48 protein-coding genes and 1 pseudogene (1 of these 49 running past the window's edge) are annotated in these 57671 nt (G+C 58.8%); 29 read left to right on the top strand and 20 right to left on the bottom strand.

Annotated elements, in window-relative coordinates:
• The 3 genes from JMY28_RS13370 to JMY28_RS13360 all read right to left on the bottom strand — a co-directional run.
• A protein-coding gene (locus tag JMY28_RS13370; RefSeq protein ID WP_201696417.1) for a YadA-like family protein crosses the window boundary here: on the bottom strand, positions 1–2316 show its 5' portion. It extends 501 nt beyond the left edge of the window; only the first 2316 of its 2817 coding nucleotides appear in the window; the start codon lies at positions 2314–2316; its stop codon lies beyond the left edge, outside the window.
• Between the two features lie 438 nt (positions 2317–2754).
• Positions 2755–4494: a LuxR C-terminal-related transcriptional regulator gene (locus tag JMY28_RS13365; RefSeq protein ID WP_201696416.1), complete on the bottom strand. Its 1740-nt coding sequence runs from the start codon at positions 4492–4494 to the stop codon at positions 2755–2757.
• A gap of 159 nt (positions 4495–4653) precedes the next feature.
• Positions 4654–5184, bottom strand: coding sequence for an autotransporter outer membrane beta-barrel domain-containing protein (locus tag JMY28_RS13360; protein WP_407945505.1), 531 nt, complete (start codon positions 5182–5184; stop codon positions 4654–4656).
• 409 nt (positions 5185–5593) lie between these two features.
• Here JMY28_RS13360 and JMY28_RS13355 point away from each other — a divergent pair, with 409 nt between their 5' ends.
• From JMY28_RS13355 to JMY28_RS13310, 10 genes are all read left to right on the top strand, one after another.
• Positions 5594–6451: a PA4780 family RIO1-like protein kinase gene (locus JMY28_RS13355; RefSeq protein ID WP_201696663.1), complete on the top strand. Its 858-nt coding sequence runs from the start codon at positions 5594–5596 to the stop codon at positions 6449–6451.
• Positions 6452–6966: 515 nt separating this feature from the next.
• Positions 6967–7737, top strand: a complete 771-nt coding sequence (locus JMY28_RS13350) for an ABC transporter ATP-binding protein (protein ID WP_201696415.1) — start codon at positions 6967–6969, stop codon at positions 7735–7737.
• A complete protein-coding gene (locus tag JMY28_RS13345; RefSeq protein WP_201696414.1) occupies positions 7734–8531 on the top strand; it encodes an ABC transporter permease in 798 nt (265 codons plus the stop codon). The genes JMY28_RS13350 and JMY28_RS13345 overlap by 4 nt, the downstream gene beginning before the upstream one ends.
• Positions 8528–9592, top strand: a complete 1065-nt coding sequence (locus JMY28_RS13340; RefSeq protein ID WP_201696413.1) for an ABC transporter substrate-binding protein — start codon at positions 8528–8530, stop codon at positions 9590–9592. Before JMY28_RS13345 ends, JMY28_RS13340 begins: the two co-directional genes overlap by 4 nt.
• A 515-nt stretch (positions 9593–10107) precedes the next feature.
• Complete coding sequence (locus JMY28_RS13335) at positions 10108–11724, top strand: peptide ABC transporter substrate-binding protein (protein ID WP_201696412.1); 1617 nt, start codon at positions 10108–10110, stop codon at positions 11722–11724.
• Between the two features lie 16 nt (positions 11725–11740).
• Positions 11741–12679: an ABC transporter permease subunit gene (locus JMY28_RS13330; protein WP_201696411.1), complete on the top strand. Its 939-nt coding sequence runs from the start codon at positions 11741–11743 to the stop codon at positions 12677–12679.
• Positions 12680–12695: 16 nt separating this feature from the next.
• Positions 12696–13580 (top strand): ABC transporter permease, encoded by an 885-nt coding sequence (locus JMY28_RS13325; protein ID WP_236596844.1) that lies wholly within the window; start codon positions 12696–12698, stop codon positions 13578–13580.
• A gap of 1 nt (position 13581) precedes the next feature.
• Positions 13582–14583 (top strand): ABC transporter ATP-binding protein, encoded by a 1002-nt coding sequence (locus JMY28_RS13320; RefSeq protein WP_201696409.1) that lies wholly within the window; start codon positions 13582–13584, stop codon positions 14581–14583.
• 47 nt (positions 14584–14630) lie between these two features.
• On the top strand, positions 14631–15632 hold the full coding sequence (locus JMY28_RS13315) for an ABC transporter ATP-binding protein (RefSeq protein ID WP_201696662.1): 1002 nt from the start codon (positions 14631–14633) through the stop codon (positions 15630–15632).
• A gap of 92 nt (positions 15633–15724) precedes the next feature.
• Positions 15725–17365, top strand: a complete 1641-nt coding sequence (locus JMY28_RS13310; protein ID WP_236596843.1) for an OprD family outer membrane porin — start codon at positions 15725–15727, stop codon at positions 17363–17365.
• Positions 17366–17419: 54 nt separating this feature from the next.
• On the opposite strand, the gene JMY28_RS13305 is transcribed toward JMY28_RS13310, so the two are convergent.
• Together JMY28_RS13305 and JMY28_RS13300 are read right to left on the bottom strand one after the other, a co-directional pair.
• Positions 17420–17815 carry a carboxymuconolactone decarboxylase family protein gene (locus JMY28_RS13305; RefSeq protein ID WP_201696408.1) on the bottom strand — a complete coding sequence of 132 codons (396 nt, stop codon included), beginning with the start codon at positions 17813–17815 and terminating at the stop codon, positions 17420–17422.
• Positions 17745–18188: a MerR family transcriptional regulator gene (locus JMY28_RS13300; protein WP_201696407.1), complete on the bottom strand. Its 444-nt coding sequence runs from the start codon at positions 18186–18188 to the stop codon at positions 17745–17747. Before JMY28_RS13300 ends, JMY28_RS13305 begins: the two co-directional genes overlap by 71 nt.
• A 1592-nt stretch (positions 18189–19780) precedes the next feature.
• On the opposite strand from JMY28_RS13300, the gene JMY28_RS13295 reads away from it, so the two are divergent.
• The 5 genes from JMY28_RS13295 (at position 19781) to JMY28_RS13275 (ending at position 26099) form a co-directional block, all read left to right on the top strand.
• Positions 19781–21415 (top strand): esterase/lipase family protein, encoded by a 1635-nt coding sequence (locus JMY28_RS13295; protein ID WP_201696406.1) that lies wholly within the window; start codon positions 19781–19783, stop codon positions 21413–21415.
• 1293 nt (positions 21416–22708) lie between these two features.
• Entirely contained in the window at positions 22709–23062 is a 354-nt protein-coding gene (locus JMY28_RS13290; RefSeq protein WP_201696405.1) for a hypothetical protein, read from the top strand.
• A 532-nt stretch (positions 23063–23594) separates the two neighbouring features.
• On the top strand, positions 23595–24209 hold the full coding sequence (locus JMY28_RS13285; RefSeq protein WP_201696404.1) for a tyrosine-type recombinase/integrase: 615 nt from the start codon (positions 23595–23597) through the stop codon (positions 24207–24209).
• 559 nt (positions 24210–24768) lie between these two features.
• Complete coding sequence (locus tag JMY28_RS13280; RefSeq protein WP_201696403.1) at positions 24769–25434, top strand: helix-turn-helix domain-containing protein; 666 nt, start codon at positions 24769–24771, stop codon at positions 25432–25434.
• The gene (locus JMY28_RS13275; protein WP_201696402.1) at positions 25431–26099 is read left to right on the top strand and encodes a DsbA family oxidoreductase; all 669 of its coding nucleotides are present in this window, start codon (positions 25431–25433) and stop codon (positions 26097–26099) included. Before JMY28_RS13280 ends, JMY28_RS13275 begins: the two co-directional genes overlap by 4 nt.
• A 48-nt stretch (positions 26100–26147) precedes the next feature.
• Here JMY28_RS13275 and JMY28_RS13270 read toward each other — a convergent pair whose 3' ends face one another.
• Together JMY28_RS13270 and JMY28_RS13265 are read right to left on the bottom strand one after the other, a co-directional pair.
• Positions 26148–26942: an SDR family NAD(P)-dependent oxidoreductase gene (locus JMY28_RS13270; RefSeq protein ID WP_201696401.1), complete on the bottom strand. Its 795-nt coding sequence runs from the start codon at positions 26940–26942 to the stop codon at positions 26148–26150.
• Positions 26943–27094: 152 nt separating this feature from the next.
• Positions 27095–28039 (bottom strand): metal-dependent hydrolase, encoded by a 945-nt coding sequence (locus JMY28_RS13265; RefSeq protein ID WP_201696400.1) that lies wholly within the window; start codon positions 28037–28039, stop codon positions 27095–27097.
• A 287-nt stretch (positions 28040–28326) separates the two neighbouring features.
• Here JMY28_RS13265 and JMY28_RS13260 point away from each other — a divergent pair, with 287 nt between their 5' ends.
• The 4 genes from JMY28_RS13260 (at position 28327) to JMY28_RS13245 (ending at position 31638) form a co-directional block, all read left to right on the top strand.
• Positions 28327–29061: a response regulator transcription factor gene (locus tag JMY28_RS13260; RefSeq protein WP_201696399.1), complete on the top strand. Its 735-nt coding sequence runs from the start codon at positions 28327–28329 to the stop codon at positions 29059–29061.
• 12 nt (positions 29062–29073) lie between these two features.
• Positions 29074–30096 (top strand): LysR family transcriptional regulator, encoded by a 1023-nt coding sequence (locus JMY28_RS13255; RefSeq protein WP_201696398.1) that lies wholly within the window; start codon positions 29074–29076, stop codon positions 30094–30096.
• Between the two features lie 223 nt (positions 30097–30319).
• A complete protein-coding gene (locus JMY28_RS13250) occupies positions 30320–30727 on the top strand; it encodes a nuclear transport factor 2 family protein (protein ID WP_201696397.1) in 408 nt (135 codons plus the stop codon).
• Positions 30728–30750: 23 nt separating this feature from the next.
• A complete protein-coding gene (locus tag JMY28_RS13245; protein ID WP_201696396.1) occupies positions 30751–31638 on the top strand; it encodes an EthD domain-containing protein in 888 nt (295 codons plus the stop codon).
• Between the two features lie 22 nt (positions 31639–31660).
• On the opposite strand, the gene JMY28_RS13240 is transcribed toward JMY28_RS13245, so the two are convergent.
• From JMY28_RS13240 to JMY28_RS13225, 4 genes are all read right to left on the bottom strand, one after another.
• Complete coding sequence (locus JMY28_RS13240; protein ID WP_201696395.1) at positions 31661–32911, bottom strand: MFS transporter; 1251 nt, start codon at positions 32909–32911, stop codon at positions 31661–31663.
• Between the two features lie 110 nt (positions 32912–33021).
• Positions 33022–34134, bottom strand: coding sequence for an alkene reductase (locus JMY28_RS13235; protein ID WP_201696394.1), 1113 nt, complete (start codon positions 34132–34134; stop codon positions 33022–33024).
• 270 nt (positions 34135–34404) lie between these two features.
• Positions 34405–35394 (bottom strand): zinc-dependent alcohol dehydrogenase family protein, encoded by a 990-nt coding sequence (locus tag JMY28_RS13230; protein WP_201696393.1) that lies wholly within the window; start codon positions 35392–35394, stop codon positions 34405–34407.
• A 34-nt stretch (positions 35395–35428) separates the two neighbouring features.
• Entirely contained in the window at positions 35429–35818 is a 390-nt protein-coding gene (locus JMY28_RS13225) for a tautomerase family protein (RefSeq protein ID WP_201696392.1), read from the bottom strand.
• A gap of 334 nt (positions 35819–36152) precedes the next feature.
• Here JMY28_RS13225 and JMY28_RS13220 point away from each other — a divergent pair, with 334 nt between their 5' ends.
• The 6 genes from JMY28_RS13220 (at position 36153) to JMY28_RS13195 (ending at position 43124) form a co-directional block, all read left to right on the top strand.
• Positions 36153–37031: an NmrA family NAD(P)-binding protein gene (locus JMY28_RS13220; RefSeq protein WP_201696391.1), complete on the top strand. Its 879-nt coding sequence runs from the start codon at positions 36153–36155 to the stop codon at positions 37029–37031.
• 95 nt (positions 37032–37126) lie between these two features.
• Positions 37127–37759 (top strand): flavin reductase family protein, encoded by a 633-nt coding sequence (locus JMY28_RS13215; protein ID WP_201696390.1) that lies wholly within the window; start codon positions 37127–37129, stop codon positions 37757–37759.
• A gap of 176 nt (positions 37760–37935) precedes the next feature.
• The gene (locus JMY28_RS13210; RefSeq protein ID WP_201696389.1) at positions 37936–38391 is read left to right on the top strand and encodes a (2Fe-2S)-binding protein; all 456 of its coding nucleotides are present in this window, start codon (positions 37936–37938) and stop codon (positions 38389–38391) included.
• 11 nt (positions 38392–38402) lie between these two features.
• On the top strand, positions 38403–40607 hold the full coding sequence (locus tag JMY28_RS13205; RefSeq protein WP_201696388.1) for a xanthine dehydrogenase family protein molybdopterin-binding subunit: 2205 nt from the start codon (positions 38403–38405) through the stop codon (positions 40605–40607).
• 50 nt (positions 40608–40657) lie between these two features.
• On the top strand, positions 40658–41974 hold the full coding sequence (locus tag JMY28_RS13200; RefSeq protein WP_201696387.1) for a cytochrome c: 1317 nt from the start codon (positions 40658–40660) through the stop codon (positions 41972–41974).
• 46 nt (positions 41975–42020) lie between these two features.
• Positions 42021–43124, top strand: a complete 1104-nt coding sequence (locus JMY28_RS13195) for a Gfo/Idh/MocA family protein (protein ID WP_236596842.1) — start codon at positions 42021–42023, stop codon at positions 43122–43124.
• A 50-nt stretch (positions 43125–43174) separates the two neighbouring features.
• Here the strand turns inward: JMY28_RS13195 and JMY28_RS13190 are convergent, their stop codons facing one another.
• From JMY28_RS13190 to JMY28_RS13160, 7 genes are all read right to left on the bottom strand, one after another.
• On the bottom strand, positions 43175–44176 hold the full coding sequence (locus JMY28_RS13190; protein WP_201696385.1) for an XdhC family protein: 1002 nt from the start codon (positions 44174–44176) through the stop codon (positions 43175–43177).
• Between the two features lie 30 nt (positions 44177–44206).
• Positions 44207–45082, bottom strand: a complete 876-nt coding sequence (locus tag JMY28_RS13185) for an alpha/beta hydrolase (RefSeq protein WP_201696384.1) — start codon at positions 45080–45082, stop codon at positions 44207–44209.
• Between the two features lie 143 nt (positions 45083–45225).
• Positions 45226–46230 carry a LysR family transcriptional regulator gene (locus JMY28_RS13180; RefSeq protein WP_201696383.1) on the bottom strand — a complete coding sequence of 335 codons (1005 nt, stop codon included), beginning with the start codon at positions 46228–46230 and terminating at the stop codon, positions 45226–45228.
• Positions 46231–46330: 100 nt separating this feature from the next.
• Entirely contained in the window at positions 46331–47443 is a 1113-nt protein-coding gene (locus tag JMY28_RS13175) for an NADH:flavin oxidoreductase/NADH oxidase (RefSeq protein WP_201696660.1), read from the bottom strand.
• A gap of 285 nt (positions 47444–47728) precedes the next feature.
• Positions 47729–49066, bottom strand: a complete 1338-nt coding sequence (locus tag JMY28_RS13170; protein WP_201696382.1) for a flavin-containing monooxygenase — start codon at positions 49064–49066, stop codon at positions 47729–47731.
• A gap of 92 nt (positions 49067–49158) precedes the next feature.
• Entirely contained in the window at positions 49159–50139 is a 981-nt protein-coding gene (locus JMY28_RS13165) for an NAD-dependent epimerase/dehydratase family protein (RefSeq protein ID WP_201696381.1), read from the bottom strand.
• Positions 50140–50494: 355 nt separating this feature from the next.
• Positions 50495–51124: a TetR/AcrR family transcriptional regulator gene (locus tag JMY28_RS13160; RefSeq protein ID WP_268960637.1), complete on the bottom strand. Its 630-nt coding sequence runs from the start codon at positions 51122–51124 to the stop codon at positions 50495–50497.
• A gap of 429 nt (positions 51125–51553) precedes the next feature.
• Here JMY28_RS13160 and JMY28_RS39530 point away from each other — a divergent pair, with 429 nt between their 5' ends.
• The gene (locus JMY28_RS39530; protein WP_407945504.1) at positions 51554–51943 is read left to right on the top strand and encodes a DUF3331 domain-containing protein; all 390 of its coding nucleotides are present in this window, start codon (positions 51554–51556) and stop codon (positions 51941–51943) included.
• Positions 51944–52007: 64 nt separating this feature from the next.
• A complete protein-coding gene (locus JMY28_RS13150) occupies positions 52008–52874 on the top strand; it encodes an aldo/keto reductase (protein WP_201696378.1) in 867 nt (288 codons plus the stop codon).
• A 419-nt stretch (positions 52875–53293) separates the two neighbouring features.
• Here JMY28_RS13150 and JMY28_RS13145 read toward each other — a convergent pair whose 3' ends face one another.
• A complete protein-coding gene (locus JMY28_RS13145) occupies positions 53294–53638 on the bottom strand; it encodes an EthD domain-containing protein (protein ID WP_201696377.1) in 345 nt (114 codons plus the stop codon).
• A gap of 1040 nt (positions 53639–54678) precedes the next feature.
• Between JMY28_RS13145 and JMY28_RS13140 the strand changes: the two genes are divergently transcribed.
• Positions 54679–55293 (top strand): tyrosine-type recombinase/integrase, encoded by a 615-nt coding sequence (locus JMY28_RS13140; protein WP_201696376.1) that lies wholly within the window; start codon positions 54679–54681, stop codon positions 55291–55293.
• A 392-nt stretch (positions 55294–55685) separates the two neighbouring features.
• On the opposite strand, the gene JMY28_RS13135 is transcribed toward JMY28_RS13140, so the two are convergent.
• Positions 55686–56783: a hypothetical protein gene (locus JMY28_RS13135; RefSeq protein ID WP_201696375.1), complete on the bottom strand. Its 1098-nt coding sequence runs from the start codon at positions 56781–56783 to the stop codon at positions 55686–55688.
• Between the two features lie 524 nt (positions 56784–57307).
• Here JMY28_RS13135 and JMY28_RS13130 point away from each other — a divergent pair.
• Positions 57308–57671: pseudogene (locus JMY28_RS13130) on the top strand (hypothetical protein); the annotation flags it as partial.

The following is a 57671-nucleotide window of genomic DNA, read 5'->3' as shown; positions in this document are numbered from 1 at the left end:
CGCCGCCTCGGTTTGCGGGTTGCCGTCCGCGGTGAACATCGGATTCGATGCGCTCACCATCGAATTGTTGATCACGCTGAGCGCGCTGTTGAGCTGGTCCACGTTCACGGCATCCGTGCCCTCGCTGCCTGCCGTCACGTTGTGAATTCGCGTGCCGCCCGAACCGCCGTTGAGCGTGACAGTGCTGTAGTCGGTCGAGCCATCGGGATTTGTGCCGTAAGTGACTGCGGTGTTGGTGGTCCCGTCGCCGTTCACGAGGCCGGCATTCTTCAGTTGCGAGACGTTGACGGCATCGGTGTCCGCCGTACCCGCGGCGACGTTGGTGATCTGCCGTTCGCTTCCAGCCGCGCCAACCGAAACCGTGTTGTCGCGATTCGCCGTTGACCCGGCGCCCAGCGCGACGGCATTATCCGCACTCGCCGTTGCGTTCGCGCCGAGCGCCATCGAGCCCGCGCCGCTCGCGTTCGCCGCGCCACCCACAGCAACCGAATTCGCGCCGATCGCCTGCGAGTCCGGCAGCGCGGAGTTGGCATGGAAGTACTTGATGCCGCTGCCCGTGTTGATGTTGTTGATCGTGCTGTTGATTGCGTACAGCTGTGAGCCGTTCACGGCGTCCTTGCTGTTTTCGCTCACATCGCCGTCGGCTACGTTCGTCATCTTCCGGCCGGCGGCGTCGATACCGCCGGTCGTCATGCTTGGACCACCATTGATGGCGACGCCGTCGTTGTTGACGACCGTGTTGCCTGTCGTTACGGAGTTGAACGCCGGATCGGAGGAAACGTCGATCTTCAGGCTCTTCGTCTGCGGATCGTAGCTCGCGGTCGTGTTGCTGCCATCAACCACGTTAAGCGTGTCGCCAGGAGCGATGTTGTCTGATGAGCCCTGATTGGCGCGGATGTTCCAGCCCGCGTTCGCCACGGTATTCACCGCGTCCAGTTGCGACTTGTTTACCGCGTCGCTACCGTCGGTCCCGTCGGCGACGCCAGTGATCTTGCCGGTGCCGCCTTCGTTGATTGTGACCGTCCCGAACTTCGGCGAATCCGCCATCCGCAGTTGCATATCGCCATTGGCGTCGACCACGGTATTGAGGTTGCCGCCCGAGTATGTGCCAGCGGTCGATGCCGCGCCGGTGATGTTCATGGTTTCGCCGAGCTTGCGCGGCGCCGAACCGGTATTGCCCGCGAACGTGATCGGCTGGGAGGTCGCTGCGTTCAATTGCTCGACGTTGACCGCGTCGCTCGGGTCGCTGCCATCGGCGACGTTGGTGATCTTGTTGCTGCCCGTCGTGCCATGGCGCGCGCTATAAGCACCGGCGCCATTGTTCGCGGCAGGGTCCCACATCAATGCATCGCTGGCGACATGCTTGATCGACCCGTCGAGCAGTTCGAGCGCCTGGTTGGTTGCATAGAGTTGCGAGCCGTTCACGGCATCGGTGCTCGTCTGGCTCAATCGTCCGGCGGCCACGTTCGTGACGGTGCGCTCACTGCCGGCAGCACCCACGCTGACCGTGCTACCGGGGTTGGCACCCGCAAAACTATAGGCATTGCCCGCGATGGTCGCGCCCGGGGTCTTCACGGCTTCGCCCGTGACCGAGCCCGCGCCGAGCGCGACACTCTGCGCCTGGCTCGCGCTCGCGCCGGCGCCGATCGCGACAGCCGATGCGGCGCTCGCGGTCCCGCCGGTTCCTACCGCGATCGAATCGGTGCCCGACGCCACCGTTGGCGCACTTCCACCGCCGATCGCCAGCGAGCTCACACCCGAAATGCCATTCAACGTCGCAGTACTACCGATGCGCATGCTGTTGGCCATCGCACCCGTCTGACCGCCACCCACACCGAGATTGCCGCCATTGACGTAGAGCTCGCCACCGAGCGTCAGCGAAGTGCTTGCCGCCGTGGCGCCGGGGTTGGCGTCGCTGTAGAACAGTGCGCGATTGGTTTGCGATGCCTTGTCTCCCGAAAGGCAAAGCGCATTCGATGCGATGTTGCGAAGCTTGCTATTCGTGCCGAACGACGTCGTCGTGCCGTTTGCCGTGGTTCCAGTCGGCAGGTTGTATTGTTCATCCGTGATGAGCGTGCAGCCGTTATCGTTGCCGTCGTTGATGAAGATCCCCGCACCGGCGAATGCGTTCTGCGCGAGAAATGGTGAAGCTGCCAACACGAGCGAGGCGACCACGCCGCCGAACGACGCAAATCGAAGGACGCCCGCCTTGCTGCCGCGTTCGCCGCCCCCCTTTCCGTTTGCCTTCGACGATTCGCTCGCTGCTACGAAATTGTTGAGTTTTCTGCTCCACACCAATCGATAGATCTTGTTCACGACGCTTGCTCCGATGAGATATTTAGCGGCATGAACATCGATCTTCTCCGTCCCATGCCTTGCGACGACGGATAACGATTTAATATGGATACCTAACCATATAGCATGGGTCCCGAAATCGAGGACCACACAACTCGCACTTCCGTCACTGCGACCGAACGCCACACTTGCGCAGTGCAAATCGTTCGTTCGATCCTTGAGTTAGAGGATCTCACCGCAGACGCTTAACTGAAATTGGGCGAAGGCTGCGATGGGCCGCAGCAAATGCTTAAGCGCGCGGACAAGCCGCGCGTAGCGATGCCGTAGTGATGAATTGAGAGATGACCCGCTTGTCCCTCGCGGGCGAGCGCATCGGCGCGAGGGTTGGATCAGGCGACCGAGCGGCAGCGGGCCGTCAGAAAGGGGCGTCCGACGGCCCCCGTGGTTTGCGCTACGGTCTCACGCCGCGGATACGAGTAGGCTCATCGTAACGCGCGTACCACCATGTTTCGAATCGTCCATCGTCAGCGAGCCGCGCATGAACTCGACATATCTGCGGCAAAGCAGCCAGGCAAGCTGGGCGCCCGCCTCGTGAATTGCCTCCAGGCGAACCGGCGAACCTTCGGTGTGCGCTTGCCTGATTTCGAGCGTCAGGCGGCGTGAACCCGGCGTCGAGTCACGCACGTCAACCGCAACGTCAATTTTGCCGCCCGAACAAGGGACCAGCTGACGCACGATCAGTAGATACAAGGCTTTAGAAAATCGCTCCATATCGAGTTGCACCGGCGCGTCGGCATCCACCGACGAACTCAAAGTCAGGGCACAGTGGCGCGCCAGCGCAGCAGGCTGCACGGCATCGAGAACATCGCGCACGACGGCACTCGGCGAGACCTTTGCGTAAATGAGCACGAGTGAGCCATCCTGTAACGCGCGCAAGTCGTGGACGGCGTGGGCGATCCGTTCCGCTCGCTCGACAGCAAACTCGGTCTGTTTGTCGAGCCCGTCGTTGTCCGCGCCGAGCTTGATACGAAACTCGCGGTTCAGCGTTCTCAAATGTGCACTGATCGTCGTCAGCTCGTCACTAAGCGCCTCGAGCAGATGTCCAATGCTGCTCGCCAACGCCTCAGCGCTGTCGCGTTGCAGCGAAAGCAGACTGCTCAGTTCCTCCCGGCCGGTCAGGTCGATCGTGCCACACACCATCCCGAGCAATTCGCCCCGCTCGTTCCGGTAGGGCGTCAGCCAGAAGTGCGTCGATATCTCCTTTCCGTTTCGCGTCCACCGCCGATCCGCGGTCACGGGCCTGCCCGCGGCAACATAGCCGCTATAGCGTTCTTCGAGTTCGCGCGCGGTCGCGGCGTCAATGGTTGTGAGATCGTGAAGGCGCGTTCCGATCGCGGCCTCTAGCGTTATGTGATGCAGATCGAGAAAGGCCTGGTTGCACGACATGAGCCGTCCCTCTGTGTCGCGCAAATGTAGCGGTATCGGCGTCCCATCCAGCAGATTGCGCAGCAACCTCGATTCGCGCTCGGAAAGATTGGCAGGGTGCACTGTGTCGCTACCTGATCCTTCACGTACATCGATGAGCCCGTAGCGTCTGGCCAGTTCTGCGAGATCAATAATTGAACCCACATCGAGCTTTTTCATTAACCGGCTGCGATGTGCGCTCACGGTCTTATGGCTCAGCGCGAGTTCTTCTGCGATTTTGTTATTGCCCATGCCGCGCGCGAGATAAGCCATGACAGTCATCTCCCGCTCAGTCAACACGGCAAGCGGGCTTGAGACGTTTTCCGGCTTTCGCCTCATGGGTTCCGGATTTTCCCGGTGCGGGAAATAGCGATGGCCGGTAAGGATAGCGGTCACTGCTCTCCGAAGATTCTCAACACTCTCTTGCCGGCCAACGAAGCCGTCCATTCCGGTGTCGAAACCTCCTTGCACAAGCAGACTCGCGCCCGCGTCGCCGTAAAGCAGGGTTCGCACTTTTGGCGTGAGCGCGCCGATCCGCCTCATGAAGTCGGGTGCGTTGAACATGGGCAAATCGGTCGAAATGATGACAAGTTCGGGCTTCAAATCGCGAATGAAGAGAAGCGCCTTGCGCCCCGTATCCGCCTCACCCACCACTTCGTGCCCCGTCGCGCGAACCATATCGGCTAACGCATTGAGTTCAAGAGGACGACCACTTGCGACAATGATCCTTGCCATCTTCCCTCCTCCGTAGCCGGTACCCGATGCCGAGGATCTCCCTGAGACTTGAAGTGCCTGACGAATGACAGCTTCGTGGAAGGATAGTAGCGGAATAAAGCGGCGGCGGTCTTTCGCACGGCCTGCGACCAGGCCGTGAACCGCTTCGGTTCTGTTGGCTCAGATTCTCGGCGGTGATTCATCGGGCTCTGCCTGCCCCCCAAGCATGAAGCACACACCTACGGTGGCCAAATCCGCCAAGGGATAGTACTGGAAGGTCGCCGCCGAACCCGAGAGATTCACGTACCACGGGCTGCCCGTGAAGCTCGCATAACCAATCAGGCCGTAGCCGTTCACGCCCGTGCTGTCACCCGAGGTGTTGTCGCTGTTGTTGATCGCCGTGTGCGCGTACTGGAAAACGCCGCCGACGCGCCACCTGTCGTCGAGCGCCTTGTCGGCGCCGATCAGCAGACCGCCGTAGTTCGCGCTGTAGCCATCGACGTTGTCGCGTGCATCCTGGCTCGCGTGGCCGCCGAACGCCTGGCCCCAGACATTGACCTGTGAGTAGCTGTCGCCGGTCGCTAGATCCGTCGCGCAGTCGGCCTGCGCGAGACGCAGCGTGTTGGCGTGCGCGTTGACGATGCTCAGGGCATCGAAGGTCGGCGCCGTGGCCGCGCGCGCTCTGGAGCGGCGTGATTGTTCGTCCCCGATATGCTCGTGAATGGCGCAACGCGACTGCTACCGCCTCACGCAAGACCGCTCTATCCGTAACGGATATCGGTAGCCGTCGTCGCTACTTGAGGAGAGAGGTTGATGCCGCGGAGGCCCGCAAGACCGCTCAAGGCTGGTTCCGGGAATGGGAGCCGACTCAGCGACACGCGATCGGTGGCGAGCGCCGACTGAGACCATATGGGATCGGCCAGGAAGAGCCATTCAATCGATTCACACCTCGCTCACCCTTATAATCCGGTATGACTCCATCCATCTCCCACGCAGCAAGCCTGCGGCCGCCAGCACCGGCTGCCCGATTCATCGCTTTGCTGGTCGCGCACACCTCAGCGGGCCATTCATCATCCACGTGCGTGGAATGCACGTTCCACGCGCTGCGGCCGACGATCGTATGAAAATACCCAAACGACTAGCACCGCTTCTCGAAGAAGGACTTATCGACGAAGTCATTGGCCAGTTGATGAGCGGCAAGGAGGCAACCGTCTACGTCGTGCGCAGCGGCGAATCGACGCGTTGCGCCAAGGTCTACAAGGACGCGAAGCAGCGCAGTTTTCGCCAAGCCGCGTCGTATCGTGACGGTCGCAAGGTCAAGAACAGCCGGCAGGCGCGGGCGATGGAAAAGGGTACGCGCTACGGCCGTCAGATGCAGGAAGCGTCATGGCAGAACGCTGAAGTGGATGCGCTGTTCCGGCTCGCCAACGCAGGTGTGCGTGTGCCGCAACCCTTTATGTGTACCGACGGCGTGTTGCTGATGGAGTTGGTGATCGACGAGGCGGGTGACGTCGCACCACGCCTCAACGACGTCGATCTGACTGAAGCCCGCGCCCTCGAACTGCACGCGCTGCTGCTGAACCAAGTTGTCCGCATGCTCTGCGCGGGCGTAATTCACGGCGACCTATCGGAATACAACATCCTGCTGGCAGCGGATGGGCCGGTGATCATTGATCTGCCACAGGCCGTCGACGCAGCCGGCAACAACGACGCTGCCTCGATGCTCAAGCGAGACGTCGACAACCTGGCCGCGTACTTCGGACGGTTTGCACCGCAAATACTCACCACGAGTTATGGCACGGAGATCTGGGCGCTCTTCGAAGCGGGGCGGCTGCATGTCGATGCCGAACTGACCGGCCGCATCGAAGTCGACACGCGACCTGTGGACCTCGATGGCGTGCTGCAGGAACTCGAAGAGACACGTCTTGAGGAAGACGCGCGAGTGCGGCGACAGCAGGAACTGAGCGCAGGCCGGTAACCGTGCTCGATGTCGCCCGAAGATCGCCCGGAAGTGAAGGTCTTTGAGGATGTCGCCGCTCGGCCACCTTCGGCCACTGGCCCAGGCCTTCACGCGGACGTTCGAACGTCCGATCCCTCTCAAACAACAGAACTACGCTTGCAATCGTGTCGATCGATGTCGCTCGCCTCCCTGGGAACAGGGGCGCCCTCCGGCAAAGCCGTTCAGTGAGTTAATTTCCAGGGCGAAAGGCTCAGGAATCCTCCGACCTCCATCATTTGATGGAGAGAATCAGCCACGGGAGATTCCTCAATCCATGCTCACGCGTGTATCGCCGGATTAAGCGCCATCAGCGCCGTTGCATCGCCTAAACTTTATGAGGTCGAAGGGTCGCTCGGGTCGTTCATGCGTTGGATGACCGAAGAGAAGACGATGCTTCGAAAACGCTACCTGGCAACCCCGACGCAATGCACAGTCGGCCGCTCTCATAAGCGCGAGCCGACCTGAGCAGCACGCCGATCGAAGCTCGTACCGTCATGGCGCTCATCGCGGTGAATCGTCTCAGGAAGGTCTACGGGACACGAACCGGCCCTGTGATTGCTTTGCAGGACATTCGCTTCGAGGTCGAAAAGGGGGAATTCGTCGCGATCGTCGGCCCCTCGGGTTGCGGCAAGTCCACGCTCCTCAAGATCCTGACCGGGTTGATTCCCGCGTCAGAGGGTGAGGCGCGTCTCAGCGGCACCGGGATCACCGGGCCACGCCGGGACGTTGGCGTCGTCTTTCAATCACCGGTCCTCTTTCCCTGGCGGACCGTGCTGGACAATGTGCTGCTTCCCGTTGACGTGCAGCATCTTGATCGCGAAAAGCTCATGTCCCGCGCGCTGAGCCTGCTTTCTCTGGTGGGTCTCGAAGGTTTCGAAACACGCTATCCAAAGGAGCTGTCCGGCGGCATGCAACAGCGCACGGCGATGGTGCGAGCGCTGATTCACGACCCCGCCATCCTGTTCATGGACGAACCATTTGGTGCCCTCGATGCAATGACGCGAGAGCAGATGAACCTGCAGTTACAGCAGATCTGGCTCGAGCGAAAGGAAACCGTATTGTTCATCACGCATTCGATCCCGGAGGCGATCTTCCTCGCAGACCGGGTACTCGTGATGACACCACGCCCTGGCCAGATCGTGGATGACGTCGCGGTTGAACTCGCACGGCCGCGCCGGCTTGACGTCATGGCGACGCCCGACTTCGGGCGGTACGTGACCCGAATCCGGGATTACTTCAAGACCGCGAGCGACTTCGCAGCATGAGACCTCCTCCCAGATCGATACTGCGTCTGCTTCTCGTGCTGGCCATACTCGCTGCGTGGGAGGGGTTGGTTCGTCTCCTTGACGTCCCCGCCTATATCATTCCGGCGCCGTCGAGCGTTCTGGTCGCGCTCTACCGCGGACTCGCATCCACCCTCTACGTGCGGCATCTGTGGACCACGCTCGTCGAGACCCTTCTCGGCTTCGCGGTGGGCTCGGTCGTGGCGCTCGTACTCGGCACGCTCGTCGCGCTGAGCCGTCGCTGCGAGTATTTTCTCTACCCTTTCATTCTCATGTTCCAGGCGATGCCGAAGGTGGCGCTTGCGCCTCTCGTTATCATCTGGTTCGGTCTGGGGCTCGGCTCGAAGGTCGCGCAGGCATCGCTCACCGCCTTTTTCCCGCTGATGGTCAACACGATCGCAGGTCTGAGGTCCGCCGACGAGGATCGCATCGCCCTGATGCGCTCTCTCGACGCTTCGGAGTTGCAGATCTTCACGATGCTGCGGATGCCGAGCGCGATGCCCTACCTCTTTGCGGGCTTCGAGATCGCCATGATGCTCTCGCTCATTGGCGCGATCGTGGCCGAATTCGTTGGCGCGCAGAAGGGTCTGGGCGTGCTGATCATGGGCATGACCTACACGATGGACGTCGCAGGGCAGTTTTCGGTGCTCGTCATCCTGTCGCTGCTCGGACTGTTCCTGAACACGATCATTGTGCTGGTCCGGAGGCGCCTGCTCTTTTGGGACACGTCACCGGAAGCGCTCCCTGACGTTCCAAGTGAAGGGGCATATAAATGAAGCTCTTTTGCCAGTTTGTTGTCGCGACCCTGCTACTCGGCACGGCCGCAATTGACACCTCGGCCCAGACGCCCGTGCGGGTAGGCTGGTGCGTGCGTACGATCAGCGTCGGTGCAGCGCCCTTCGCCGTTGCGATGAAACTGGGCTGGTTTGAGCGGGACGGCATCAAGGTCGAGCTTGTGCCGGTCGGCGGTTCGACCGATTGCGTCAAGCTTGTCGCGACGAGGGAACTGCCCTACTCGCTGCCTTCGGTCGAACCCCTCGCCATCATCCGGTCGCAGGGCGTGAAGGCAAAGATCTTTTACACCGCGTACCAGGGCAACATCTACGGCATCGCTGTGCCACAAGCGAGTGGAATCACCAAGCTCGCTGATCTGAAGGACAAGTCGATCGGCGTCATCTCGATGAGTTCAGCGGGCGTCATCATCGCGCGCGCGCTCGCGGATGAGGTCGGGCTCAACCCGGACACCGACATTCACGTGGTCGTCACCGGCGAAGGTGCACAAACGGTCACGCTTCTGCGCGCTGGCCAGGTCGATGCCCTGAGCCAGTACGACATCCAATATGCGGTCGTCGAGAACGCAGGCATCAAGCTTAGGCTGCTTGCGTCGAAGGAGTTCGATCGATTTCCGTCGAATGGCTTCCTTGCACTCGAAGAAACGCTACAGACCAACCGCAAGCAGGCCGCGGCCCTCGCCCGCGGATTTGCCAAGGGAACCGTGTTTGCCATCGCCAATCCGGAAGCCGCGATCCGAATCCTGTGGGAGGTCTATCCCGAAACCAGGCCAACGGGGTTGGATGAGGCAACAGCGCTGCGTGAGAGCGTGCGGACACTCGAGGCGCGCCTCGCGAACATGAAGCTCGAAAAGGCGGGCGTGGCGAGATGGGGGGAGAGTTCCGAGACGAACTATTCAGCCTATGTCGCCTTCATGCAGAAGTGGGGGGTGACCAAAGTGAAGGTCGCAGCGAACGAGCTGATCACGAATGATCTCATCGACGAGATCAACGGATTCAATTCCGCCGATATCATCGCAATGGCGAAAGCCTGGAAGCAGAAATGACCAACGCGCACGCCCTCGCAATGGCAGGGACGTGCCGAGGTGACACACGCGCTCCAGGCTAACGTGATCGCGGACAGGGCCTTGGCGGCGCGATGAACGCAATCGCCACCCGGACCCGCAGTCGGCCGGGCACGTCCTTCGTGACGCATAACCCATATTGATTGAACGCAAAGCTCTTGCTCGGCAGCCGAGGCCCCGCGCCGCGCGCCTCACGCTCGCACGACGTTCGTCTGAACACTCCTTCCTTTAGACGCTGAAAATATTGATTGCATTTTCAACGGCTTATTCTTGCGCTGAAAAATCAGCTCGCGCCCAACGCCCTTCGCCATAGGACGAGTCCGAATCTCCGGGCGCATCCGTACCGATTGACAAGCCAAGCGCCACTTCCAATAATCGCCCCCGACTCGCCCATCAGGCTAATAGTCGCCACGTCAGGCACAGGCTCAATCGTCACTGCGTAGCTGTCCGTGCCCTGCGATCCAGTATCGCAAAACGATCATTAATCAGGAGACCCAATGACGCGTTCAATTCTCTTCGCCGCGACGCTCACCGTGTTCGCGCTCGCCCAGTCCGCTCAGGTTCAAGCCGTCACGATTCCTCCGGGCACCGCGCTCGCGGCAAAGCAGGAGATGACGCGGCAAAATCAATCCGAGGTCGAATCGCTAGATCCTGCCTACATCGAATCGTATTCGGCCAATCTCATCGGCCTTGATCTCTACGAAGGTCTGACACGCCTCGACGCAGCGGGGACTGTCGTGCCAGGCGTGGCAGAGTCCTGGACGCGCCCCGCCCCCGATACATGGGTATTCAAACTACGTCGAGACGCAAAATGGAGCGACGGCCGCCCCGTCACGGCCGCCGATTTCGTCTATGCCTGGCGGCGCATCGCGGACCCGAAAACCGCATCGCCTTATACCATCGCCGTCGAATTTCTGAAGAACGCGAAGGCGGTGATTGCGGGCAAGCAGCCGACCACCGCACTTGGCGTGCGCGCCATCGATCCCTACACGTTAGAGGTGAAGACAGAAGCGCCCACGCCATTTCTCACCGAACTGTTCGCCAATTCATCAATGGCGCCCGTCGATCGTGCGACGGTCGCGAAGTTCGGCGTCTCGTGGACGCGTCCCGGCAACCTCGTAGGAAACGGACCCTACGTCCTCGCCGACTGGCAGCCGAACAACCGTATCGTCCTCACGAAGAACCCGCGCTACTGGAATGCGGCCCATGTTGCTATCGCGAAGGTTACCTGGTTGCCGATCGAAAGCGACGAAACCGCCATGCGAATGTACCAGGCTGGCCAGATCGACATGACCTTCACGATTCCCTCCGGACAATACGCGCAGATTTCCAGAACGATGGGCGCCGACATCAAGGCCGGCTTGCGTATCGCGACTTACTATTACTCACTGAACAACGCCGATCCGGCGCTCCGTGACCCGCGTGTACGTCAAGCGCTTTCGATGGTGATCGATCGCAACCTGCTGACCTCGAAGATCACCCAAAGCGGCGAATCGCCCGCTTACGGACTGATCGTCAAGGGCACCAAAGGCGCAGATCAATTCACGCCGGACTGGGCTTCATGGCCGATGGCCAGGCGGATAGACACAGCGCGCACGCTGCTCAAGGCGTCAGGCGTTTCCGATGCGAAGCCGCTAACGATCACGCTCACCTACAACACCAACGATCTCCACAAGAAGGTCGCGCTCTTCGCTGCGAGCGAATGGCGCACCAAGCTGGGGGTCAACACGAAGCTCGACAACCTGGAATTCAAGGTGCTGCTCAAGCAGCGCCACGACGGCACGTATCAGGTCGCGCGCAACGGCTGGTTCGCCGACTATAACGACGCGATGACGTATTACAGCCTCGTGCAGTGCAACAGTCCGCAAAACGATCAGCGCAACTGCAACACAAAAGCGGACACCACGGCCGTCGAAGCCAACCTCCAGAGCGACGAGGCAAAGCGCCAGGCAATGCTCACGCAGGCGTTCGCGTTGACGATGAACGACTACCCGCTGCTGCCCATGTTCCAGTATTCGGCCGCCCGGCTCGTCAAGCCATTCGTTGGCGGCTATTCGCTCACGAATTACATCGATGAGCGCGCCACCCAGGACATGTACATCCTGAAGCACTAACGCGGGACGCTACCCCATGCTCGCCTACACCCTGCGCCGCGTGCTGTGGTCGGTGCCGACCGTGCTCGCGGTCATCACCGCCTGCTTTCTGCTGCTGCATCTCACGCCCGGTGGTCCGTTCGACACCGACAAGCGTCTCTCCGCCGCGGTCATGGCCAATCTCAACGCGCGCTATCACCTCGACGAGCCGCTATGGCAGCAGTACATCCGCTATCTCGGCGCGCTGCTGCACGGCGACCTCGGCAGTTCGTTCCGCTACGCCGACTGGTCGGTCAACGAGCTCGTGAAGAAGGCCGCGCCAGTGAGCCTCGGCATCGGTGGCCTCTCCATTCCGCTCGCGGTACTGCTGGGCGTCGCGCTTGGCACCCTCGCCGCCGTGCGCCGCAACAGCGCGATCGACCACGCCGTGATGTCGCTTGGCAATCTCGGCAACGTGTTGCCACCGTTCGTGCTCGGTCCGGTACTCGTGCTTGGCTTCGCTATCCTGCTCAAATCGCCAGACGGCAACGGCCTCTTTCCCGCAGGCGGTTGGGGCGAAGGCGACTGGCGTCACCGTGTGCTGCCCGTCGCGCTGCTCGTCATCATCAACATGGCCGCGATCGCGCGCGTCATGCGCGGCAGCCTGATTGAGGTGCTCTCCGGCAACTTCATCCGCACGGCGCGCGCCAAGGGCTTGCCCGCGCGCACCATCGTGTTGCGCCACGCCCTGCGCCCCGCGCTCATGCCCGTCGTCTCGTTGCTTGGCCCTGTATGCATTTCGTCGATCACGGCGGCCGTCGTCACCGAATCGGTTTTTGCGCTCCCTGGGCTCGGTCAACTGGTGGTGAACGGCGCGGTCAACCGCGACTACACGCTCGTGCTCGGCCTGGTCGTCCTCACCACGGTCTGCGCCGTGCTCTTCAATCTGCTCGTCGACCTCGCCTATGCGTGGCTCGATCCGCGCATCCGTTACTAACGAAGGCCTTGCCACCATGAACGCACCTGGTCTCATCGCGCCAGCCGCCACCGCGCAGAAGCGGCGCATGCCGCCCGCGCTGGCGCGCTTCGCGCGGCACCGTGCGGCGCTCGCAAGCGTCGTCATGCTCGCCCTCATCGCGCTGGCCTGCTTCGCGGGCCCCCTGTTCCTGCTCAATTCGCCCATCGACAGCGACTGGAGCGCGATCAGCCTCGCTCCTACGCTCCAGGGCGGTCACTGGTTCGGCACCGACGAACTGGGCCGCGACTTGCTGGCGCGCACGCTGGTCGGCGGCCGCGTCTCGCTCGAGGTGGGGCTGCTCGGCACCTTCGTTTCCGCGCTGGTCGGCGTGATCTACGGCGCAACGGCCGGCTATCTGGGCGGCCGCGTGGACGCCGTCATGATGCGCGTCGTCGACATGATGTACGCGATCCCCTACATGCTGATCGCCATTCTCATGGTCACGCTGTTCGGGCGCGCGTTCTCGCTCGTCGTGCTCACCATCAGCGCGTTTTCGTGGCTCGACATGGCACGCGTGGTGCGCGGGCAAACACTCTCGCTACGCTCGCGCGAATTCGTCGACGCGGCGCGCGCCATCGGCGTGCGACCCGCGGCGATCATCGCGCGCCATATCGTGCCGAATCTCGCGGGCATCGTCGCCGTCTACGCCACCGTTACCGTGCCGGCGATTATTCTTACGGAGTCCGTATTGTCGTTCCTCGGCCTTGGCGTCCAGGAACCCATGACGAGCTGGGGCGTGCTGATCCAGGACGGTGCGCAAAAGCTCGATGCCATGCCGTGGCTGCTGCTCTGCCCCGCTGTGCTGCTCTGCACGACGCTTTACTGCGTGAACTTCGTCGGCGACGGTCTGCGCGACGCACTCGACCCACGGGAGCGCTGACATGGCCCTGCTCGAAGTCCAGGACCTGAGCGTGCGTTTCGAACGCCGCGACGGACCGCCCGTGAAGGTCGTGCACGACGTGTCGTTTTCGCTCGATGCCGGCGGCACGCTCGGTATCGTCGGCGAATCGGGGTCCGGCAAAAGTCAAACCGTCATGGGGCTGCTGGGGTTGCTCGCTTCGAATGGGCGCGCCACCGGTCACGCACGCCTGTGCGGCGAGAATCTGCTTGCCATGAAGCCCCGCGCGCTCAACCGCATTCGCGGTGACCGCGTCGCCATCATCTTCCAGGACCCGATGACCTCGCTGAACCCGTTCCTCACCATCGAACGGCAAATGACCGAAGCGTTGCAATTACACCGCAAGCTTACGCGGCGCGCGGCGCGCCGGCGCGCGATCGAGGCGCTCGAACGCGTGCGCATTCCCGACGCGGTGCGGCGCATCGGCATGTATCCGCACGAGTTCTCGGGCGGCATGCGCCAGCGCGTGTTGATCGCCGCGGCGCTGATGATGGAGCCCGATGTGCTGATCGCCGACGAGCCGACCACGGCGCTCGACGTCACCGTTCAGGCGCAGATCATGGCGCTGCTGCGCGAGATGAATCGCGATCACGGCACGGCCATCCTGCTCATCACGCACGACATGGGCGTGGTGGCCGAGCTTTGCGACGACGTCATGGTGATGTACGCGGGCCGCACGGTGGAGAAGGCAAGCGCGCGCAATTTGTTCGTGCATCCGCTGCATCCATACACCGCCGGACTGCTGGGCGCGCGGCCGCGCCTCGATGCACCAGGCGGCGCGCCGTTGCGCACGATCCCAGGCAATCCGCCCTTGCCCGGCAGCGGTGGCGCCGGCTGCGCATTTGCGCCCCGCTGCGCGGCGGCGCTGGAGCGATGCCACACGCAGATGCCGCCGCTCGAATCCATCGGTGCGCCGCCACACTTGCGTTCGCGGGCGTGTCATCTACCCATCAGCGATAGCGTCGAACTGGAAGCCAGTGCATGACGAATCACACAAAAGCGCACACAAATGCGCAGACGAAAGCGCCTGGCATGCCTGACGACACGCTCCTGCGTGTGCGCGACCTCGCCGTGGATTTTCGCGTCGCACGCGGCCCGTGGCCGTGGCAGAAATCGCAACTGCACGCCGTGAACGGTATTTCGTTCGATGTGCGCCGCGGCGAAACGCTCGGGCTCGTGGGCGAATCGGGCTGCGGCAAGTCAACGCTCGCGCGCGCCGTGATCGGCCTATCGCCCGTCGCTTCGGGCAGCGTGACCTGGCAAGGCGAAGAAACCGTTTTCGGGACGCAACGGCGCCTCGGCGCGCTGCGTCGAGGCGTTCAGATGATCTTCCAGGATCCGCTCGCTTCGCTCGATCCGCGCATGTCGATCGGCGAGATCGTGGCCGAACCGTTGCGCACGCACGCGCCGCACCTGGGCCGCAAGGAAATCGCGCGCCGTGTGCTCACGATGCTCGAGCGTGTAGGCCTGAACGCGCGTCATCTCGAGCGCCGCGCGCACGAGTTCTCGGGCGGTCAGTGCCAGCGTGTGGGCATCGCGCGCGCGTTGGTCGGCGAGCCCGCGCTCGTGATCTGCGACGAACCGGTTTCCGCGCTCGACGTCTCCATTCAGGCACAGATCGTCAACCTGCTGCGCGACCTGCAACGCGACCTCGCGCTCTCGCTGCTTTTCGTCGGCCACGACCTCGCCGTGGTCAAAACGCTCAGCCATCGCGTCATGGTCATGTACCTCGGTCGCGTCATGGAACTCGGCACGCGCCAGGCCGTGTACGACGCACCCGCGCATCCCTACACGCGCGCCCTCCTCGACGCCGTACCGGTGGCCGACCCGGCGCGCGAGCGTCATGCGTCGCTGCTACGCGGCGAGATTCCTTCGCCGCTCAATCCGCCTTCAGGCTGCGCATTCCGCACGCGCTGCCCGAAGGCCTCTACCCAGTGCGCCGCGGCGGCGCCTGAACCGGCCGCCATCGGCCTTGGCGGTTCGATCGTCGCCTGCTGGCACCCGCGCGCGGCCGACGACTCCATTGCCGCCTGAAATACCCGCTTCGCACGCGCCAGCGGGTGTCACAACCGCTTCGCATTCCTGATTGATTGCGAATGTACGAAAAACACATGGAGGAAGACACGATGAAAAGAGAACGAAGAAACAGGAGCAGCGGCGCGCGGCTCGCGCTATTCGCGTTCGCCCTGCCGCTGAGCCTCGCAGCGGCTGCGCAAACCACAAGTGTTCAGCAGAACACACAGTCCGGGCAACCCGCTGCGCAGGTGCAGGCCCAGCAAGCCGCCCCAGTCATACCGAAAAAGACCCGACACAAGGCGCGCCGCAAATCGGCCAGAAGCACCGCGGCTGCGAACGCGCAGGCTGCAACCCAGGCGGGACAACCTTCAGCCGCCGTGCAAATGCACGCGCCGCGCGTCGACCCGCTCGTGGAGCCCAACGCGGTCGACCGCCTCGCATCCGGCTCGCCGGATCAGCACGCCGACCAAACCGTGCGGGCCGACAACCCAAAGCAGCCGCAGTCGAGCCAGGCGCAAAGCAAGGGCTTCATAGCGGATAGCAGCCTCACCCTCAACCTTCGCAACTACCTCGACCACTTCGACAACGAAGGCGGCCCGCATCGCCATGCGTGGGTGCAGGGCGCGATGCTCGACTACACCTCGGGCTATACGCAGGGCCTCGTGGGTCTCGGCCTCGACGCGTCGCTCTACGGCGCGCTGAAACTCGACGGCGGACAGGGCGCGGGCAACATGGTGCACGTGGGCAAGGACGGCGGCGGCTCGAACCAGCTTGCGTGGGCCTACCCCGGCATCTGGGACGTCAAGGCCCGTATTTCCGATACGGTCGCGAAGTACGGCCTGCAAATGGTCTCGGACAACCCGTTCTTCGAGCCGCACGACAACCGCGCGCTGCCGCCTACCTTCCTTGGCGTCTCGCTCGTCAGCAAGGACCTGTCCGACGCGGTGCTCCAGGCGGGCAGTTTCACGAAGGTCAATCCGCGCGGCCACACCAATCTCGTCGATCTCTCGACCTCGTACGGCGGCGTGAAATTCAAGCGCTTCAGCTACCTGGGCGGCAGCTGGGACTACAGCAAGAACGGGAGCCTCTCGCTTTTCGCCAACCAGGCCGACGACGTCTGGCGCCAGTACTACGCCTCCTTGCAGCAGAGCTACGGCGACCCCTCGACGATCAAGTGGACCGGCTTCTTCAACATCTACTCGACGCACGATCAGGGCAGCGCGATGCAGGGCCCCATCGACAGCAACGCGTACAGTCTTTCGCTTGCCGCACAGCACGGCCCGCATTCGCTCCTGCTCGGCTACCAGCAGATTCTCGGCGACCAGTTCTACGACTATGTGAACGAGACGGCAGGCGACTATCTCGTCAACTCGATGGACGTGGACTACAACGCGCCGCATGAACAGTCGTTTCAGGTCCGCTATGGTTTCGACGGCGCCTATGCGGGCCTGCCGGGCGCGAAAGCCATGCTCTGGTATGCACTCGGCTGGGGCGCCAATGCGTCGGCGGGGGCAGCCGCCAACCCCACGCCCGCGAGCCCGTTCTATAACCTCTACTGGAGGAACGGGCAGCCCGTGCACGGCTCGCACCACGAGTTTGGCTTCATTCCGAGCTATACGCTGCAAAGCGGGCGCTTCAAGGACACGAAGATCACCTTCATCGCCATGTGGCATCACGCCTCGAAGTACTACTCCGACCCGAGTAACCAGGAATACCGGCTCGTCATCAACATGCCGTTGAAGCTGTTCTGAAGCGCCGCGGCCGTGACGCGGCGGCGCGGGCCGCCGCCGCGTGCGTCGTGCGCCTCAAGCCTCGCGGGCGAACACCTCGCGCGCGGCGAAGAGGCCGTTGAGCGCCGCTGGAAAGCCCGCGTACACGGCCATCTGCATGATCGTCTCGACGATCTCTTCACGCGTGAGCCCCACGTTCAGGCCCGCGGCAATATGGACCTTGAGCTGCGGCTGCGCGTGGCCAATGGCCGTGAGCGCCGCGATGGTGGCGATCTCCCGCGAGCGAAGGTCGAGACCGGGCCGCGCGTAGATGTCGCCAAATGGAAATTCCAGCAGATACTGCGCGAAATCCGGCGCGATATCGGCGAGCGAGTCGATCACGTGCTCGCCGCCGCTGCCGTCAATCGCCGAGAGCATGCGCTTGCCTCTTGCGAGGCGGCTTTCCTGCTGGGCGGCGCTGACCTGATTCATTGTTTCGTGCATTCTCGTTCCTTTGCATGGCGTGGGAATAACCTTCGATCTTTTTGTCGAGGACGAGAAGACACGCCTTGAGCTCGGCCACTTGCGCACGCACCGCTTCGCGATGCGCCGCCAGCAACTCGCGGCGCTCGCACTCGGTTGACTCACCCGCCGCGCGCAGTTGCGCGTAGCGCAACATGCCCTGGATCGGCATGCCCGTGGTCTTCAGGCGACCGAGGAACTCGATCCAGTCGAGCACCGAGCGCTCGTAAGCGCGCTGGCCCGCTTCGTCGCGCACCGCATAGGGAATCAACCCGATGCGCTCGTAGTAGCGGATCGTGTGGGCCGATAGGCCCGTGAGCGCCGCCAGTTCGCCAATCTTCATGCGCTTCTCCTCATCGACGTTCTGAATGGTGGGACTTCGAGTGCACTCCAGGTCAAGCTTTTTTTGCGCGGGCGAATGTCCCTGCACAATAGACCTGAAAAAATTCGCAATAGACTCGGAAAATATCGTCGGGCGGCAGGCAATAGAACCGAAAAAACGAAACGAAAATGAAGGGGTTCTATTGCATTCGATCAATTGTGGTCATCCATGTTTTTCCAGAAAATCAGCGCCATCTAGGCACGCAATTCACGTCACCACAAAAGCAATATACCCCTGATCGAACTATCTACGCCTACCGCTACGGAATTCAGAAGGCGGAAACGAGTGAACAAACTAACGTGATAACGCCCCTTATCACGGGCAACCTGCCACGCTTTGACCACCGTCGAGGTCACGACACGAGGCCGCCTCGAACTCGACCGTCGCCCTGCCCCGTTCGGCCGTCCGGCATCCAGCTTGATGACGCCGTGGTCTACGCTCTCGCAGTTCAGGAGCGGGCCAGAACCCGCCGGTAAGCGAGCGGGGAAGCCTGCCGCTGCAACGGCCGTAATTCTCCATAACCTGACGGACGAGCTACGCACACAAATCGGCCGTAGCAGACATTCGGGGAGCAGCGTATGTGAGGCAGCTTCATATCGCCTTTCTGCCATACGGACCTTCGCGACCGCGGATGTCAGGTGTCGCCTTCTGAGGATGAGTACTCTCGACCCAGTTCGGCCCGTTCGACACTTGATAGGCGGACAGTTTCTTGATCGGGCGTAACGATCAATCGCACGTGGCCCTTGCCGATACCTCAACTCCCATCAACTATGTCGATTTCGTCGAATTGCGTTGACATTGGACACGCCTCATGATTCCCCGCGAAACGGCTGGTTCGGTGCCAACTCATTCTTGCATCCTGACAAAGTCAAAGCGCAACCGTGCGGGCTGCACCGATCGAAGACTGATGCTTAAGTTGCCGGAACGACTGCCCAGCCGAGCGCGCGTCCGACGCGCGGCTCTCGTCTGCACCTCAAGGGGCATCATCGCCTAGCCTACTGCGCGGATTTTGGCCGATTATCGGTTTAACGCATCTATGACATCTTTTGTCGGTTCGATAGCCCACATTCGATTTGGTGATCATCTCGGTACTTTCCCAGTATCCAATTTCCGCAATTTTGTCCTACCTTTTATTTCAAGTACGGATCGTGATCCTGTCAATCTTCGCTTTGCTTTAATCTGCCATCTATCAGGAAATTATGATCAGAGATGTCTTTAACTTACTGTCCGTCAGCAGGTGTGCCTGAGTAGTGACAGAAGTATCAATGCCGGAATATTTCCCGCAGATATAGGCAGATTTACATGAGATCTTGTGCGGTGTAAGCATGAGAACTAGTTAAAACGTCCGATATCGGAGCGGCTCAGTAACAGCGAGCCACGTGGATCCCCTGTGCTCGACCGAGATCAATTGGGAGAATCCTATGCAGACTGCGCAGAGCGGCCACAAGATGATAAGGAACTTTCCGACTCATCATATGATGCGGTTTTTTTGCCTGCTCGTATTCCTTATACCGATGCTTTGCACTAGGAATGTAAATGCAGATCCTTGCCCAATGCCGACAAAGCTTGGCGACATTCCGACAAGGCTCGTTGTGGTTGTGCCAGCGACGACACAGGGTCCCGAAGAGTGGCAATCGTTTTTGAGAAGGCTGGAACGTGACCCCCAACATAAACAGATCGCGTGGCTCGTATATCGCCATGACATCACTTACGCCACAAAGGGGAGTGCTCGAAATGTAGCCAAGGACATTTCCGCTTGTATAGATCAATGGGCGCAAGCGCCGCAATATCAATCAGTGACCCTTATAGGGCACAGCATCGGTGGAATGCTCCTCAGACACGCCTATCTGATCGGCGCCGGCGCTATGCCAGGATTGCCGGCAGCTCCTCATCCATGGACTGAGAAGGTGGACCGCATACTCCTTTTTTCGTCGGTGAACAGGGGCGTCAGCGGGAAAAATTTTGGCAGGTGGTACGGCCCCGTTACATGGCTTGCGAGAACTTTTCCTCACCCCCATCTGATAGTCGAAGACTTCCAGGTCGGGTCCGATTTTATTGCCGATACTCGAATCGCCTGGATTCGATATTTCGGCGAGCTTCAATCCTCATCGATCCACAATCCGAGTGTCATCATTCCCAAGGTGACACAGTTCTGGGGGACTCAAGATTCTGTGGTAACGGAAAGTGATAACTCCGATCTTGAGGCATTTAGTGGACCAGTGTTGATTCGAATACAAGGTGCGAATCATCGAAATTTACAACAGCTTGACCCGCCTTACACGACGACTGGCGATGCCCGCTGGGAGAAATTCCGTGACGCACTTTTTGAAAACAGCAAACCTACTTTGAAAACATATGTTCCACGTCGGGTCTTATTCATCGTTCGAGGAATCCGTGACTCTTCAAATTCTGCATGGGTTTCAGAGCTAGCATCCGATGCCCAATCGACATATGGGCATGAGAATATCGCCGAGATTGAGTATGGTTATTTTTCGGCGGCGCATTTTGCAATTCGTCCCTTGCGACGTAAGCCCCTTCCCGAGTTTCGAGACCGCTATGCAGAACTTCTAGCTCAGAATCCGATGACCACTTTCGATTTCATCGGTCATAGCAACGGTACGTACCTGCTTGCGCAGAGTCTACTTTCGACACCGTCGATGAAATTTAAAAACGTGGTCCTCGCGGCACCAGTTCTTCCTGTCGACTTCGATTGGAAGAAGATTTTTGATCGTGGCCAGGTCAAGGCGATGCGCTACGAAATGGCTTCGCGAGACTGGGCGGTGGGAATATTGTGTCCAGCTCTCCGGGCGATCGGATTCACTGACGTGGGACCTGCAGGAGTTCTCGGTTTTGGCGCTCCGACTGCGATGCAACCGGGGCAGGTCGTCGACGTGGGCTGGTATCAAGGGGGGCATGGGGAATCACTACGCGACGACGATAACCTTCGTCACCTGCTCAACTTCGCCGAAACGGGGGAGGATTTCGCCGCGGGTGAGACCGTACTACACGAACTAGGCGCAATGCGATTTTTCTCAAATGTGACCCCTTACATGGTTTGGTTCGCACTGGTTATGCTGGCCGTGGCTGGTGGGTTCGCTTTCAGGCGCAATAAGCGCCACTTCGGAAAGATTGTGCTGTCGACGTTAGTGGTGACGATCATTCTCTACGTGTTACTCGATGTAATATGAAAATTTTCCGATCATCAAATATAGATTTGATATTCGATGTGATTCTCGCAATCGGCGTAAAGCTTATGCACGATATGAAAATCCAAGCACCACAACGAAGCCCGCCCTTCTGTTAAGAAAATATCCATGCCAAAATTTAAAACTTGAATATCAATTCGAATTAAATGCGATTTATAGGGTTCGCAATCGTATTTCAGACTCCAAACAAAATAGAGACGAACTGTATCGCCGCATTTTACCAAAGAGGCTATATTTCACGCATTAGGTAGGTGCTGCCGCCGAATCGGCCAGTGGATCCTTTGACTATTATATTTTTCCGCATTGTCGAAACTCGCTATGGCACCGACTCACGAGTACGTCCTCCATCAAACAAACGTCCAAACCCCTGTCTTGCACTGCGTTCTGGTGCATGGGACATTTGCACGGGATTCTGAGTGGACCCGGGAGAACTCTTTTCTGACGAGAGAGCTACTACTGCTCGAGCCTGGTGGTGTCACGATTGGCAAGTTCGTATGGTCTGGGAAGAATCGCCACGACCACCGAATCTTGGCATCGGCGGCTCTCCGCGAACGCCTCGCGAGCGAGGCCGCCGCTCGCCCGAATGAACGTATCCTGATTGTGGCCCACAGTCACGGCGGGAACATCGCGATGAGCGCAGTCGACGGTGTTCCGGAGCATCAGCGAGCTGGCATCGTTTGCCTTGGAACGCCCTTTTGTCACGTTCGTTGTCGATCGATCAAAATGCTGATGTGGCTTAGGGCTGGACTATCTGCCCTGCCGATAATGGGTGTGCTTTGTGGGATGGGTTTTTTGGGAAGTCGAGTTATTGGATACGTCGAATCTGGATGGTACGGCCGGGTCGAGCGATGGTTTACCTCTCTGTTGCCTGGGCTCGATACGATAGGGCGAATTCTCGAGTCCTTAGGCGGTGCGTTACAGGTAATTTTGGCATTATGTTTTTGTGGAATAGCCTGGGTTCTTCAAGAGAATACTCGACCGGCTGGTCTTACCAAAGCCGAACTCAGGTGGAAAGCAGCTAGCCCACATTCAGTCCGGACTCTATGTATATGGTTCGCGCCCGACGAAGCGTATTGGTTCCTAAAAATTACGCGACTGTCTGGCGAGTGGGTGCATGCAGTTGTGTCTGCTTTGGCTACTTACGGAATGCCGGTAATTACCGGATTATCTATAGTCTCGGCCTTTTCGTTTGGGCTTTACAGAGGATTCCACAGACCGCCTGGCCTGAGTCAAGCTGATGCACTATATTACGCGGCGAGTACGATGGTGATCGTAATGGCCATTGCAGTCGCGACACCGATAATCCTGTGGGCGATCGGCATCGGAATCTCTTTCATCACGATGCTGAGCTTAGGGACGCGCAGTTTTTCGGATCACTTCTGGCTCGACATTCATACCGCGCGCATACCGCAAATTGACGCTTGCAACATCACAGTGTGCCGCTTATCTACTCACGAACCCGGAATTCTCCGCGCCCTGATCGCCGCTGTACCGATCATTTCGGGCCCCCTTGTTCACAGCCGCGCTTATCTCGACCTGCGAACTCCAAGAGAGATTGCCAAATGGTATCGGTCTGCGTCTGCCCCTGAGTCTAGGTCGGGGGTGCCGAATACGGAAGTTGATCCGTGAAAATAATAAACGGTAGAACAGTCGGGTGATCGAGCTGAATGACAGGCCTCCCTGCGGGTGTGATCTTGAAGGCGTATGCGTGATCGTTGCAAGCTCGACGGATCGTCTTAAGCGCTCTCGTAGACCGGCTATGGCGCTCACTTGAGGATCGATGCCCGTCGGCGATCAGTGCCGTTGGGCGGGTGGATGCCTCCGCTGAACCTGCACTAGACTAACCGGCTGCACGGGGTCGCAAGTTCGCATCCCTGGATATCGAAAGCAAACCCTCGCTGCGTCGAAACAGGCAATGACCGGTTCGTTCAGTCAAGCGGTCACGCAAGTGAGGTTCGGCGAGCGGCGGCTTCGGCCGAAATCTAGCTGCAGGTCGTTGGGCAGCATTCTGTTGCGGACCAGCCGCCCAGGTGAAGGCTCTCCTCGATCTCTGAAAGGCGGAACCTAGCCGGGCCCGGTGCGAACCTCGCTCAAGTCCCCCAAGCAGGCGTCCATGTCGGGTACCACAATCGAACTCCCATCATCCCTGTGGGAGACTGCGATGAAAGCCGAACAATCCCGTGAGGCATGGAACAAGGGCAAGCTGGTCGGCCAGAAGCCGCCGCTGAGGCTGAAAGACGTCTGGGCTATCCGGATCTACCTCCAGAACGCTCATGCTGTCCGCGATCTCGCCCTGTTCAACCTCGCAATCGATAGCAAACTACGTGGTTGTGATCTTGTCAGTCTGCGAGTCCGCGATGTCACGCACGGCAATCAGGTCTTGTCACGGACGCAAGTCATCCAGCGAAAGACCCAGCGTCCTGTCCAGTTTGAACTGACCGAGTCGACCCGGAAGGCGGTCGGCGCATGGCTAGAGAAGGCTGCCCTGAGGTCGGAGCAGTACCTCTTCCCAAGTCGGTTATTGGCGTCTCCGCATCTTTCAACCCGGCAATACGCACGGATGATACGTCGATGGGCGGATGCAGCGGGGCTTGATCCAACGGCGTACGGCACGCATTCGATGCGCCGCACGAAGGCAACCCTGATTTACAAACACGCGAAGAACCTCAGGGCAGTGCAGTTGCTGCTCGGCCATAGCAAGATTGAAAGCACAATCCGCTACCTTGGAATCGAGGTGGACGACGCACTCGAGATTTCGGAGCAGACCAAAATCTAGCGCAGCTGGTTCTGGCCGCGCGAAACGACGCTACATCGGAATTCGTGCGGCCGCTCTCCAGTGCGGTTCCTCTGGGCCAAAAACCGGCTGACTCGTGCCGCCGCCGCTGCTGCCGCGTCGGTTCGAAAAGCTGCCGGACAGCCCATGCGTTTCACTCGGCGATAGCCGACGATCAGTGATCGGAGCCGTGGGCGGCTGTGGATTCCCGAGACGACATTTGCCCCGCGTGCACCTTGCTGTGGTGACCACTTCGCCACGAGCACAGCACGCAAACAGCCCGAGGACGCCTATCTGGAATCGGACACGCGCATTGGCACTTCCCGGTGACGCACCATCGCGGCAACGCGCGCCACGCTCTTGCGAGTCCGGGAGGAACCCAAATGGGAAGATTACAAACCGAAAGCATAGGGCGCGCCCAATATTGGTGCAAATGCGCCAGCAATAGCAATTCCCTGCTAGTCCGCCGACGTAAATCATCGCCCTCGCGCGAGGCGAAGTAAGATGCTACAAATTGATCCCCACCGCCGTTTGACAGCTTCGCCCTTGTCCAAGGTGATTCATGCTGAAACGACATCTCTCGGCCGTCGAAAAATTTTGCTTTTCATCGAGCGACCTCGCTGGAGGATGCTCTGGAGGCAGTTTGGTCGACAACGAACTGCAGCCCCCTTCTCTCTTCTTCGAGGTATCAACGCGGAGAATCATCTCGTACGTTTTCGAAGCGCACCGCGACGCGAGCGTCGGACGGCGGAGACACAAAGGTGGCCTCTCTCCGCATCATCTAAAGCTCGCAAAAGCCATGCTCTCTGTGAGGGACCACGACAGCGTGACACTGCTGGCGCTTAGCGCAGCTTGCGGACTATCCACGGCACACTTCGCTCGGGAATTCAAGAAATCCACTAACTTTCCGCCGCACCAGTGGGCCCTGCTGAACAAGGTCGCTCGGGCGAAGGATATGCTTCTGCACACAACGCGTTCGATTCCCGAGATCGCTGAGGAGTGTGGATTCGTAGATCACTCGCACTTCGGACGTTGGTTCAAGCGCGCAACCGGATTAACACCCAAGGCGTGGCAACGGCTGCGTCGCAAAACGGATCCACGAGGCGTCGCGATTATTCGAAGCCAGATGCGAAAAAGCGCCGCCGGCCAGCATTGCCTCGATATACATTCCTCGAACGTCAGTGGCAACGTCGTGATCGTCTCTTTTTTTTTGGGTGAAGCGAGATGAAAACCGGATCCTATGCATTGGTGGACGTATGGCTGGACTTTATCTGCCCATTTTCCTATGTCCAGTTGCCCGTTTTTGACCAGTTGCAGGCGCAATATGGCGACGCGCTCAAGCTTCGCTGGCGTGCTTTCGAGATTTGCCCGGATCCGGCACCGCCGATCGACATGGACGACGAAACGCTGATCGCGTTATGCGTCGAGAAAGTCTTTCCTCTCGCCCGCGAGCGTCAGGTCGAGTTGAAACTCCCCAAACATAAAGTGCCGCGTACGCGAAAGGCGTTCATGACAGCATTCGCAGCCCGAGACGCGGGTAAGTTCGAAGAATTACAACGTGCGATCTTTCGCGCCTTCTTTGTCGCCGGTGTCGACATTGGCGACACCTCCGCGTTGCTCGACATCGCATATTCCTGCGGGCTCGATAAAGCTGATGTCGCGAATCTGCTGAGGAGTTCGGCGCTCGAGAACGATATCGTGGCCGATATCCGTCTGGCCGAATCGGTTGGCGTGACGGGCGTTCCATTCGCGCTCGTTTCGCGATCGGATGGCGATATCCAGAACTCGGCTTCGCAAACCGTCGGTATTCACGGAACGGCCCCCCTGGAAGATTTCAAGGACGCCATTTCCAGTCTGTTTCCGGAAGGCCTTCCGCGCGCATCGGCCGGATGAGCCAGAATCAAAGGATTGCGTCCTTGCCCCGGTTGGTCTGGAGAAGATCTAACGATATCGGCTGGCGGGTACGTTGTGCATCATGCCTTGAACCAGACGGATGCGCGTGGCCTCAAACTGCGTCCAGGTAACCGGATCGTCCAGCGATGGAAACACCCACTCTTCCTTTAAGTCGAGCGCACGCAATACCGCCGCAACAAAGTCGTCGCGATTCATCACGGCGTCTGGCGGCAAGTAATCAAACGGAAATCCGGCGTTTTCCCAAAACTGTCTGGCACAGGCGGTCGGCGTAACGACCTGGACGAGTATGCCCTTATGGCGAAGTTGCGCTTGCAGTGACTGCGAGAGCGCGACGGCGAATGCTTTGCTGGCGCTATGCACGTTGAATTCGGCCCACGGCCGGAAGGCAAGCATTGAAGCAAAGTTGACAATGGTTCCCCGGCCACGTGCGACAAAGCCCTCAACGACAGACCGGCAGAGATGCGTCATTGCCGAAACATTCACGGCAATCGTCGTGTCGATTTGCCCGGACGAGATTGTCGTGAATGGACAAAAAACGGCAGGCCCCGCTATGTTCGCCAGCAGTGAAATGTCACGGTCGGCGGCAAGTCGCGCACAGAAGTCGTGAAGGGCATTGTGGTCCGCAAGGTCGGCTGGTGATACCTCAACCTTTTGCCCGGTCTTCCGGGTTATCGATTCTGAGAGCTCTTCAAGGGGCTCCCGGCTTTTTGCCGACAGTAAGAGCGTATAACCTCGCTCAGCCAGCCCTTCTGCGTAAAGTTGACCAATGGCGCCCGTGGCACCCGTCACGACAGCAATGCCGCGCGTTTCCTTTTTAGCCATATCGTGCTCCCTGGGCGGGCATCCTCAAGCAGGATTCGCCGCTAGATCCTAATGACGCTTTCGGGAAGCAGCAATCTGTACAAAGGTATAGGCTCGACAAAGCAAACAGACGAAGCGTTCACGAGATTCGAACCATGCGTCGAACGCACGGCTCATTCACGGCCAGACACTCGAAGTGCGGATCCAATCAGCTCTTCGACCTTGTCGCGGTCAATGCTGAGCACATCGCCTCCCGACGCGCTGAAACGTCGCCAGCCTTGCTGCACGAGGTTTTGCCGATTGGTCACCAAAGGATGATGGCGTGGGTGGTAACTCTTCCTGAACGCTGGCAGAGCATTTCTTGCAAACCGCAGCAACATCCAGGCGCAGAAACGGGATCGCGCAAATGCGAGCCGCGGTTTCTTAACCCACCCTTCGGCCACCATCATCACGCGATATGCCGCAACCGTTTCGCGCGCCAGGTGGAACATCGCGACGACAATCATCCATTTTCGGTAGAGCTCGTCCTTACCGTAGAAGTACTTGTACGTGTCGAATGCCACCGAGCCATGTTCCACTTCTTCGACCTGATGCCAGATCCAGAATGCCGCGATCTCGGGATCCGAATCTCCGAACCAGTCATCGAATTCGTCGAGAAGCAGGAGCCCTGCGAGAAACGTGAAGGTCTCATAGCCAGCCGTAAATCCGATCAAACGCCGATCGGAATCGCGCAGTGCGCGCTTTTCGAAGTATTGCATCGCGCGCTGGTCGATTGGTCTTAGCGACGCATAACGTTCGAAGAGCACCTCCGAGAACTGGCGATAGTTGTGTGCATGGTGTGCCTCTTGACCGATGATTCCGCCCTGGTCGTTCTTGAGCCTCGCGTCGTGCGTTGCCGACCGAGCCTTCCGCAGCGCGAAGACCAGATAACGTTCGAAATACGGAACATGCACACCTAGCGCGTTCAGAAAGACCGCGTACTCCGGCCGGCGATGATTCCAGATGCAATCGTCGGATGTTTTGGATGACAAACGGAAATCCAATGGCCGGATCGTTATCCCGTCCATGGGATGGGCAGTTGGAAACTCAGAATGTGCGGCTTTGCTACGGCAGTTCATTCACCCCTCCGTAACTTCTATGTTGAATTTGTTTGCCACTCACCAAAGTCACACTGCAAACGAGCCGTCCGGCCGATTATCCGCAGCGCTACGCCGTTCACAGGCCGTTCTTGTAATCAATTAGAAAGCAGGAGACTTAACCAACAGTCGGCTACCCAAAACAATTTAGCATTCCCGTACCAAAACCGGCGCTGGAAGCCTTTCCATCACGTCATCCCGACGGCTACCATGCACACGCATAACCGGGCTGCCTGCGAAGTGGACACCGGAGGCAGGAGGGAGGCCAGATGGTACGCGAACGGCTTGCGCAGTGTTTTCTGTCTACCCCGCCGGTTGTCGGTACGGTCTGGATATGCGATGAAAACAGCGTCGCGCGCGATCAGGCATGTGTCGCCTTGGCGATGCCTTGCCGTACGATTCGCGGGTTCGCCTCAGCTGAACAACTCTTGCAGTGCCGTGTTCCCGACGGGCCGCTGTGCCTGATCCTTGAGATGTTTTTCAACGTTGGTAATGGACTTCAGCTTCAGGAGCGGCTCGCAAGCAAACATTCTCGCCCAGAAATCGTCTTCCTGACAACCTGCCGGGATGTACAGGCAGTCGTGCGTGCGATGCAGGCGGGAGCCGTCGACTACCTGGTCAAACCGGCTTCGATGGATACCTTGACGCACGTCGTGCAACGCGCACTAGATCGAAGTGCCAAGCGTCAATCCGTTACCCACGCCAGAGAGCGCGTGCAGCGTCTCGTCGATACGCTGACGCGACGTGAATACCAGGTGATGGAGGCGGTCGTGGCTGGAAGGTTGAACAAGCAGATCGCGCAGGCATTAATGATCAGCGACGTTACGGTAAAAATGCACCGCGGAAATCTGATGAGAAAGATGGGAGTGAAAAGCGTAGCGCAACTGGTAACAATGATCGACCTCGTGCCGGACCTTAAACCGGCAACGACTTCTCCAATACCAGATACACGGACACACCACGCCCGAAATAACAGGAAAAACCCGGTTTTCAACGAATCGTGATGGAGTGACGAGATGCGGATTGACCGGCTTCACGCCATGACTGTGTTTGTACGCGTTGTCGAAAGCGGCAGTTTCACGCGCGCATCGGAGCTGCTGGGGCTGTCGCGCGCGTCCGTAACCATCGCCGTGCAACAACTCGAATCGTATCTGAAAGTTCGCCTCCTGCAGCGCACCACCCGCCAGTTCAAACTCACCCCGGATGGCGCCGCCTACTTCGAGCGCTGCGTTCGAATCCTCACGGATGTAGACGAAGCAGAAGGTGGATTCGAGACCAAGGCGCCCGTTCCGCGGGGACGCCTGCGTGTGGACATGCCGCCGGCTCTTGGCCGCGTGGTGGTCATGCCTCGCATACACGAGTTTTGTGCACAGTACCCCGATATCGACCTGGTTCTCGGGTTTGGAGACCGGCGAGTCGATCTGATTCAGGAAGGTATCGACTGCGTTATCCGCGTCGGCGAACTCGAGGATTCAACCCTCGTCGCGAGGAAGTTGGGCGTATACCAACAGATCACCGTCGCGAGTCCCTTGTATCTCCGGCGTAACGGCACGCCTGAAACGATCGGTGAGCTCGAACGGCATTACGCCGCGAACTACTTCTCCAATTGCACGGGACGCATCGCCGGTCTGAAGTTCATTGTCGATGGGCGGCTCGAAGAGGTCTATATGAAGGGCGATGTCGCCGTCAACGATGTCGAGGCGCACGTTCAAAGTGGGCTCGACGGGATGGGCATCATCCAGGCAGCGCGCTTTCTCACGATGCCGTATCTGGATAGCGGGCGGTTGAGGGAAATACTCCCGGATTTTCCCGCTCCCGCAATGCCGATATCAATGATTTATCCAACGAGCCGGCACTTGTCGCTAACCGTTCGTGTCTTCGTCGATTGGACCACAGAACTGTTCCGCAATAGCGCGCTGGTTGCTCCGCGGTTGCCCGCGCGACCAAAGCACAACGCTAGTGTGTACGCAGCCGAGTGCGATGAGTCGTCGGGGCGAGACATATTGAGCGTGCAGGAAGAGACGAGTTTGGCTACCTGACTCAACGGCATTCCAACGCAGTGAGCATGCAATGCCGTGTAAACACTTCGATTTCCGCTGAAGTTGTCTCGACTGTTTGGCTTTGACAAAAGCATATTTTGTTCATTCCGAATTTATCGCCGACTGTCTGGCTCATACACTGAATTGCACCGAGTCGACCAGATTGACCACGCAGGCGCGCCCCGCACGTCAAGCGGCCTACTATCGAATCGTGAGGTAAAGCATGGGCGACATCGCGTCTGCCGAGGCTGAGGCTCTGGCCATTGTGAAGTCCTTCTATCGATACGGAGCCGAAGGGAGGATAACGGACTTCGCTTCCTCCCTCGCGGAAGACTTCGAACTCTTCGTTCCCGACTATCTGCCCTGGGGCGGCCGTTATGACAAGGCTGGCTACGTTTCTATCCTCCCGCAAGTCGCCACCACGCTCGACTTCTCCAGGTGCACGTATGAAAGCCTCACGGTTCAGGCTGGGCATGTCGTCGCCTTGATCAGGATCGGTATAAGCGGCACCGCCGAATCGATCCTTATATCTGAACACTGGGACGTTGCAAACGGAAAAGCCACACGGCTGCTGGTCGCCTACTTCGACCCGAAGGTTCTACTCGACCAGGCTGCTTCCAAGGCGGCCTGAGCCGCCATCTCAAGGAGCGTCAAATGAAAAAAGAGGACTTCTCAGAGCGCGACAAGGTCGTCAAACACAACATCTACGCCTCCGTGCGACGACGCGATGGGCTTCCGCACAACCTGTTCGCTCACTATTGGCGGGACGTGCATTCCACGCTTTGCTCCCGTCTCCCCGGTCTTAATTTTTACGTCCAACAGCATTTCGACCGCGACCACTATGCGAACTTCTGGCCAGTCGCCGATGGCGTGGGTCGTATCGATGCCGCCCTCGACGGTTCTGCCGAGTTGGGGTTTGCCAATCTCGAAGATCAAGCGGTTTTTGCCGAAGCAGGAAAAATCCTCTATGGCGATGAGTCGAATTTCATTGGTGAAGCCGTTGCCTACAATCTGCCGAATGGATCGACAACGTTTATTGACCGGGACGCCGACGCGCATCGCAACGGCCCTGACCCGTTCCACCGGATTCACTTATACATGAGCAGGAAGCCCGGCGACGAATCGGCGTCGTGGCTGAAAGAAGTGGCCACAGTGCTGGCTGGGCATGATGCCGTTGTAAAGTTGAAACTTCATCTGCCCGAGCCGTATGACAACGAGCATCCCGCACCGCCGTCGCCGAACGTCGATCACATCGTTGGGCCTGACCGGGTGAACCTGGCTGTTGCCGAAATCGCATTCGCCAGTGCGCTCGCTGCGCGGTCGCTGTTTGCGTCGACGGAATTCAAAAGCGTACAGAAGGATCAAGCCCGATACATCGACGCCGTCGGCGTGTATCTTGTCACAGGCTTCTACACATTCGTTCGCGACGGGCAACCCACTCTCGCCGGAGTGAGGGGAAGCCGGTCAGCAGCGCTGATTCAGCAGCTTGGCGCCGCCAATCAACTGGATGACAAGGTCGCTTCCATGTTTGGCATTCGATAGAGGGGCACTGCGACCACCGGCACTATCGTTGCAGGAGCTCTTTCAAGGTGGCACCATTCAATTGAAAAGTTAGCATCACTACGAGACCTGGCAGCGCGAGGTAGGCGCCGGTTCGCATCGTCGCAGCAATTCCAATGTGATCGACAATCACCCCGCCGCCCAGCGAACCCAATGCAATCGCTACCTGAACCGTGCTGACGAAAAGCGAGGAGCCTGCCTCGGGATGATCCGGCGACGTCATTTGCATCCAGACACTCAGACACAGCGGGATGGCGCCGTAGGCAACACCCCATACCATTACCGCGGCGATTACGCCTATCCGCGACGCTTGCAGCAAGGGCAAGGTGAACATCGCGAGCATGATGAGCACGCCCAGGCCGAACAACGATTCCTTGAGATGACGGATGACCATTGCCGAAAAGCCGAAGTTCGCGACAAATCCGACAACGCCAAAGCCGAACAGAATCGGCGTAATCGAAGCGGTGGGTAGCGACGTGTCTCGTTCGAGGAACGGCGCGATGTACGTATACGCCGCGAAATGCGCTCCGAACAGAAACAGCACGAGCAACAAGCTTCGCCGGACAGAAGAGCGCGACAGCATCGCGCGGAAGTCGCTCAGCTTCATCGCCGCCCTTGGGGGAATTGCGGGAAGCAATAGCGCCTGTGCGCCAAGGGCCACAGCCGCGAGTCCCGCCGTCGCGAAAAAGGACATGCGCCATGACGTCAGCTCCGCGATGAGCGTGCCCAGCGGCACGCCAATCACTGTCGCCAGCGTAATGCCCATGAAGATGATCGCGCTAGCGCGAGCGGCGTGTCGTTCTCGAACGAGTTGCCCGGAAGCGCCAAGCGCTACCGTCCAAAATCCGCCCAGTCCCACGCCGAGGAATGCGCGGCCTGCCAGCATCACCGCAAAGTTTGGCGCTGTCGCGGCGACGACATTGGATGCGAGCAGCAGCAACGCGAGGAGCAGAAGAATTGCCCGCCGGTTGATGCGTCCCGCAGCCAGCAAGATTGCCGGCGCCGCAATCGCGGCAATGACGCCGGGCGTAGTGACCATCAGACCTGCCGTGCCCGAGGTAACGTGCAGGTCTGCCGCAATTTGCGGCAGCAGACCCACCGGCATATATTCGGTAGCAACGAATGCGAACGAGCCGACCGCCACAGAAGATACTGCGAACCACGACGACCGGTTGCCGCCTGGGGAATGCAGTTGACTGACGGACGCGTCGCCCAACTCTTGCGCAGACGACGAAGTGACTTGAGGGGTATCCATGGGAACCTTGATTTGCTGCTCAGCGTGTCGACGGCCTCGCGCTGTCGCACGTCGGTATGAGGCGTGGGCAGCCATGCATCGCTGCCCCTCCCCTGTTGCACACTAGCCCTTCAGGCTACGGCTTCGACCGCTGATCGATAGAACGGGTAATCCGTATAGCCGATATGCGTGCCGCCAAAGAACGTCGGGCGGTCGTACCGGTTGAGCGAGAGATTGCGACGCAGCCGCTCCGGAAGGTCGGGATTCGCAATGAAGTGACGGCCGAATGCAACCAGATTGGCATCGCCGGCCTGCAGGATCGCTTCGGCCGTTTCACCGTCGAAGCCGCCGGCCGCAATGATGGTGCCCGCATAGTGCTTGCGAATCATCTGGGCAGCGACCGGATCCGGGTTGGCGCTCTCGTTTTCGACATTGCCGAGAATGCGGGGCTCGATGAGGTGCAGGTACGCGAGATTCAGTTTCGCGAGTTCTTCCGCAACGTATGTGAAGAGACCAACCGGATCGCTATCCGACATGTCGCCCCACGACCCACTGGGCCCAAGGCGCACTGCAACCTTGTCGCTTCCCCACACTGAAATAACAGCACGGGTGGCTTCCAATAACAGGCGGGCGCGGTTTTCGAACGAACCGCCATAGATGTCCGTCCGCTTGTTACTACCGTCCTGAAGGAACTGGTCGAACAGATAGCCGTTTGCGCCATGCAGTTCCACGCCGTCGAAACCTGCCTCGACGCCGCGTGCTGCCGCAGCGCGGAAACTTTCGACGATACCCGCAATTTCATGAGTCTCGAGTGCGCGATTCGGCGTATTCGGGACCCAGCCGGCGTCCGTGTAAGCGAGGCCGCCGTGAGGCACTTCCGAGGGACCAACAGGCCGCCCGCCGTCCGGTTGCAACTCCGAGTTCGACTGACGCCCAGCGTGGTACAGCTGAAGGAAAATCTTCGCGCCTTTCGCATGGACTGCATCGGTCACGAGTTTCCAGCCAGCAATCTGGCTATCGTCGTACAGGCCAGGCGCACCAAGATACCCATTGCCGTCCGGTGCGGCGATCGTGGCCTCCCCGATCAGGAACCCGCCGGCCGATGCGCGCTGCGCGTAATACTCCGCCATGAGCGGGCCGGGAATCGCACCGCTTTCGGCACGCATACGCGTTAGCGGCGCAAGAACGACTCGATGCGAGAACGTGTAAGGGCCAACTTTCACTTCAGAAAAGAGCTTGGACATGATCTACCCCAAAAGAGATTGAAAAGCGCGTCGATTACTGGTCGTCCGACGTGACAGGGAAGAAGCGGGAAAGCTGGATTGCTTCACCGTGACATCGATGGGTTGTAGTGTATATGCACACATCAAAAGATTTGTCTCGATTCATTCCAATACTGTTCTTGTGTTTCACAAACAATCTTTGTGCGCGGCACCGTCCCAACGAGTACTATCGAGCGCTTTGGAGTCGCAATAGGTGACCCCGCCGCCTCTTCGCAACGCGTAACGCCGCCATTAGACGGTCACGACGATGCGCCCGAAGTGCTGGTTCTTTTCCAGTTCCCTGTGAGCTTCCCGGATTTCATCGAACATGAAGCGTCTGGCTACGACAGGTTTGAGTGCGCCCTTCCTGATGCCGTCGAAGATGAACTCGGTCGCTGCCTTTTGTCTCACTGGATCAGTGGTCGTTGCAAACAGGTTGTAGCCGCGGATAACAATGCGCTTTGCGAGCACTTCGAGCATCGGCAGGGGCGTCACTTCGTCGGAAAGCGCACCGTAGACCAAAATGGTTCCGCCCTCTGCCATCGCCGCCACAAGCTTCGGAAAGGTCGACCCACCAACAGGATCAAACGCAATCTGCGCCCCTTTGCCGCCAGTGATATGCAGGACTTCCTCTACGAGGTCCTGCTCGTCCGTTACGACGACATGTGCAGCCCCCTCCTCCAGTAGCCGCTCGCGTTTGGCGCTCGTTCTCGTTAGCGCAATTGGTACCGCGCCGACCATCTTTGCAACCTGGATTGCACCGATGCCAACCGAACTGGACCCGGCCGGAATCAGAACGGCATCGCCAGGCCGTAGCGCACCCGACTCGACGAACGCGCCATACGGCGTAATGAGTGGATTCCAGATCGCAGTCGCATCTTCGAACGACATGAACGACTCATGCTTGACGACGGCATGCGCCGGCGCCAGCACGAGTTCGCCGTACATACCGTAGTCGTTCAGCGAAAACGACGGAATCGTACTCACGGCGTCCCCGACCCTCACGTGCCGCACCTCTGAACCCACTGCATCGACTTCCCCGGCCGATTCATAGCCAAGTCGGGCCGGCAGCTTGACCGGCTCGACGTATTTGCCCGATCGCCACATCGACTCCGCGCGGTTGAGGCCAATTGCTTTCACGCGGATTCTTACCTCAGACGGCCCCGGCGCAGCGATATCGACATCTTTGATGTCCAGCACCTCTGGACCACCGTATTCACTAAACGTTACTACGCGTGCCATGTCTAGCACCTCCTGCACACATGACTGTAGCGGTCTAGAGTTCACCGGTCAGGAACTGAGCACGTCCTTCCCCGAAACTCCAGTCGGCGTCGCTATTGATGATGAACGACACCACGACGTCGTCCGGGCTAATCTGGCACGCCTCCATGAGTTCGCTGCACACGGCTTCATAGAACAATCGTTTGGCGTCTTCGGACCGAGGACGGCTGACGACCGTGATCACAACCACGTTCGAAGAGCGCACGATGCCAAGCCCAGTGTCCTGGACAACCATCCGGCCGTTCTCGTGCTCGTGGACTATCTGATACCTGTCTCTTTCGGGAACGGAAAAGGCGCGCAGCACAGCGCGATGAGCACCGTCGAGCATGTTCTGGATATACGAATCAGCGTGCCCTTTGGATATATCGAAACGAAGCAGCGGCATAAGGCTCTCCCGGTTGACGGCGCACTCGCGCCCTCGCCAAAAAAAAGCCAGCGCGCGGCCTCACTCTACAGCCCACAGGAAGAGCGCGGCATGTGCCTCTGATAAACAGAGATTTCAAGGACGTTGAACAATGCACTCACTGCTAGCCTCTACCCTCGTCCCATGCGGTTCAGCCACTCCTGCCCTATTGAATTCGTCCAGTTCGCACCCAGTTTCACCGGCAGAAGAACATACCCGGTAGTATGTTTGTTGAGATAGAATCTATTGCACGCCGGGATGCGACGGCACCATGCCGACGTCATTTCGCTGTAGCGACCGCTTTTGGAGTTTCAACATGAGCAACGCCGAATCGAGGATTCTGGTCACGGGAGCAACGGGAAAAGTGGGTTCCGCGCTCGTTTCTCTTCTTCGCGACAACCCCTCTATCGATGTCGTCGCAGGCGCGCGTTCGCCCGAAAAGGCCGCCGCGCTGGGTGTATCGACTGTAAATCTCGACTTCGACAACGTTGAGACCCTGCTGCCGGCGATGCGTGACATCGACACCGTCTTCATGATGACGGGCTACACCGTCGATATGTTTCGTCAGAGCAAAGCGTTCCTGAACGCAGCAAAAAGCGCAGGCGTCAGGCATATCGTGCATCTCGGCGCTTGCGGAACGGACGACACGCAGGTTGCGCACTGGGGCTGGCAGCAGTTCGTCGAGCGCTACATTGAATGGGCAGGCTTTTCGTTCACCCACCTCCGCCCGGACATCTATATGCAGAACCTCCTGGGCTACGGCGGCTCGCGTGCAGTCGACAATGGTGTCGTTCGACACTACGTTGGCGGCGCACGCATTAGTTGGGTCGACACGGACGACGTGGCGGCCGTAGCCGCTGCCTGCGTGCTCGACACCGAAAAGCATACTGGCAATGTGTACCGGCTCGCTTCAGACGTGAAGACCTATTACGAGGTTGCGCATGAGATCTCTTGCGCGATAGGAAAGCCATTCATCTACGAACCGCGTCCGGCCCGGGAATTCCTCGACAAAGCATTGGCTGCCGGCGCGGACAGCGCCTACATGTACTCCGCCTACGAGAACTATGCCCGCTATTCGGAAGGCAAGGAACCGGAGGAAGGCGCGCCGTTCTCCGTCATGGAAACCATTCTTGGCCGTCGTGGCGCGACGTGGTCTACGTTTGCTGACAAGCACCGGGCCGAGTTCGTCTACTGAAACCAGCCGTGCTTCTCCGCACAGTGAGCGTCTTCACCGCGCGGCGGTCGCAGCGAATTGATGGGCTCTCCCAATACTTTTCAATGAGGTAAAAGATGGAATTTGATTTTGATAAACTCGACGCCAAACAGCGCTATAAGCTGCTGGGATCGACCGTGACTCCACGTCCCATAGCCTGGGTTTCGACAGTCGGCGCGAACGGTAAGCTGAATGCCGCACCTTTTTCGTTCTTCAATGTGTTCGGCGAAGACCCTCCTGTTGTCGGCTTTTCGATTCAGCACCGGTCGGAAATCGACATGAAAGACACGGGAACGAACATCCGGCTGCACAATGAATTCGTGGTCAATCTTGTCAGCGAAGATAACCTCGACAAGATGAATATTTCGGCAATCGAGTTTCCGCCACACTTCAGCGAGTTTTCTGAAGCGGGACTTACGCCTGCCGGGTCCGTCAAGATCTCCACGCCGCGAATCGCCGAGAGCCACGTCGCTTTCGAGTGCCGTCTGACGCAGATTGTTCCTCTCGGACCGCTGCGGTCTCTCGTGCTAGGCCGCGTTGTCCATATGCACATCAACGATGACGCTGTCATCGACGCCGAAAAGTGCTACATCGACACCCGCAAACTTCAGCTCGTCGGCCGTATGGAGGCGAACTCATATGTGCGCACTTCCGACATTCTGCAGCTGCCGCGGATCTCTTTTGATGCGTGGACTCCCGTTGAGCCTTGAACACAGTGTATTTCCAGCGCATGCAACGGGTGGCCGTCCCCTCTGTTTTCTTATTGTTAGCCAAACCTGATATGAGTTTTTAAAGGTGCGGGCTATGTCGGTCACATCTGCATTCTTAAACTACCGGCGTAGAGCAGTCCTTTCCGCCCATTGGATAGCACGGAGGCCGACGCGGCATGCAAACGCTGAAAATCAACGGAGTATCGAAGTCAGTTGATGTTCCCCCTGAGATGCCCCTTCTCTGGGTGCTCCGAGATGTGCTCTCGATGACGGGAACGAAGTTTGGTTGTGGGATCGCGCAATGCGGCGCCTGCACGGTACATGTCGACGGAACGCCAATACGTTCATGCCAGCTGCCGGTCGGTTCCGCGATCGGCCATGCCATTACTACGATTGAAGGCATTGGCGATACGCCGTCGGGGAAAAAAGTCCAGGAGGCGTGGCTCGAGAAGGAAGTAGTGCAATGCGGCTACTGCCAGTCGGGACAAATCATGTCGGCGAGCGCACTGCTTGCAGGCAATCCCTCGCCTACCGATGATGACATTCGCGCTGCAATGTCGGGGAATATCTGCCGCTGCGGAACCTACGTTCGCATCGAAGCTGCGATCAAGCACGCGGCAACCAAGGCATAAGGGGCGGCGAGATGGGAGATACCGAAAAGATCGCGTCGCTGTCGTCGCGTGGAGTTTCGCGCCGGCGTTTTATTCAGCATGCCAGTGCAATCGCCGGAGGCGGATTGCTGCTGGGCTTCCACATCATGACGCGCGCAGCCGAAATCAGCGCTCCCTCGGCGGCGCGCACGGATTTCGTGGCCAACGCGTTCATCCGTATCGCAGCGGACGACACCGTGACGCTCATCATGCCCTCCGTGGAAATGGGACAAGGCGTTTATACGTCAATGTCGATGTTGCTGGCAGAAGAACTCGACGTCGACCTTGGCCGCGTCAAGACGGAACATGCGCCTGCCGACCGGCAGCACTATGGCAATCCCATCTATATCGAGCAACTCACCGGTGGCTCCACGACGACGATGGGCTGGTTCATGCCGTTACGCAAAGCAGGAGCAAGCGCGCGTTACATGCTCGTTTCCGCAGCGGCTGGCCAGTGGAACGTCGACCCTGCCGCGCTTCGAACGCACGATGGCATGGTGATCCATGACGCGAGCGGTCGTTCTGCCAGGTACGGCTCGCTTGTGGATCGAGCCGCGACTGTCAAGCCGCCGGCTGCGCCCGCGCTGAAAGACGCATCCCGCTTCCGGTATATCGGCAAGCCGGTGCGGCGTATCGATACACCCGATAAGGTGAACGGCAAGACGGAATACGGCATCGATGTCGTTCTGCCCGGAATGAAGTTTGCCACCTTGCAGTCCAGCCCGGTCTTCGGCGGCAAGGTGGCCCACGTTGACGATAGCAAAACGCTCGAGGTTCCCGGGGTGCGGCAGGTGGTCGTGCTGGATGACCTGGTCGCTGTCGTGGGCGACCACATGTGGGCCGCGAAGCAGGGACTGGCGGCGCTCACCGTCACCTGGAACGACGGCCCGAATGCAAACCTCTCGCAAGACGAACTTTGGGCTGCGCTCGAGAAAGGTGCGCAAAGCCCAGGCGTTCCGGCCAAAAAGGCGGGTGACGCCCCCGGACATCTGAGCGGTGACGGCATCTATGAGGCGACCTACGAACTGCCATTTCTCGCGCATGCGGCAATGGAGCCGATGAACTGTACTGTCGACGTCCGAGCCGACGCCTGCGAGGTATGGGTCGGTACGCAGGCAATGGGCAAAGCTCGCGATGCGGCCGCGGCGGCTTCAGGGCTAAAGACTGAACAAGTGACCATTCACAACCATATTATCGGCGGAGGATTCGGGCGGCGGCTGGAGATGGACGGTATTAGCAAGGCCGTCCGCATTGGCAAGCACGTTAGCGGGCCCATGAAAGTGGTCTACACGCGCGAGGAAGACGTACAGCAGGAGAACTATCGTCCGATGTATCACATGCACGTGCGTGCGAAGATTCAGGACGGAAAGATTCTCGCGTTGCATCACAGGATCACCGGTCCGGCGCTGCTCGCTCGATGGTTGCCCGAGTTTTTTATCAAGAACGTCGACCTCGATGCCGTGGAAGGCGCGGTCGACATGCCATACGCGGTCCCCAACGTCCTGATCGAGTATGTTCGCCAGGAAACGCCGATTCCGACAAGCTTTTGGCGCGGGGTGGGTCCCAACGCGAACGTGTTCGCGATTGAAAGTCTCGTCGACAAAATTGCGCACGTTACGAACACGGATCCGCTGGCGTTCCGCCGCCGCATGCTGCAAGGCAATCCGCGCGCACTCGGCGTGCTCGACCTCGCGGCCGAAAAGGCGGGATGGTTACATCCGCTCACGCCCGGCCCAGTCGGCACTCGCGTGGGTCGAGGCATTGCCGTCTTGTCGGCCTTTGGCAGCTATCTCGCCTGTGTCGCTGAGGTCTCGGTTTCCGACGACGGGAACGTAAGCGTCACCCGCACAGTCACGGCTACGGACGTGGGCTTCATCGTCAACCCCGACACGCTCGAAGCACAGGTTCAGGGCGGCACGATCTTTGGCATCACGGCGGTTCTTTATGGACAAGTCACCGTTGAACGTGGCCGGATACAGCAAAGCAATTTCCACGACTACCGCGTCCTCAGGTTCGACGAATTACCGCAAATAGAAACCTTCTTCGTCCCCAGCAACGAAAAACCGGGCGGCATCGGCGAGCCGGGAACCGTGGTTGTGCAACCGGCAATCGTGAATGCCGTCTATGCGGCCACTGGCGTGCAGCTCACCCGCATGCCCATCAACCCGAAACTGCTGCAAAAGCAGGTGACGACATGAGCGCGAAAGCCGCCCTCATCACGCTCGCCGGGCTGGCGGCGATTGTCGTCGTGGTGGGTCTCGGCTTTCTGGGTTGGGTCCTGTTGCAGCCCGGACCGATGGCCTTCGCAAACGGCAAACCGGTGAGCCTCACTTCGTATCAAGGTCATTCACCCACCGGTGTACCCACAGAACTGGCGAACGCAGACCTCGTCGCTCGCGGCCGATACCTGACCCGAGCAGCGGATTGCGAAGCCTGCCATACCGCGAAGGGCGGGAAACCTTTCGCGGGCGGGCGCCCTTTTTCGCTGCCCTTCGGCACGCTGTACTCCCCCAATATCACGCCCGATAGGGAAACCGGCATTGGAGGATGGACTGACGCCGAGTTCCTTCGCGCGGTGCACCAGGGCGTCTCGCGCGACGGCACGAGACTGTATCCGGCGTTCCCATACGCCTCATATACGATGCTGACCGACGACGACGTGCTGGCTATCAAGGCGTATCTGCTTTCGTTGCCTGCCGTTCGGCGGGAAAACCCGCCGAATACGTTCAGGTTCCCGTATAACCAGCGATGGCTGATGGTCTTCTGGGCATTGCTATTCAACAGCAACGACCGGTTCAAGCCAATCGATGGGCAGTCATCGGAATGGAATCGAGGTGCTTACCTCGTGGAGGCGGTCGCGCATTGCGGCGAATGTCATACGCCGCGGACGCTGTTACAGTCGCTCGACAACCGCCTGAAATTCTCCGGCGGCGTAGCGGAAGGCTGGAACGCATACAACATCTCCTCCGACAAAGGCACGGGCATCGGCAACTGGACGCCGGAAGAGCTTGCGAGCTACCTGTCCTCGGGACACGCAAACGGACGAGGCACGGCAGGCGGCCCGATGGCCGAGGCGGTTGATCTGAGCTTCCGGTATCTCACGGCGCCGGACATAGCAGCGATGGTCACCTACCTGAAGTCCGTTCCCGCCATAAAGAGCGAAAACATTCCCGACCGGTTGGCTGAGGCCGCCTCACCCTCGCATTCGATCGGTCCGCCCGGCTATCCGGTTGGCAAGCGCATTTTCGAAGGCGTCTGTGCAAGCTGCCATTCATGGACCGGCAAAGGTGCGATTCGAGCGGAAGCTCAATTGACGGGTTCACGCGCTGTCAACGACCCGAGCGCGATGAACGTGGCGCAGATGGTGCTCTCGGGCATCAATCATGGCTCCGAGGACAAGGCCGGCATGCCTGCCTTCGGCGCTATTTTCACCGATGCGGAAGTGGCGGCTGTATCGAACTACGTGACGGGACGATTCGGGTCGGAGCCGTCGCACATCGATGCAGCAGATGTTGCGCGACTGCGGCAGCAAAGCGGCGCGACGCTCACCGCACGCGACCACTAAACTACGGAATCGAGGTAAAGCTATGGCATCTCAACCAGTAACGACCTTGGACGCCCCGATCAGGGTGGGCCTCATTGGCGCAGGCAATTGGGCCAAACATGGTCATCTCCGCGTGCTCAAGCTGCTGCCGCAGTACGAAGTCACTGCGGTATTCAGCCAACGCCAAGGAGCATCAGAAGATATCGCCCGTGAATATGGCGTCAAACATGTCATGCAAAGCGTGGACGATCTCGTGAATCACCCCGAAGTCGACCTGGTCGTGGTCCTCACCACCGCTCCGCAGCACGCTGACGGTGTGCGTGCCGCCATCGCGCCAGGTAAGGACGTGTATTGCGAATGGCCGCTGACACCCGATATCGACGTCTCGAAGGAACTGGTCGAACACGCGCGTTCGGCAAACGTAAGGCATATCGTCGGGCTGCAACGCCGGCTCGCTCCGCATAACCGGTATGTTCGCGATCTTATCCGGGAAGGCTTTGTCGGGAAGCTCCGCTCGGTGCGGATGCACGTCAGCATGAACTACTTCCAGGCTCAAAGGGGGAAAGGACTGCGCTGGACCGTACCGCCCGAGAACTTCTCCAGCGTCATTGCCATCTATGCAGGCCACTTTCTCGACATGCTCTTCGCCAGCACGGGCTGGCCCGACGAAGTTTCTGCACTCGTCGTCAATCAGTTCAGGGAAGTCACCATCGCAGAAACCGGCGAAATCATCCCGACCACCACGCCCGACCAGATGATCCTGAGCGGGAAGCTCGCGGACGACGCCGTGCTGACCGTCCACATCGAAGGTGGAAAGCGCAACGGTTCCGGCGTGCAGCTCGATATCACCGGCACGGAAGGAGATTTGCGCATCACCAATCGCGCCGCTTTCGGCGACGTTGGCGACGACTACATAGTGGAAGGGGCTCACGGTGACAACGTGCCCTTGCAGGCTCTGCCGGTTCCCACCACATACGATCAGCTTCCACCCTCCGAGCTACCGTCGGCCGTTCTCGAACTTGCGGGGCTCTACGCAGCGTACGCGAACGATGTTCGCGATGGAACGAAAACGGCGCCCGACTTTTCGGACGCGGTGCGGATACACGAGTTGATTAACGCTGCGGTGAAGTCATCCGAAACCGGAACACACGTTGCGTTTGGTGCTTCATGAGCTTGACCGGCTCCGGAAGCAACGACTTGCCGGAGCCGTTGGCAAAGCGATCAGACCGCCTCCAACGCACGTATTGGCTTCGCCCCCTCGATCGTCGACGACTTCGGAACGACGACGCCGTTCTTTGCTGCCGTCACTTCGGCGAGAATGGAAATAGCGATCTCGGGCGGCGTCCGACTTCCAATATAGAGTCCCACGGGCCCGTGCAAGCGAGCAATGTCGTTAGACGTCAAATCAAATTCCAGAAGTCGCTCGCGACGCGCGGCATTGTTGCTTCGCGAACCCAATGCCCCGACGTAGAACGCTTCCGTTCGTAAGGCTTCCATAAGAGCAAGGTCGTCGAGCTTTGGGTCATGCGTCAACGCGATCACCGCACACCGCCGGTCGAGTCGCATTTCGAGTACCGCGTCGTCGGGCATTGTACGGACAATGCGGATCTCGGGAATATCCCACTCATCGGCATATTCGGTTCGAGGGTCGCAAACAGTCACCTGATAGTCCAGACCCACCGCCATCGAACACAGGTATCGGGAGAGTTGACCGCCGCCAATCACGAGCATCCGGTAGCGCGGACCATGGATGGTGACTAGTCTTTGCCCATCGAAGTGCAATCCATCCGTTTGCGCTGCGTCGGCAAGCAGCACGGCTCCGGTCTCCATATCGAGCGTGCGCGAGACCAGCTTTCCGCTGCTCACCGCTTCGTAGAGAGTGCCGATAACGCTTGCGTCAACAAGCGGCTCCACAACGAGTTGAATCGTGCCACCGCAGGGCAGGCCGAATCGCCATGCTTCTTCCGCCGTCACGCCATATTTGAGTGTGCTGGGATGCTTGTCGACAATTCGGCTTGCACGGACGGCAGCGATGAGATCGTCCTCGATGCAGCCACCCGAAACCGAGCCCACCACCGCGCCGTCCTCGCGGATCGCAAGCATTGCGCCTTCGGGGCGCGGCGACGATCCCCACGTTTTCACCACGGTCACGAGAAACACACGATGGCCCGCTTTCAACCATCGTGTACCGGTACGCAGTACTTCCTGATCCATGCTGTCCATCACGTCCTTCCTGTACCCGAAGCAGACGGCTCATTCAAGCGAGCCGGATCCTATGTTTTCCGGGAGGTCAAACCCGGCTCCCGACCGGGAACCATTCCGTAAGCGCCGCGCGCCACCCAGCCGTTTGCGGAAAAACGACACCAGGTCCAACAGAGTCGCTTCATGACTGACGATCTCCCGCCGTGAGGTCTCGCCGTATCGCGTGACTTCCGTATGAACCCCGGCTGAAATCAACGCGCTGGCATACCGCTCCGCCTCGACACGCAGTCGGTCCGACCGCACACTGCATATCAGCGCCGGAGAGAGACCCCAAAGGCGACGGGATTCGATAGGAGCAGCATAGGGATGCAGGCGATGCAGCGGACCCGGAAGATAGTCAGCGTAGCCTCGAGCACATGCCGCCAAATCAAACGATTCGTCCATGTCGCTTTCACGAGCGAGTCGCGTCATGCTGGGGTCCAGAAGCGGCGCAATCAGCGCCTGTGCCCCGATCTTCACGTCGGACCGATCGCGCGCGATGGCGGCCACGCATGTGGCAAGGTTACCGCCTGCGTCATGACCCGCGAGACCCACGCGTCGAGGGTCGGCGCGCTGCGCGCGGGCCTGTGCTGCCGCCCAAAGCAGAGCCCGATACCCGTCCTCGGTTGCGTGAGGGAAGGGAAAACGCGGCGCGAGTGAGTAGCCCACGGAGAGAACCCACGCGGGCGTCGACCTCGCAATCCGTGAAGCGGTAACGTCGCCATCTTCTAGCGTACCCGACGTAAACGACCCGCCGTGAAAATACAGGATCATCGGAACCGTCGAGCCCTTGACCGCCGGTCGATAACTTCGGAGCGTGATAGGTTGAGCATGTCCGCCTATCTGGACGTCCTCGATACAGAGTCCCAACTCGGTCTGAATGAACATCGTCGATTGACGCTATGAACGTCTTCCCGGCATTTGCAATGCTTCAATTCTGTTCCGATACCTGCGCTCGATAAATCTGCAACGCCGCTAAACAGAATTCAGCGTCAATCGACAATGGTCGAGATGTGAAGCAACCGTGCCGCTCAAGCGATTGGCTGCCCAGTAGCGTCGCCGAAAGTCTCGGCGTTCTCAGCAGACTGATGCTTCGCCTGATGCCGCAGAAAACGTTCCCTGACGTCGACGTCCTTGAAGAGGTCACTCGCGCCGAACAGTTCCGCCACCCAATCCGCAAAAACACGTACCGTTGGCGACAGGTGCCGGTTGTGGGGATAAACCACGGAGATCGGCATAGGCATGGGCTTCCACTGCTCCAGCACTTCGACGAGGGCACCCGACTGAAGATGAGGGAGTGCCATGAATCGCGCCGCCTGTACGATTCCGAGACCTTCCAAGGCAGCCGCGACGTACGCTTCCGCGTCGTTGACCGATATCCGGCCCTTCACTGGAATCGAAACGGCATTCCCATCCACATCGAAAGTAAATTCCATGAACCGCCCTGTCCTGGCCCAGAAGTAGTTCACCGACGTATGCGTTTGCAGTTCCTCTATTGAATTGGGCGTTCCGAACTGTTCGAGATATTGCGGACTGGCAACCGTGACACCCTGATACAAACCAATCCGTCTCGCTACGAGCGAAGAGTCCTGCAATGCGCCGATGCGAATCACGCAATCAAGGCCCTCTTGTATAAGGTCAACGGGTTTATCGGAAAAGCCCAGCATCAGATCGACATCGGGATACTTCGTGTGAAACTCGTGAACCCGCGGCATCAAGACTGTACGTCCCAGCGCGCTCGGCAGGTCGACCCGGATCTTGCCTCGTGGAGACATGCCGCGGTTCTCAAGGGAACTCTCGATGTCGTCAATGTCTGCCAGGACCCTTACGCACCTCTCATAGTAGATTGCACCGTCGGGGGTGACGTTCAGTCTTCGCGTAGTACGCTGCAACAAGCGCACCTTCAGATACGTTTCCAGTTGCTGGATGATGACGCTGACGTTCGCTCGCGGCAGGCCAAGCGAGTCTGCCGCACGAGTGAAGCTGTTCGTCTCCACCACGCGCGTGAAGATTTTCATTGCTTGCAGACGGTCCATCTTCAACCTTTCCAGGAGACCCGGCGAATGCGCTTACGCCGGGTCAACGTGATTCATCGCTTTCTGTTTGCGCCTGAAGCAGGCGACAAAGCTTCGCGCCTTACCGCGCGCCGTGGACAATGTCACCGAACAGATGCGCGTAGCCGTGAGGGGGCGCCCGCCAGTACTGCGGGGCTGCGCTGACGACACCGCCTAGTTCAGCCGCTGCGTGCCATGCCCACCGGGGGTCATACAGCATGCCCCGGGCTATCGCGACGAAGTCCGCCTTGCCACTGGCGACAATTTCTTCGGCCTGCGCCGGTTCGGTTATCAACCCCACGGCCATGGTCGTCGCGCCTGTCTCCGCTTTGATGCGTTCGGCAAACGGCACCTGGTAGCCCGGACCCACGGTAATCTTCTGCGCTGGCGAGATGCCGCCGGACGATGCAGTGATCCACGCAACGCCTCTAGACTGGAGCGCACGGGCAAGCGCGACAGACTGGTCGATGTCCCATCCACCGTCTACCCAGTCCGTCGCCGATATTTTTACGCCGACCGGTTTGTGTGCAGGAAACATTTCCCGCACCGCGTCATACACTTCGAGCACATAACGCATGCGATTTTGCAGCGAGCCGCCGTAATCGTCGGTGCGCTGATTCGAAATGGGCGAAAGAAACTGGTGAAGCAAATAGCCGTGGGCCGCGTGCAATTCCAGTGCGTCGAAGCCGAGACGGTCGGCCCGCCTGGCCGTCTCGACGAACTGTCGCTTGATGCGGGAAAGTCCGTCGACGTCCAACGCGACGGGCGCAGTCTCGCCAGGCTTTTGCGGTATCGCGGACGGGCCATAGGTCGTCCATCCTCCCTCCCCGCTCGGCAAAAAAGCGCCGCCCTTCCATGGCACTGCGCTAGATGCCTTTCGACCCGCGTGGGCGATCTGCATGGCGAGGACCATGTTCGAGTTCTCTCGCACGAGAGACACAACTGGCCGGAGTGCTGCTTCCGTCTCGTCATCCCAAAGGCCCAGACAGCCAGGCGTTATCCGTCCTGCGGGTTCAACGGCGGTCGCTTCGACGACGAGCATGCCCGCGCCGGATTGTGCGAGTCCGCCCAGGTGAGCGAGATGCCATGAGTTTGCGCGACCGTCGTCCGCGCAGTACTGGCACATGGGGGAAACAACGATGCGGTTCGGTAATTCGAGCGAACCCAGACGTGAAGGAGTGAAAAGAGCGCTCATTGCAGCCTCACTTATATTCGAAACGAAGTTGATTTTCTGAAAATTCTCTTCCGGGACGATGAACCCCGCAGCATGGGGAGTAGACGCGCCAGACCTCCCTATTCTGCGAACTAGCGCGTACGGCATGCCTCTCCCATGCAAGCAGGCGTTATCCACCGTCTGCCATCTGGTTGCCGGTTAGTCTACGGGAGCCGGAAAATGCCTTTGTGCGAGGAGCGCTGAATTGTATTGTTAAGTCTTCTCAACAATCGACAAGACTCGCTGGCACAAGGACGGCCGAGCTTTTCAGATACCGGCCACGCCACGGCTTATGTCGCCGAACAACTGCTTTCGATATCGCCGGCCATCGACCTCAAGCGTGTAGCGCGCCGAGCCGAGGTATCGCCGCGCAATCTCTTCGCCGTGAGCACGCACTTCCGCCTCCATGCGCTCCCGGGCGGGGAGCGCCGTATCGTCAGCCAGGACCGAGGCAAGCCACTTCGCCTGAACTTCGACCAAAGGAATAGTCGGACCGACCGGCTGGATCAGTCCCAGCACATAGAGGCCGGGCCGCTCCAGGGCAAGCATGCGACGATATAGGGCGGCCTCTCCGTCCCGAACGGAGAACACTTCCGGCCTCAGGAATGGAAACGTCGTCTTGTAGCCTGTGGCGTAGATGATGGCGTCGATCGCTTCGCGGCTACCATCTTCAAACGAGACGTCCATACCCTCGAGTTGCTTGACGTTCGGTTTGATGTTGATCCAGCCATGACCGCAATAGGGAATGAGTTCCTGGCTCAGCGTCGTATGTTCGCGCCAGATGGCGTGCTCCGGGCGTGGAATGCCGAACCGCTGTTGGTCGCCTGTCACCATGTACGCGATGCGTTTGACGATAGTACGGCTCCATGTGGTGGGTAGCTTGAGGCGCCGTGAGAAGAAGGCCAGCCAGCGGTCGATCGGCAACCCCATGATGTACTTTGGCATCACCCACGCACTGCGACGCGTCGACAGGAACGTCTTGTTCGCCCCTTTGCAAACGTCCACCGCGATGTCGACCGCAGAGTTGCCAATCCCGACGATCAGCACGTTCTTTCCCTTGTATGGGTCTGCGGTGCGATAGTGATGCGAGTGGACGGAGTCGCCATCAAATGTGCCGGGAAACTCCGCTGTACGCGGGTCCCAGAGATGCCCATTGGCGACAATGACAGCCCGGTAACGCCGGATTTCACCCGTGCTCAGGCGAACTGACCAACTCCTGTCGTGGTTGGGCTTAACATCCTCGACTTTCGTGTTGAATGTAATGTGTGGACGAACGCCAAACCGGTCAGCGTACGCCTCGAGGTAATCGATGACTTCAAAATGAGAAAGGAAGTCCGGGTAGTGGTCGGGAATCGGAAAGTCGGAGTAACCCAGGTTGACACGGCTGGTGTCGATATGGAGGCTTCGGTACGCGGAAGACATCCCATTGTCGTTCTCGTAACGCCACATACCTCCGATATTCGAGCCGATCTCGAAGCAATCGAATTCGACGCGCTTTTCCTTGAGTGCTTTCGCGGCTGCTACGCCTGACGAACCCGCTCCAATTATGCATACGGGAAGATCGACAATATTATCTTGTCGCTTCGATTTGCCAGACGTTTTCATTCGGTGTCCTAAATTAATTTCCCATGCTTTCACCTTCCTGGCGAACGAAGCACGAGTCCTGAAATATGCTTTGCTTCTTGTGATGTAGCTGTCTAGCTGCTTCGATTGCCGGCGAGATATTCAACGATGATATCGTCGATCGAATGGTCTCCAACGATGCCAAGACGCGTAGCGACATCCGAAACGAATGCTCGTGGCCATCCGTCTACGATTGCCTGCAATCGAGCGTCGGGAGCGCAATGGACCTTCCCCAGTTCTCGATTGCCGGCTTGCCTGCGCGTCGAGGCAATCATCTGCTCAATGCTTACAGTGAGTGACGGTAGATTCATTGCTCGCGATGGCGGAAGCATTTCTTTCGGCACATCATGTAGCCGGATGAACGCCGCGGCAACTGCCCCCGCCGACGCAACCGGTATATGCGTTTCGGCCGCAAGCGGAGAGACCGTGTCTCGTCCGGCGAGCGGTTCGCGCACGATCGCGGCAATCCTGTCCGATACTGCGGGAACATTCGCGCCGGGGCGGACGAGCACAATAGGCAATCGAAGGACGCGGGCGTCGATGCGGTTCTTCCTTGAAGCATCTGAGAGCAACAGTTCGGCAACGGCCTTATGCGTTCCGTAGGTCGTTTCAGGGGAGAAGCGCTCAAGATCCGTCACTGCCGGCGGCAGCTCCCCGCCAAATACTGCAATCGAACTTGCAAATACGAATCGAGTGAACGGCGACGACTTGCTGATAAAGCGCCGGATTGCCTCCACATTGACAAGATACGCAACGTCGTCTCGCACTTCCGAATCCAGCGTCAGCGCCGCGGCCAAATGGAAGATGGCATCGACGCCAATCGACGCGACCTCGGCGGCAAAGCTGGCGTCAGAGAGGTCTCCCATCATCCGAACAACCCTAACCCCACGAGGCGCACCGAATTGCTCCTTTTCCGGGAAATCGCGATCGACGAGCACGACTTCTTCGATGGATCGATAGCCTCCAAACCCGTCCGCAAGAGTGGCGCCGCCCAACAGCTTTGCGGTGAGTGCGCGTCCAATAAATCCTGCCGCGCCTGTGACCATTACACGCATCGATCGCCTCCTTTCGGATGTCTCGTGACCCCTACTTCTCAGCCACCCGAATCGAGACGCGACGGACGGCCCCCAAGGAAGACCATGTCGCAGCTTCTCCCTCGCATGAGAAACATACTACTCAGTAGGTTTTTTTCGCGCAAGCATTTCCCCTACTCCAAGAAGGGATTGCGCATCCGCAGCCGCGCCGGAAGACTGGGCCTGTAAGTCAGGAGGAAAGGCAGGGGACAAATGAACAAATTCTGGCGACAAAGCATGTCGCTGGACTACTTATGGGGACAGTAGCTGTATTTCGATTGAGCGAAGAAGCGGTGATGTGCGATTGAGATCCCGAAGGATGCGCCCTGCCCCTCTACTAACCTCGTTTCCGTGTGCTGCGAGCAGGCGCCGGCGCGGACGCGGCCTGTGTGTTGCCGCGCGCCCGAACCCCATCCACGAGCGTCTTGACCATCTGCTCAGCAAGATGACGCCGCGACTTAGGCCCCGTGTCGCTTTGTGGCCGGTACCAGATGAGCGACCATTGAATGCCGCCAAGCAGTGTCTTGACTGCAATCGATATGTCCACGTTGGCCAGGGTACCGTCCTTGCGAGCTGTCGTTGCCGCTTTCTTGAACATCGCTTCGAATCGGTCGCGACTGCCTATCAGCTCATTCAGTATTTCCCGTTGTGCCGGCGTTGTCGCACCGAAACGATGCATCTGGACCCCCTGCGCAACAACACTCTCAAAGGTGTGATGCTCAAGGATCGCCATCGCATGGGCTTCCAGCATCGCTGCAAGGACAGTGATGCCGTCGCCATCGACTTGACTGGCAGGTTCGACGGCAGAAAAGAGCAGTTCCATCCCCGCACGGTGGACATCGAAGAAAAGCTCGATCTTCGAAGGATAGTGATGGTATATCCGGCCCTTCGTCGCGCCAAGGCGGCGGGCCACGTCGTCAATGCTGGTGGCATGGAAGCCCTGTTCCATGAAGCATTCCGCTGCCATACGCAAAATTTCCTGCTTGCTCGGAGTCATATCGTCCCGGTTCGGTGCGCGCATCTGGAGGGAAACCCTCCGGCGCCAAAGGCCCGGCGGGGCCCACTGTTCAGCATTATTGAATTATAGCGACCTCGACAAAGTCGCCCAACATACCCGGTAGTAGCCCTCGGGCAATGTCGACATCGTACCTTTCCAAGCTCAGAGAAGGTCGCGAGAGATCCACTGTTTGAGAACGTCAAATTGTGAATTCGGATACAGCCAATTTATCTCGTCCTATCGCGCGGTATAGCATCACTGCCATTGAAAGTTGCGAGTTATTTCGGCAACGCTGCGATGCCTATGTCCTGCTGCCCGGCCTAACGACGGAGGGAAAAAGTGAGCGTCATCGCCTCGGGATTTAAGCAAACTGAGCCGACTGCCACCCGAGATGCCTGGATGGTCACGATCACCGTGCTCGAAGCGCTGACTGATTGCAACGGCAATCCGTACATCGAACGGGTTCGAAGGAGCGCTGCCCAACGCCCTCAAAAGCCTCGTCGTAAGGCATCCGGCGACGACGGGCCTATGCGTCACTTGTCGCACGCAGTAGTCACGTTTGTCGAACGTGTCACCGACCGGTCTATCCTCATAAGCTGGCGCGACGCCACGTTATGCCACTACTGTGACCAGCTTTGGACCAAACGGTCGGCACGCCGCTCTGGCCGGTGTGCTCTGACGGGCGACTTGATTGCGCGTGGGGATGTCGTGTACGCGCCATATACCCGTGTTTCTAATCCTCCAGCCAACGAGCGAGCAATGATTCTCGCCTCGTCGGTTAGAGACTGATAGTCATCGTCCAAAGCGGCGAGACACCCAAGCGTTCGACCTTTACCTGAAGGACCTTCCGTTCATGAGCGATCCGCTAATTTCCGCATCTGCGGCCGGCAAATTCAAGCTTGCCGGCGAAGTAGACATTACCCGACTGGGCTACGGCGCGATGAGAATCACCGGACCCGGGATATGGGGGCCGCAGGACAATCCAGCAGAAGCGCTTCGTGTCTTGCAGTCGCTGCCGGAATTCGGAATCGATTTCGTCGATACGGCCGATTCGTACGGGCCAGAAGTGTCTGAACAGCTTATCCGCGAGGCCCTGCATCCATACAAGAATGTCATCGTTGCGACCAAAGCTGGGCTACGCCGCCCCGGCCCTGATCAGTGGCAACCAGACGGGCGACCCGAATACCTTCGTGAACGCGCGCAACGAAGCTTGAAGAATCTCGGTGTTGAACAGATTTCTCTTTGGCAGTTGCATCGAGTCGACCCGGCTGTCCCCGCCGACGAGCAATTTGACGCAGTCAATGCCTTGCAGAAAGAGGGCCTCGTCCGCTTCGTCGGCCTGAGTGAAGTATCCGTCGAGCAGATTAAAGCCGCGTCGAAGCACTTCAAGGTTGCGACGGTTCAAAATCGCTATAATCTATTTGATCGTCAGAGCGAATCGGTACTCGAATACTGCGAAGCGAACGATATCGGTTTCATACCTTGGTACCCGTTGGCCGCGGGCAGTATCGGCGAGTCGTCTACCACGCTGGGCGAAGTCGCTCGCAACCACGGTGCTTCACCGATGCAAATCGCTATCGCATGGCTGCTCCGCAAGAGCCACGTGATGCTCCCAATTCCAGGGACGTCTAATCGGGCTCATCTGCGGGCGAATGTATCAGCCGCGAATATCAAACTGTCGAACGACGAGATGAACCGTTTGAATGCTTTCGCGAGTTGACCTCCCTGTTGCCAATTCGCCTGTGGCACCGTCCGGTCGGTTGGCAAGTCCTTCATTTCTCCGCGTTGCTCTGCTCGCATTGCGTTTTCTTGCTGCGAACGAAGCATTTGGACGCGCGGGTGCGAAACACGCAGTCGAGCAAATCCTCACCCAATGTCCGGTATGTTGCGAAGGATTGAAAAATAGCAACCGGACACCTGCACTGGAGCGCAAGGTGCCCTGTATATCATGCAGCGGCCGCACGGCTCCCGATCACCGACCGTCCGCAATGGCCGACGACGTGATGTACTTCATCGGTGGTCGATGGGCCGTTGACGGAGAAGAAGTCGCACGAATGTCCAAGCAGTGGTCGCGCGGAGGGTCTCTGCCTGGCCGAACTGCGCCTGCCGGGACGGGCGCACTGCATTCGGCTTCGCGTTTCATTCGAAAATGGTGTGCTCTGTTGTGAAGAAGTACTCGCATTTCGTGGGATCGGTGAATCGCTCTTCGTCGGGCTGGATGACGTTTCTGTACGAAGGCGAATTTGCGAAGGCATGAAAGCCGTCTATGTCATCGAACCAAAGCTGTACGATGCCATCCACTTCGCCCAGCACGGCCCCTTCTGGACGATCCCCAGTGAGTCGTGACTGAATGTACCGTCTAACGTAGCGCTTCGTATCCGGCTGGTTTGAAAAAAGCGGCGCGTGAACATCCCGCCAATGTGTCATGTACTGCTCGTGCGTCATATCAGAACGGCGACGGCTCAATATATAGACTTTAAGCATATGATGCTCCGTTTCGCAGGGCTTGTAAGAGAAGGATTGTCTGACCGGATAGCGAAATTTGCAGACTCCCGTGACCGGGAGCGCGTGTCATGACCATGCGGGTGATTGCATACCTGCTTGAAAGTGGGACGCGAATGTGCCGTCTCACACAAAGAGCAGAGCTATCGTATCGCAATGCAATGACGCCAATTTCGCTTTCCTTATGGATCCCGTAAGAAATGCGATCGGACAGCGATAATCTCGGTCCCTTGCGGCGGCGTTTCGGGGGCGTTGGAAAGGTCCAAAACTTCGCTGGCGAGGAGACTCAACACCAAGCGCCGCTTCGCCGCGTTATCGCCCATCCCGGAGTCGCCGCGATTCTGGGCGCGTTGCTCGTCTTCGTGCGAGAACAGATCGCCGCACACCGGAATTTGGCGGTAGCAATACGAGTCTCGTCATCTCACTAGGAGAGCTCAGAGCAAATCCTGTGCATGTGCGAGCGATGTCTACGGAGCCTTCAGTTACGCTGAGTCGACATGTCTATTGTAGTTGCGCGCATAGGTGCATTTATTCGTTTGCGTCCAAATCTGTTTTAGAAAAAACTGAACAATCGATCTTTGATCGCGTCGACGAGAACGGCAGTTCAAATCGGCGCGACGCCGCATAGTCCCCACGTATTACTAGCTGGCATGGGCGGATGACCGATTCGCTTTCGAGAGCGGCCGTGACATTGGCCCAAGTTCGAACCGCCTCTTCGGGGCGGAAGTAAGCATTCGCTAGATACTTTAGCGCCCGCTCCAGATGGCTATCCAACAAACGGCTGTTCAGCGGCCTATTGCTGCCAGTGCAGGTCCGGTGAGTGAACGACTGCTATGGCCGAAATTTACCTGTAGGTCGTTGGGCAGCATTCTGTTGCGGAGCAGCCGCCCGGGTGAAAGGGCTGCTGGATGCCGGTAAGGCAATATCTGGCGGGCCGGTGCGAACTTCGGTCAAACCACTCCACGCTGGCGTCGAGGGCGTGTACCACAATCGAACTCCCATCATCCCTGTGGGAGACTGCGATGAAATCCGAACAATCCCGTGAGGCATGGAACAAGGGCAAGCTGGTCGGCCAGACGCCGCCGCTGAGGCCGAAGGACGTCTGGGCGATCCGGATCTACCTTCAGAACGCTCATGCTGTCCGCGATCTCGCCCTGTTCAACCTCGCAATCGATAGCAAACTACGTGGTTGTGATCTTGTCAGCCTGCGAGTCCGCGATGTCACGCACGGCAATCAGATCCTGCCGCGGGCGCAAGTCATCCAGCGAAAGACCCAGCGCCCTGTCCAGTTTGAACTGACCGAGTCGACCCGGAACGCGGTCGGCGCGTGGCTTGAGAAGGCTGCCCTCAGATCCGAACAGTACCTCTTCCCAAGTCGGCTATCGGCGTCCCCGCATCTTTCAACCCGGCAATACGCACGGATGATACGTCGGTGGGCGGGTGCAGCAGGGCTTGATCCGACAGCGTACGGCACGCATTCGATGCGCCGCACCAAGGCAACCCTGATTTACAAACGCACGGAGAACCTCCGGGCAGTGCAGCTGCTGCTCGGCCATAGCAAGATTGAAAGCACAATCCGCTACCTTGGCATCGAAGTCGACGACGCGCTCGAGATTTCGGAGCAGACTGAAATCTAGCACAGCAGTTTCCGGCCGCGCGAGAAGACGCTACATCGGGATTCGCGTGGCCGCTCTCCCTTTCTGAGACAAGACCGGCGGACTTGTGCCGGCGCCGCTGCCGCAGGACAGCCATCTTCGACGCCGCTTCGATCCGGAAAGCTGCCGGACGGCCTACGCATTCAATTCGGCCATAGCAAACGTTGGAGTGTCGGCCACTGTAAGGCAGCTGATAGGCGCTTTGCCGCCGCTCGAGCCGTCGTAGCCTCGATTGTCGGGTGCCAACGGGAGCGAATGAGTACTCGCGACCCACGGCGGTCCCTCGGTGCTACACGTAGGCAATTGGAATGATAAACGGGCGTTGCGAATACTGCGCAGTTACAGCAGAAAGTGGCGACGGCCGAGACCCGCAATTAGCGCTCTAGCCAAGCCTTCCGGGGTTGCTGCATTGAATCGGCGCAAGCCGGGCACGGGCGGTCTGGAGAGCTCGCGGCCTTGTCTAATTCTTGCCGGGTAAAAGTAGCGCTACGTGGTCGAATCGAAATCTCATTGCACGCCGCAATGCCGCGAACAGTTGGCTTGGGCCATTTTCTCAACTCTTCTCCCATGAATATATTTCCCTTGATACCGAGAATAGGCCCAACCACAAGAGCCCTGGAATTATCCGTGCCCAAAAATAATACGCTATCCCCTTCGGACAGACCAACACATCTGGAGAAAGAATTTAAATCATATTTAAGTGCAACGCGCGATAATATATAATAATCTAAATTCATCGAATTCAAAAACGAAAACGCCAGTGCACCAAACACCAACACACCCAATGTACAACCTAAGACGGCCTCGATGCGATGCCGAGTTTCTTTGGTGCCAAGGAGTTTGTCAGCGCTTGGAATATTGGCATCTGACAAAAACATCCAGAATACATTAATCAAAGACATCGCAGCGCCTAGAAAAAGCATGCAACTGTATATAGCCTTCAACGACCAAAGAACTGTGCCGACGGCTAGCGCCATCGGAAATTGACTTCCATCAATCGTAAAAATTGAATTAAGCCGGATTTCCGTCTCGCCACGGCCTACCCAAAGGGTTGCCGATGCAATCATTGCCAAGCCAATCTTCGTTAGCGGGAACTCCAGAAGGTACGTCATTCCGGGCGACAAGTAGATCAACCCACCAATTACAACGAGGAGCGGCAATATCGACGATATCATAGCAACCACGGCTAGCGTCTCGTTACTTGATAAAGAGACAATCAAGAAAAGTAGCGAGTTTGCAATGCTAGCGAAAATAAATATGAGGAATAACTGATATGTCAGTCTCACCTCTATGACGGGCACCCATTTCTTGCTGACTTGCTCCAGACGGCGAAGAATCCATTTACTCTGATTAATTTCAAGGTCAAGCCGATCCAGTAGTCTTATCGGACGCAGGATCACGACGGCGAAAGTATTCAGTAGCTTTTTGCAACACAACTTTAATTTACGAAAAATTGAAGAAAAAGGAGTCATGGACAGCCCCTCGTGTAAATAAAAGCCTTGCGCGGCGCGCAGTCTTCAAAACCTAGGGCAAGACTGAGTCGACGGCAAATCCGGCACACCCGAGCTGAAATTTACTTGCGCAGCGTGTGGTCTTCGCTGTCCGTGTTGCAGTCAGCGACGGTCACGTTGGTGCCGCGGCGCATTCTCCCAATTCCTCCGTTCGTTCTGCGGAAGACAGCGCACAGTGAGTGATAACAAGTGGCGCGGACACCCTTACGGATAGGCGCGAGCTCCGCCGCTCGAACAGTCGGGGTCTATTTCCACGCGGCGCCACCGGGACCGAGCACCGTTTATTTTATACACATTCTCTATCTGCAAATCGAAGCCAAATCGTTCATTGCCCTAACGGCTCTTTGCTGGGCGATGCGGACGCAAGAATGACCAAATGCGCGCACGGATGAACGTCTCCTCCTGGTCGACTACGGAAATTCGATATCGGCCGGGGTTCGGCCAAGCAACCACTTGAAACTATACTGGGGCACTTGGAGGATTCAATGGCTAATCACGACAGGCTGCATCCACTACGTCCGCTCCTGAAGAATTGGGTTTGGGAGCATGGCCGAATCGGTACTCGCTATTTGGACTGCGTCGATGGCGAGATCAAGTTTGACGAAGGCAAGAAGTCGCACTTCGCAAACGAAGAATACATTTACGTGCCGCTCGACAAGGATGGTGAGGAAGATGCGTCTGTGGATGGTCCTGCGATCCAGGAGGCGGGACTTGGCCGGTTTTTGAGGGCCGCGCAGCTGGGCAAGCCGGAAGAAGCAGGCTCTGTGGCGGAGGTCCAGCGCGCAGTGGCGGACTGCGTGGAGCTCGGTCTGTTCAGCGCATATCAGATGGACGCCCAGGAGGCCTTCA

It is taken from the genome of Paraburkholderia hiiakae (genome assembly GCF_904848665.1).
GTDB classification, from domain to species: Bacteria; Pseudomonadota; Gammaproteobacteria; order Burkholderiales; family Burkholderiaceae; genus Paraburkholderia; species Paraburkholderia hiiakae.
Note: the sequence above shows the minus strand (reverse complement) of the source record. Positions and strands in the feature narration are given on the sequence as shown.

Excerpts from the sequence above, each read along its gene's own strand:
- JMY28_RS13355 (WP_201696663.1), top strand. The coding sequence starts at position 5,594 with ATGAAAATACCCAAACGACTAGCACCGCTTCTCGAAGAAGGACTTATC.
- JMY28_RS13185 (WP_201696384.1), bottom strand. The coding sequence starts at position 45,082 with ATGTTCATTCAGACCGAGTTGGGACTCTGTATCGAGGACGTCCAGATA.
- JMY28_RS13205 (WP_201696388.1), top strand. The coding sequence starts at position 38,403 with ATGGGAGATACCGAAAAGATCGCGTCGCTGTCGTCGCGTGGAGTTTCG.
- JMY28_RS13345 (WP_201696414.1), top strand. The coding sequence starts at position 7,734 with ATGAGACCTCCTCCCAGATCGATACTGCGTCTGCTTCTCGTGCTGGCC.
- JMY28_RS39530 (WP_407945504.1), top strand. The coding sequence starts at position 51,554 with ATGGTCACGATCACCGTGCTCGAAGCGCTGACTGATTGCAACGGCAAT.
- JMY28_RS13175 (WP_201696660.1), bottom strand. The coding sequence starts at position 47,443 with ATGAGCGCTCTTTTCACTCCTTCACGTCTGGGTTCGCTCGAATTACCG.
- JMY28_RS13245 (WP_201696396.1), top strand. The coding sequence starts at position 30,751 with ATGAAAAAAGAGGACTTCTCAGAGCGCGACAAGGTCGTCAAACACAAC.
- JMY28_RS13160 (WP_268960637.1), bottom strand. The coding sequence starts at position 51,124 with ATGGCAGCGGAATGCTTCATGGAACAGGGCTTCCATGCCACCAGCATT.
- JMY28_RS13235 (WP_201696394.1), bottom strand. The coding sequence starts at position 34,134 with ATGTCCAAGCTCTTTTCTGAAGTGAAAGTTGGCCCTTACACGTTCTCG.
- JMY28_RS13350 (WP_201696415.1), top strand. The coding sequence starts at position 6,967 with ATGGCGCTCATCGCGGTGAATCGTCTCAGGAAGGTCTACGGGACACGA.
- JMY28_RS13250 (WP_201696397.1), top strand. The coding sequence starts at position 30,320 with ATGGGCGACATCGCGTCTGCCGAGGCTGAGGCTCTGGCCATTGTGAAG.
- JMY28_RS13300 (WP_201696407.1), bottom strand. The coding sequence starts at position 18,188 with ATGAAGATTGGCGAACTGGCGGCGCTCACGGGCCTATCGGCCCACACG.
- JMY28_RS13280 (WP_201696403.1), top strand. The coding sequence starts at position 24,769 with ATGCTGAAACGACATCTCTCGGCCGTCGAAAAATTTTGCTTTTCATCG.
- JMY28_RS13170 (WP_201696382.1), bottom strand. The coding sequence starts at position 49,066 with ATGAAAACGTCTGGCAAATCGAAGCGACAAGATAATATTGTCGATCTT.
- JMY28_RS13310 (WP_236596843.1), top strand. The coding sequence starts at position 15,725 with ATGAAAAGAGAACGAAGAAACAGGAGCAGCGGCGCGCGGCTCGCGCTA.
- JMY28_RS13265 (WP_201696400.1), bottom strand. The coding sequence starts at position 28,039 with ATGAACTGCCGTAGCAAAGCCGCACATTCTGAGTTTCCAACTGCCCAT.
- JMY28_RS13330 (WP_201696411.1), top strand. The coding sequence starts at position 11,741 with ATGCTCGCCTACACCCTGCGCCGCGTGCTGTGGTCGGTGCCGACCGTG.
- JMY28_RS13150 (WP_201696378.1), top strand. The coding sequence starts at position 52,008 with ATGAGCGATCCGCTAATTTCCGCATCTGCGGCCGGCAAATTCAAGCTT.
- JMY28_RS13335 (WP_201696412.1), top strand. The coding sequence starts at position 10,108 with ATGACGCGTTCAATTCTCTTCGCCGCGACGCTCACCGTGTTCGCGCTC.
- JMY28_RS13140 (WP_201696376.1), top strand. The coding sequence starts at position 54,679 with ATGAAATCCGAACAATCCCGTGAGGCATGGAACAAGGGCAAGCTGGTC.
- JMY28_RS13305 (WP_201696408.1), bottom strand. The coding sequence starts at position 17,815 with ATGAATCAGGTCAGCGCCGCCCAGCAGGAAAGCCGCCTCGCAAGAGGC.
- JMY28_RS13325 (WP_236596844.1), top strand. The coding sequence starts at position 12,696 with ATGAACGCACCTGGTCTCATCGCGCCAGCCGCCACCGCGCAGAAGCGG.
- JMY28_RS13260 (WP_201696399.1), top strand. The coding sequence starts at position 28,327 with ATGGTACGCGAACGGCTTGCGCAGTGTTTTCTGTCTACCCCGCCGGTT.
- JMY28_RS13135 (WP_201696375.1), bottom strand. The coding sequence starts at position 56,783 with ATGACTCCTTTTTCTTCAATTTTTCGTAAATTAAAGTTGTGTTGCAAA.
- JMY28_RS13225 (WP_201696392.1), bottom strand. The coding sequence starts at position 35,818 with ATGCCGCTGCTTCGTTTCGATATATCCAAAGGGCACGCTGATTCGTAT.
- JMY28_RS13340 (WP_201696413.1), top strand. The coding sequence starts at position 8,528 with ATGAAGCTCTTTTGCCAGTTTGTTGTCGCGACCCTGCTACTCGGCACG.
- JMY28_RS13315 (WP_201696662.1), top strand. The coding sequence starts at position 14,631 with ATGCCTGACGACACGCTCCTGCGTGTGCGCGACCTCGCCGTGGATTTT.
- JMY28_RS13145 (WP_201696377.1), bottom strand. The coding sequence starts at position 53,638 with ATGCTTAAAGTCTATATATTGAGCCGTCGCCGTTCTGATATGACGCAC.
- JMY28_RS13365 (WP_201696416.1), bottom strand. The coding sequence starts at position 4,494 with ATGGCAAGGATCATTGTCGCAAGTGGTCGTCCTCTTGAACTCAATGCG.
- JMY28_RS13255 (WP_201696398.1), top strand. The coding sequence starts at position 29,074 with ATGCGGATTGACCGGCTTCACGCCATGACTGTGTTTGTACGCGTTGTC.
- JMY28_RS13240 (WP_201696395.1), bottom strand. The coding sequence starts at position 32,911 with ATGGATACCCCTCAAGTCACTTCGTCGTCTGCGCAAGAGTTGGGCGAC.
- JMY28_RS13220 (WP_201696391.1), top strand. The coding sequence starts at position 36,153 with ATGAGCAACGCCGAATCGAGGATTCTGGTCACGGGAGCAACGGGAAAA.
- JMY28_RS13190 (WP_201696385.1), bottom strand. The coding sequence starts at position 44,176 with ATGGACAGCATGGATCAGGAAGTACTGCGTACCGGTACACGATGGTTG.
- JMY28_RS13285 (WP_201696404.1), top strand. The coding sequence starts at position 23,595 with ATGAAAGCCGAACAATCCCGTGAGGCATGGAACAAGGGCAAGCTGGTC.
- JMY28_RS13210 (WP_201696389.1), top strand. The coding sequence starts at position 37,936 with ATGCAAACGCTGAAAATCAACGGAGTATCGAAGTCAGTTGATGTTCCC.
- JMY28_RS13290 (WP_201696405.1), top strand. The coding sequence starts at position 22,709 with ATGGCCATTGCAGTCGCGACACCGATAATCCTGTGGGCGATCGGCATC.
- JMY28_RS13275 (WP_201696402.1), top strand. The coding sequence starts at position 25,431 with ATGAAAACCGGATCCTATGCATTGGTGGACGTATGGCTGGACTTTATC.
- JMY28_RS13320 (WP_201696409.1), top strand. The coding sequence starts at position 13,582 with ATGGCCCTGCTCGAAGTCCAGGACCTGAGCGTGCGTTTCGAACGCCGC.
- JMY28_RS13180 (WP_201696383.1), bottom strand. The coding sequence starts at position 46,230 with ATGGACCGTCTGCAAGCAATGAAAATCTTCACGCGCGTGGTGGAGACG.
- JMY28_RS13165 (WP_201696381.1), bottom strand. The coding sequence starts at position 50,139 with ATGCGTGTAATGGTCACAGGCGCGGCAGGATTTATTGGACGCGCACTC.
- JMY28_RS13270 (WP_201696401.1), bottom strand. The coding sequence starts at position 26,942 with ATGGCTAAAAAGGAAACGCGCGGCATTGCTGTCGTGACGGGTGCCACG.
- JMY28_RS13230 (WP_201696393.1), bottom strand. The coding sequence starts at position 35,394 with ATGGCACGCGTAGTAACGTTTAGTGAATACGGTGGTCCAGAGGTGCTG.
- JMY28_RS13215 (WP_201696390.1), top strand. The coding sequence starts at position 37,127 with ATGGAATTTGATTTTGATAAACTCGACGCCAAACAGCGCTATAAGCTG.
- JMY28_RS13295 (WP_201696406.1), top strand. The coding sequence starts at position 19,781 with ATGCCGACAAAGCTTGGCGACATTCCGACAAGGCTCGTTGTGGTTGTG.